Here is a 42,882-nt window from a genome sequence, read left to right as displayed (position 1 = left end):
GTTTCGTCGATGCGAAACCGCCCCGGGCCCTCCTGCCGACGGGTGTCAGCCCATGAACTTCTTGAACTCGTCCGGCAGCTCGAAGTCCTGCGGGACCTGGCCCGCGCCGGGCAGCCCGAGGGCGCCGCCCTGCTGGGCCTGCTCCCGCTTCTGCTGGGCGGCCTGCTCCTCGGCCTTCCGCTTCATCGGGTTGCCGCTCTTGCGCTTGCCCTTGGCCTGCTTGATCTGCTTCTTCTGCCGGCCGGGGCCGCCGCCCATGCCCGGGATGCCGGGCATGCCGGGCAGGCCGCCGCCCTGGGCCATCCGGGACATCATCTTGCGGGCCTCGAAGAACCGCTCGACCAGGCCCTTCACGGCGCTGACCTCGACGCCGGAGCCCTTGGCGATACGGGCGCGGCGGGAGCCGTTGATGATGTTCGGGTCCTGGCGCTCGGCCGGGGTCATCGACTTGATGATGGCGGCGGTACGGTCCACGTCCCGCTCGTCGATGTTGGCGATCTGCTCCTTCATCTGCCCCATGCCGGGCAGCATGCCGAGGAGCTTCGAGATGGAGCCCATCTTGCGGACCTGCTCCATCTGGGCGAGGAAGTCGTCCAGGGTGAAGTCCTGGCCCTGCTTCGACGCGAGCTTCGAGGCCATCTTGGCGGCCTCTTCCTCGTCGAAGGTCTGCTGGGCCTTCTCGATGAGCGACAGCATGTCGCCCATGCCGAGGATGCGGGACGCCATGCGGTCCGGGTGGAACGCGTCGAACTCGTCCAGCTTCTCGCCGTTGGAGGCGAACATGATCTGCTTGCCGGTGACGTGCGCGATGGAGAGCGCGGCACCACCGCGGGCGTCGCCGTCGAGCTTGGAGAGCACGACGCCGTCGAAGCCGACGCCGTCCCGGAAGGCCTCGGCGGTGTTGACCGCGTCCTGACCGATCATGGCGTCGACGACGAAGAGGATCTCGTCGGGGCTGACGGCGTCGCGGATGTCCGCGGCCTGCTGCATCAGCTCCTGGTCGATGCCGAGGCGGCCGGCGGTGTCGACGACGACGATGTCGTACATCTTCGACCGGGCGTACTCGATCGAGTCCTTGGCGACCTGGACCGGGTCGCCGACGCCGTTGCCGGGCTGCGGGCCGTAGAAGGCGACGCCCGCGCGGTCGGCGACGACCGAGAGCTGGTTGACGGCGTTGGGGCGCTGGAGGTCGCAGGCGACGAGCAGCGGCGAGTGGCCCTGCCCCTTCAGCCAGAGGCCGAGCTTTCCGGCGAGGGTGGTCTTACCGGCACCCTGGAGACCGGCGAGCATGATCACGGTGGGCGCGGTCTTGGCGAACCGCAGCCGGCGGGTCTCGCCGCCGAGGATCGAGACCAGCTCGTCGTTGACGATCTTGATGACCTGCTGCGAGGGGTTCAGCGCCTTGGAGACCTCGGCGCCGAGGGCCCGCTCCTTGACGTTCTTGATGAACGCGCGGACGACCGGCAGGGCGACGTCGGCCTCGAGGAGGGCGATACGGATTTCCCGGGCCGCGCTGTCGATGTCCTGCTCGGAGAGGCGGCCTTTGCCCCGGAGGGACTTGAAAGTCGCGCTGAGGCGGTCGGAAAGCGTATCGAACACGGTGGTCGCGATCCTCGGGTCGGGGCGGATGGTCGCCACCCAGGGTATCCGGCCGGGCGGCGACCCTGCCCTTGCCCGTCGGATTGGGCCGACGAGGCCCTCGTCACCCCAGCGCCTCCTCCAGCGCCCGGGCCAGGTCGATCGCCTCCTCGTCCGGGAGGAGGGAGCCGTCCGGGCGGGTCACGTACAGGGTGTCGACGGCGTTGGCGCCGAGCGTGGAGACATGGGCGCTGCGGACCCGTACCGCCGCTCCCTCCAGGGCGCGGCCGATGCGGTGGAGCAGCCCCGGGGCGTCCTGGGCGCGGACCTCCAGGACGGTGGCGAGGCGGGATTCGGCCGGGGCGACGGTGACGCGGGGCGGCGGGGCCTGGACGCCGCGGCGGCGCGGGTAGGCGGCCTCGCGCTCGGCGAGCCGGGCGGGGATGTCGAGGGAGCCGTCCAGGGCGCGCAGCAGGTCGGCGCGGAGCCGGTGGCCCTGGGGCAGCGCGCCGTACTCGGCGGCGACCCGCCAGTCGAGGACGAGGACGGAGCCGGGGCCGGGGCCGAGTTCGGCGGGGAGGTCGACGGCGCGGAGGTCGGCGGCGCGGACGGTGAGCCGGTGGAGGGCGAGGACGCCGGCGACGGCGGGGAGCACGCCGGGCTGGTCGGGCAGGGCGATGACGAGTTCGACGCCGACGGGCTCGGGCTCGTCGGGGTCGAGGGGCTGCTCGTCGCGCGTGTGGAGGGTGAGGGCGGGTTCGCCGGTGCGCAGGGCCTCGACGGCGAGCCGTTCCTGTTCGGCGCTGGGCGCGGCGGCCTCGGGGTCGGGCAGGGGCTCGCCCGCGAGGACGCCGGAGACCCGTTTGACGAGGTCGGCGACGAGGGAGGCGCGCCAGGCGGACCAGGCCGCGGGGCCGGTGGCCAGCGCGTCGGCCTCGGTGAGGGCGTGGAGGAGTTCGAGGGTGCCGACGGTGCCGACGGCGGCGGCGACGGACTGGACGGTGGCGGGGTCGTCGAGGTCGCGGCGGGTGGCGGTGTCGACGAGGAGGAGGTGGTGGCGGACGACGGTGGCGACGGTGGCGGTGTCGATGCGGTCGAAGCCGACGCGGGCGGCGAGGTCGCGGGCGATGGTCTCGCCGGCGACGGAGTGGTCGCCGGGCCAGCCCTTGCCGATGTCGTGGAGGAGGGCGGCGACGAGGAGGAGGTCGGGGCGGCCGACGCGGCGGGTGAGGGAGGCCGCGCGGACGGCGGTCTCGACGAGGTGCCGGTCGACGGTCCAGGTGTGGACGGGGTTGCGCTGGGGGCGGTGGCGGACGCGTTCCCAGTCGGGCAGGAGGCGGGTGACGAGCCCCTCGGCCTCCAGGGCCTCCCAGACGGGTACGGCGGGGGCGCCGGCGCCGAGGAGGGTGACGAGCGATTCGCGGGCCTCGGCGGGCCAGGGCACCGGCAGGGCCTTCGCGGTGGCGGCGAGGTGGCGTACGGCGTGCGGGGAGAGCGGCAGGCCGTGCTGGGCGGCCGCGGCGGCGGCGCGCAGCGGGAGGCCGGGGTCGCGTTCGGGGCGGGCGGAGCGGGCGAGGACGGCCTCGCCGTCCATCTCGACGACGCCTTCGGCGAGCGGGGTGCGTTCGACGGGCTGTTTCCGCTCGCCGGAGCGGCCGCCGAGGAGGCTGCGGAGCCGGGGGCGGGCGGAGCGGGCCTTGAGGACGCGGCCGACCTCGCGCCAGGTGACGTCGGAGGCGTACGTGACGGTGCCGGCGGCCTCGTACACGCCGCGGAGCAGGGTGTCGGCGTCGAGCAGGCCGAGTTCCTTGGCGACGGCGTCCTGTTCCTGGAGGGCGAGGCGGTCGGTGGCGCGGCCGGTGGCGAGGTGGAGGGCGTCGCGGGCGTCGAGGAGGCGGCGGCGGGCGGTGTCGAGGCCGGCGCGGGGGGCGTCGGCGAGCCAGGAGGCGGCGACGGCGCGCAGGGCCTGGGCGTCGCGGAGGCCGCCGCGGGCCTCCTTGAGGTCGGGTTCGAGGAGGAAGCGGAGTTCGCCGGAGCGTTCGGCGCGGTCGCGGCAGAGCTCGGCGAGTTCGGGGAGGCGGCGGGCGGCCTGGTTGCGCCAGTCGGCGAGGACGGTGGAGCGCAGGGCGGCGGCGAGGGCGGTGTCCCCGGCGAGCGGCCGGGCGTCGAGGAGGCCGAGCTGGACCTTGAGGTCCTCGGCGGCGGTGGCGCGGGCCTGGGCGGGGGTGCGGACCGAGTGGTCGAGGGCGAGCCCGAGGTCCCAGACGGGGTACCAGAGGCGGTCGGCGAGGGCGGCGACGGCCTCCTTGGGGGCGCTGCCGTCGTGGAGCAGGAGGAGGTCGAGGTCGCTGCGCGGGGAGAGCTCGGCGCGGCCGTAGCCGCCGACGGCGACGAGGGCGATCCCCTTGGGCGGTGCGGCGGCGGCGAAGAGGCCGGCGAGCCAGTCGTCGGTGAGGCGGGCGAGGGCGCCGCGGCGTTCCGGTCCGGACGGTGCCTTCTCCTGGAGGAGCCGCAGCCGGGCCGCCGCGTAGCCGGGTCCCTGCTCTTCGGTCGCGTCCTGCGGTTCGAGGGTGGTCACCGGCGGCTCCTTCTCTGCGGATGGGGCTGCGGAAACGGCCCGGCGGACCGGTCGGTCCGTCGGGCCGTGCTGCTAGAGGGCGTCGGGTCCGCGCTCGCCCGTGCGGACGCGGACGGCGGTCTCGACCGGGACGCTCCACACCTTTCCGTCACCGATCTTGCCGGTGCGGGCCGCCTTCACGACGACGTCGATGAGCTGTTCGGCGTCCTCGTCCTCGACCAGGACCTCGATGCGGATCTTGGGGACGAGGTCGACGGTGTACTCGGCGCCGCGGTAGACCTCGGTGTGGCCGCGCTGGCGTCCGTACCCGCTGGCCTCGGTGACGGTGAGGCCGTGGACCCCGAAGGCCTGGAGGGCCTCCTTGATCTCGTCGAGCCGGTGCGGCTTCACGACCGCGGTGATGAGCTTCATGCGTCCACCTTCTTGTTCTCCGTGGCAACCGGCGCGGCGACGGCGGTGGTGCGCCCGGAGGCGCCGCCGCCGGCTCCGCTGAAGTCGTAGGCGGTCTCGGCGTGCTCGACCTGGTCGATGCCGGAGACCTCGTCGTCCTCGCTGACCCGCATGCCCATGGTCTTGTCGATGACCAGGGCGAGGATCGCGGAGACGACCAGAGAGTAGGCGAGGACGGCGAAGACGCCCACGGCCTGCTTGCCGAGCTGCTCCAGGCCGCCGCCGTAGAAGAGGCCCTTGGCGTCGGACTGGACGCCGCCGGTGGCGAAGAAGCCGACGAGGAGGGAGCCGATGACGCCGCCGACGAGGTGGACGCCGACGACGTCGAGGGAGTCGTCGTAGCCGAACTTGTACTTGAGGCCGACGGCCATGGCGCAGACGAGACCGGCGATGGCGCCGATGGCGATGGCGCCGAGCGGGGAGCAGGAGCCGCCGGAGGGGGTGATGGCGACGAGGCCGGCGACGGCGCCGGAGGCGGCGCCGAGGGTGGTGAAGGAGCCGTGGCGGAGCTTCTCGTAGGCGAGCCAGGCGAGCATGGCGGCGCCGGTGGCGACCTGGGTGTTGACGAACATGACGGCGCCGACGCCGTCGTCGTTGCCGAGCCACGAGCCGGCGTTGAAGCCGAACCAGCCGAACCAGAGGAGACCGGCGCCGAGCATGACCAGCGGGAGGCTGTGCGGGCGCATCGGGTCCTTCTTGAAGCCGACGCGCTTGCCGATGACCAGGATCACGCCGAGGGCCGCGGCACCGGCGTTGATGTGGACGGCCGTACCGCCGGCGAAGTCGATGACGCCCATCTCGAAGAGCCAGCCGCCGGCGCCCCAGACCCAGTGGGCGACGGGGAAGTAGACGACCGTGACCCAGAGGGTGATGAAGAGGGCCCAGGCGGTGAACTTGACCCGGTCGGCGAGGGCGCCGCTGATCAGGGCGGGGGTGAGGATGGCGAACATCAGCTGGAAGACGGCGAAGACGTACACCGGGATGGTGTAGCCGTCCCAGAGCTCGGTGACGCCGATGCCGCTGAGGCCGAGGTAGTCGGAGGACCAGCCGATGATGCCGCCGGTGTCGGTGCCGAAGGCGACGCTGAAGCCGTAGAGCACCCACAGGACCGTGACGATCCCGAGGCTGATGAAGCTCATCATCAGCATGTTGAGGGTGGACTTGACTCGGACCATGCCTCCGTAGAAGAAGGCGAGAGCCGGGGTCATCAGCATGACCAGGGCGGAGCAGATGAGCATGAACCCGGTGTTGGCGGCGGACAGCTCGGGGGCGTCTGCTGCCAGGGTCGTGATGGCTGGTGCCATCGGCGTCTCCTCGTCGTCGGATGCGGCCTGTGCGGGGCGGGGCCGGCGGTGAGCGGCGGCCTGAGGGGTGGCCGGTTATGGGCCAGAGATTCGCGCAGCGCGGTTTCCGACGATGCCGCTCGATGTTTCGGGGCAGTGACGAAGGGCGGGGGTGTGTTACGTGACCGTGAACACCCGGGTCACGGGGAGGTAACGGGCGTACTCTCCGGCCGGGCCCGGCGGACGCGGGGGCGTCCGGAACGCGGACCGGCCGCGCCGGCGTCCGTGTGTCCTGTGCGGCGGGGGAGCCGAGTCGGGCAGTACGGGACGTCCGGCGCGGCCGGGGTCGTGGGGCTCGCGGGAGCCGGCGGGCCGGTCAGACGGCCTCGGCGGACTCGGGCAGGAGCAGGGTGAGCCGGTCGGTGAGGTCGACGACCTCGGCGACGTCGCCGAAGTCGCGGGCGGCGGTGTCGACGGTCTTGCGGAGCCGGTTGTTGACCCGCTCGGAGCGGATGGAGCGGGCGACCCCGAGGGCCTTCTCGGCGAGGACGACGGACTGCTCGGGTTCCCGCTTGAGCAGGTGGACGGTGGCCATGCCGATGAGGTTGAGGGCGTACGACCGCTGGTGGTCGGGGTCCTTCCCGAAGAGTTCCACGGCCCGCTCCATGACGGGCTCGGCCAGCGAGGCGTAGCTCGGGGAGCGTCCGGCGACATAGGCGAGGTCGCGGTAGGAGTGGGAGTTCTCGCCGTTGAGCTCGGCCTCGGTGAAGAAGCGGATCCAGTCGGGCTCGGGCCCGCCCTCGAAGGCCGCGTCGGCGAAGGTGTCCTCGGCCATCCGGACGGCCCGCTTGCACTTGGAGGGCTGGCCCATGTTGGCGTAGGCGCGGGCCTCCATCGCATACAGCATGGCCTGGGTGCGGGGGGTGGCGCAGTCCCGACTGCCGTACTGGGCCAGATGGATGAGTTCGAGGGCGTCGTCGGGGCGGCCGAGGTGGATCATCTGCCGGCTCATGGAGGAGAGGATGTAGGAGCCGAGCGGCTTGTCGCCGGCCTCCTTGGCGGCGTGCAGGGCGAGGACGAAGTACTTCTGGGCGGTGGGCTGGAGTCCCACGTCGTAGCTCATCCACCCGGCGAGTTCGGCGAGTTCGGCGGCGACGGTGAAGAGGCGCTTGGCGGTGGCGGCCGGCTGGGGCTCCTGGAGGAGGTCGGTGACCTCGTGGAGCTGGCCGACGACGGCCTTGCGGCGCAGTCCGCCGCCGCACTGGGCGTCCCACTTGCGGAACATGGCGGTGGTGGATTCGAGGAGGTCCAGCTCGATGTCGGAGAGCCGGCGGGGGCGGCGCCCGTCGGGTGCCTGGTCGGCCGCGGGTTCGCCGGTGGGGGTGGGCACCAGCCAGCGCTGCATGGGCTCGATGAGGGCGGGGCCTGCGGCGAGCTGGAGCGAGGAGCCGAGGAAGCCGCGCCGGGCGAGCATGAGGTCGCTGCGGGAGAACTCGCTGAGCAGGGTGACGGTCTGCGGCCCCGCCCAGGGGAGGTCGACGCCGGAGACGGAGGGCGTCTGGTGGGCGGTGCGCAGTCCGAGGTCCTCGATGGCGACGACGGAGCCGAAGCGCTCGGAGAACAGCTCGGAGAGGATTCTCGGGATGGGTTCGCGGGGCTGTTCGCCGTCGAGCCAGCGGCGGACGCGGGAGGTGTCGGTGGAGATGTGGTGCGCGCCCATCTGGCGGGCCCTGCGGTTGACCTGGCGGGCCAGTTCGCCCTTGGACCAGCCGCTGCGCACGAACCACGAGCCGAGCCGCTCGTTGGGGCGCTTGCCGGCAGTCGTACCGTCTGTGCCGTTGCCGCCCACTGGAACGCCCCCATCCACCTGATTGCCTGTCGTGCGAACCCCTATCAGAATGCCGCGTCCCGCGGCTCCCCGCCCGGTGTTCCGACTCCTTCGAACGGGAAACCGCCTTGCCTCCGGCATACCCACCCGCGCACGCTCCTCCGGGCTTCGGGTACCGAAAGTAATCCTACGATCACCCCTGCGGTGAGGGCGTCACAAGAAACGCCACCATTCGCCACCCCTTCGAATGAACTCGCCGGGTGCTCCGCACGATTCACTTGACATGCGACGAACCGGAGTCGGCGGACGGAAGCACGAAGAGGCGCGCGCCACCGTGCGCACCACCCCGTTCACGACCGTGCGCCACCCCGGACGGCGAATCCCGGGCGTGGCGTCACCGAGCGTGATGGTGGTGTTCCGGCTCGTAACCACCGGCGCGTCCGACCCGTTGGAGGGGGCATGGGCTTCACGATCGGCGGCATCCGCGAGATGCGGTCCGGCTCACGGCGCCGCGCTCGCACCACCGAGTGCACCGCGGTGGCCGAATACACCGGACTCTGGGGCTGGGACGTCCAGCCCGGCGCACGGGCCGTCAACGGCCAGTGCTCCTGCGGCGACCGGGCCTGCGCGGCTCCGGGCGCCCATCCCCTCCCGTTCGCGTCGCCCGTCCCGGCGGGCGCGGCGCTCGACGACGCGACCAAGGCGTGGTCGGAGTACCCCGGGGCGGCGCTGCTGCTGCCGGTGGGCCGCGCCTTCGACGTGATCGAGGTGGCCGAGGCGGCGGGCCGGCGGGCGCTGGTCAGGATGGAGCGGATGGGGCTGCCCCTCGGCCCGGTCTGCGCCACCCCGACCGGGCGGGCGCAGTTCTTCGTGGCGCCGGGCGCCGCGGAGGAGCTGCCTCGGCTGCTGTACCGGATGGGCTGGGACGACGCGGATCTGGACCTGCACTGTCTGGGTCCCGGCAGTCACATCACCGCTCCCCCGTCGAGTCCGGGCGGGCTCGGCCCGGTGCGCTGGCTGCGCCCGCCGACGCTCGACACGGCGGGGGCGCCGCCGCAGGCCCGGCTGCTGCTCGGCACACTGGCGTACATGTGCCACCGGACGCACGCCTGACCCCTGGCGTACGCGAAGGGCCCCCGCCGTGGTCGGCGGGGGCCCTTCGCGGTGCCGTCGCGGGGGTCAGTCGCCGATGAGGGCGTCGACGAAGGCGGCCGGGTCGAAGGGGGCCAGGTCGTCGGGGCCCTCGCCGAGGCCGATGAGCTTGACCGGGACGCCCAGCTCGCGCTGGACGGCGACGACGATGCCGCCCTTGGCGGTGCCGTCGAGCTTGGTCAGGACGATGCCGGTGATGTCGACGACCTCGGCGAAGACGCGGGCCTGGATGAGGCCGTTCTGGCCGGTGGTGGCGTCGAGGACGAGGAGGATCTCGTCGAGCGGGCCGTGCTTCTCGACGACCCGCTTGACCTTGCCGAGCTCGTCCATGAGGCCGGTCTTGGTGTGCAGGCGGCCGGCGGTGTCGACGAGGACGACGTCGGCCTTCTCGGCGATGCCCTCCTTGACGGCGTCGTACGCGATCGAGGCCGGGTCGCCGCCCTCGGGGCCGCGCACGGTGCGGGCTCCGACCCGGTCGCCCCAGGTCTGGAGCTGGTCGGCGGCGGCGGCGCGGAAGGTGTCGGCGGCGCCGAGGACGACGGACTTGCCGTCGGCGACCAGGACGCGGGCGAGCTTGCCGGTGGTGGTGGTCTTGCCGGTGCCGTTGACGCCGACGACCATGACGACGCCGGGGACGTCCTCGGGGCTCTCGGTGTGGACGGTGCGGTCGTACTCGCCGAGGAGGGCGATCAGCTCCTCGCGGAGCAGGCCGCGGAGCTCCTCGGGGGTGCGGGTGCCGAGCACCTTGACGCGCTCGCGCAGCCGCTCGACCAGCTCCTGGGTGGGGGCGACGCCGACGTCGGCGGTGAGGAGGGTCTCCTCGATCTCCTCCCAGGTGTCCTCGTCGAGGTGCTCGCGGGAGAGCAGGGTCAGCAGGCCCTTGCCCAGCGAGTTCTGGGAGCGGGCGAGCCGGGCCCGGAGGCGGACGAGGCGTCCGGCGGTGGGCTCGGGGACCTCGATCTCCGGCGCGGCGGGGGCCTCGGCGACGACCGGGTCCTCGACGGCGGCGGGGGTCTCGACCGCTTCCTCGGCGGTCGGGAGGCCGACCTCCTCGACGGTGCGGCGTGGTTCTTCCCGCGGTGTCTCCGCCTCGTCGCCGACGTGCGGCTCGGCGGGCGGAGCGGTGATGGTCGGCGTGGTGGACGGCGGTTCGGCCGGCGGCAGCTGCTTCTTCTTGCGACCGCTGATCACGAGCCCGCTGGTCACGGCGACCGCGACGACCAGAGCGATGACTACAGCAAGGATGAGTTCCATAACCCGTCCAGTATCGGCCACGACCCGCCCGGTGACGCCGTACGTACGCAGCGTGGGTCGCGGGTCCCGGCGCGCCCGGACCGTTCTCATCTGACGTACCGTCAGCTATGGTCGCCCCTCGCCGGCAGCCCACCCGCGGAGGGGACCCCCATGGCCTTCAGCGTCGTACGGTTCAACCTGGTCGACCCGCGCGCCACCCCCGAGTCCCTGGCGGAGCGCTACCGCGCCGCCCTGGAGATGGCGGCCTACGCCGACGGGCACGGGGTGGACACCGTCCAGACCGAGGAGCACCACGGGGTGGAGAACAACTGGCTCCCCACCCCCTTCGTCTTCGCCGGCGCGGTCTTCGGCGCCACCCGCCGGATCGCGGTCACCGTCTCCGCGATCATCGGCCCGCTCCACGACCCGCTGCGGCTCGCGGAGGAGATCGCGGTGCTCGACCTGCTGAGCCGGGGCCGGCTGGTGACGGTGGCCGGGATCGGCTACCGCCCGGAGGAGTACGAGGAGCGCGGGGTCGACTGGGGACGGCGCGGCAGGCTCCAGGACGAGCTCCTGGAGACCCTCCTCGCCGCCTGGACGGGCGAGCCCTTCGCGTACCGGGGCCGTACGGTACGGGTCACCCCGAGGCCCTTCACCCGGCCGCACCCGCTGCTGCTCGTCGGGGGTTCCTCGAAGGCGGCGGCGCGGCGGGCGGCCCGGCTGGGGCTGCCGTTCTTCCCCTCCGCGCACCTGCCGGAGCTGGAGGCGTACTACCGGGAGCGGTGCGCGGAGTACGGCACCGAGGGCTGGACGATGATGCCGGCGCGGGAGACCCCGCTGCTGCACGTCTCGGAGGACCCGGACCGGACCTGGGCGGAGTACGGCGGGCACTTCCTGCACGAGGCCCGGACCTACGCCTCCTGGCAGTCGAAGGACATCCGTTCGGCGGTGCGGTCGACGGCGTCGACCGTGGCGGAGCTGCGCGCGGAGGGGGTGTACCGGGTGGTGACGCCCGGGGAGTGCGCGGGGCTCGGCCTGGAGAGCCTGGTCCTGCATCCGCTGTGCGGGGGGATGCCGGTGGAGGAGGGGTGGCGGAGCCTGCGCCTGTTCTGCGACGAGGTGCTGCCCCGCCTGGGGGCGTAGCCGTCAGCCCATCTCCTCCAGCGCCTTGCCCTTGGTCTCCTTGACGTACCTGAGCACGAAGGGGATCGAGAGGACGGCGAAGACGGTGTAGATGACGTAGGTGCCGGAGAGGTTCCAGTCGGAGAGGGACGGGAAGCTGGCGGTGATGGCCCAGTTGGCCATCCACTGGGCGGAGGCGGCGACGCCGAGGGCGGCGGCGCGGATCCGGTTGGGGAACATCTCGCCGAGGAAGACCCAGACGACCACGCCCCAGGAGAGGGCGAAGAAGAGCACGAAGACGTGGGCGGCGACGAGCGCCACGACGCCCTGGGTCTCGGGGAGCTTGCCGTCGACGAGGTCGGCGGAGAAGGCCCAGGCCTCGAAGGCCAGCGCGATCGCCATGCCGACGGAGCCGACGAGGGCGAGCGGCTTGCGGCCCACCCGGTCGACCAGGACCATCGCGATCACGGTGCCGATGATGTTGATGATCGACGTGGTGAACGAGTAGAAGAACGAGCTCGACGGGTCGATGCCGACGGACTGCCAGAGCGTCGAGGAGTAGTAGAAGGCGACGTTGATGCCGACGAGCTGCTGGAAGACGGAGAGTCCGATGCCGACCCAGACGATGGGCAGCAGGCGGAAGCGGCTGCCGGAGACGAGCAGGTCCCTGAAGGTGGACTTGTGCTCGCTGCGCATGGCGTTCTCGATCTCGGCGACCCGGTGGTCGAGGTCGACGCCCTTCCCCTCGACCTCGGAGAGCACCTCCTTGGCCCGCTCGGTCTTCCCCACGGAGATGAGGAAGCGGGGGGACTCGGGGATGGCGAAGGAGAGCAGCCCGTAGAGGAGGGCGGGGACGACCATCACGCCGAGCATCCACTGCCAGGCCTCCAGGCCACCGATCTCGCCGCGCTGGTCGCCGTCGGCGAGCTGGAGGATGCCGTAGTTGACGAGCTGGGAGATGGCGATGCCGATGACGATGGCGGCCTGCTGGAAGGAGCCGAGGCGGCCGCGGTAGGCGGCGGGCGCGACCTCGGCGATGTAGGCGGGGCCGATGACCGAGGCCATGCCGATGGCGAAGCCGCCGACGATCCGCCAGAAGGCCAGGTCCCAGAGGGCGAAGGGCAGGGCGGAGCCGACGGCGCTGACGGTGAAGAGGACCGCGGAGATCTGCATGCAGCGGATGCGGCCGATGCGGTCGGCGATCCGGCCGGCGGTCGCGGCGCCGATCGCGCAGCCGATCAGGGCGATCGCGATGACCTGGGCGAGGGTCGCGGAGCCGATGTCGTAGCGGTCGCGGATGGCTTCGACGGCGCCGTTGATGACCGAGCTGTCGTAGCCGAAGAGGAATCCGCCCATGGCGGCGGAGGCGGTGATGAAGATGACGTGACCGAGGTGGTCCGGGTGCGCCGCCCTGCCTTCGGAAGGGGGCGGCGTCGGGGCATGCGCGGTGTCGGTCACATGGACTCCTCGGTATGGCGGTCCTTCGGTCCTCTTCCCGGATCTCCGGGAGGCTTCCGGTTACCCAGGATTCCCAGTGGCGCACACCTTCGGTCCCGCCACCACTTCAGCGGAGCCGCTGGCTGATCACCTTCGAGACGCCGTCGCCCTGCATGGAGACGCCGTACAGCGCGTCGGCGACCTCCATCGTCCGCTTCTGGTGGGTGATCACGATGAGCTGCGAGGACTCCTGGAGCTCCCGCATGATCCGGATCAGGCGCTGGAGGTTGGTGTCGTCGAGCGCCGCCTCGACCTCGTCCATGACGTAGAAGGGGCTGGGACGGGCCTTGAAGATGGAGACGAGCAGGGCGACGGCGGTCAGCGAGCGCTCGCCGCCGGAGAGCAGCGAGAGCCGCTTGACCTTCTTGCCGGGCGGCCGGGCCTCGACCTCGACACCGGTGGTGAGCATGTTCTCGGGGTCGGTGAGCACCAGTCGGCCCTCGCCGCCGGGGAAGAGACGGGAGAAGACGCCCTCGAACTCGCGGGCGGTGTCCCGGTACGCCTCCGTGAAGACCTGCTCGACCCGCTGGTCGACCTCCTTGACGACCTGGAGCAGGTCGGCGCGGGTCTTCTTCAGGTCCTCCAGCTGCTCGGAGAGGAAGCGGTGGCGGTCCTCCAGGGCGGCGAACTCCTCCAGGGCCAGCGGATTGACCTTGCCGAGCTGCTGGAAGGCGCGCTCGGCGGCCCTCAGCCGCCTCTCCTGCTCCGAACGGATGAACGGGCGCGGCTGGTTGCGGGGATCGTCGGGGTCGTCGGGCAGGGTCTCGCCCTCGGCGGCCGGCGACGGCGGGACGGGCTGGTCGGGGCCGTACTCGACGGTGAGCGCGCCCGCCTCCACGCCGAACTCCTCCAGGGCCCTGGCCTCCAGCTGTTCGATCCGCAGCCGCTTCTCGGCGCCCAGGACCTCGCCGCGGTGGACGGAGTCGGTGAGCTTGTCGAGCTCGGTCTTCAGGTCGCGGCCCCGGGCGCGGGCGGCGGCGAGGCCCTGCTCGCGGTCGGCGCGGGCGGCGGCGGCCACGGCGCGCTCGCGCTCGGCGCGTTCCAGGGAGACCTCGACGTGGGCGAGGAGGGTACGGGCTCCGCCGGCGACGGCGGCCGCGACGCGGGCCTCGTGGCGGAGCCGGGCGCGGCGCTGCTCACCGCGCGCGCGTGCGTCCCGTTCGGCGCGGGCGGCCCGGTCGAGGGAGTCGGCGCGGCCGGCCAGTCCCCTGACCCGCTCCTCGTGGGTGCGGAGTTGGAGACGGGCCTCCATCTCGGTCTGGCGGGCGTTGGAGCCGTCGATGGCGAGCCGGTCGCGGACGGAGGTGTCGGGCTCCTCCTCGGCCGGGGTCTCCTCGGCGACGAGGAGCCGTTCGGCCAGTTCCCCGGCCTCGGCGGCGGCCCGTTCCAGGGCCTCCTGGGCGCGGGCGACGGCGGCGGCGGTCCGCTCGGCCTCGCCGGCCGCTCCCCTGGCCTGCCCGGCGCGCCGGCCGAGGGCCTGGGCGACGGACGCCTTCTCCTTCTCGGCGGTACGCCGGAGGGCGTCGAGCTCCTCGACGCGGGCGGCGGCGGCCCGGCGGTGTTCGGCGTGTTCCTCCTTGGCGCGGGAGGACTCCTCGCACCGGAGGGCGAGTTCGGCGAGTTCGGCGGCGGCCTCGTCGACCTGGGCCCGTACTTCGAGGAGGCTGGGCGCGCCGGCGGAGCCGCCCTGCGCGTGGTGGGCGGCGAGGAGGTCGCCCTCGGCGGTGACGGCGGTGAGGGCGGGGTGGGCACGGACGAGTTCGCGGGCCTCGTCGAGGCCGTCGACGACGACGACGCCGTCGAGCAGCCGGCGGACGGAGCCGAGCAGGCCCTCGGGCCCGGTGACCAGTCCGGCGGCGGCCCGAGCGCCGGCGGGCAGCGCGCGTGGCTCCGCCTCGGGGCCGGGGGGCGCGGTGAGGATCAGGGTGGCGCGGCCCGCGTCCTGTTTGCGGAGCAGGCGGAGCGCCTCGACGGCGGCGGTGGGGCCGTCGGCGGCGAGGGCGTCGGCGGCGGCGCCGAGGGCGGCGGCGACGGGGACCTCGTCTCCGGGGGTGACGGTGAGGAGTTCGGCGGCGGGGCCGAGGATCCCGGTGAGGCCGGCGGCGAGCAGGGCGCCGGTGCCGTCCTTGCGGCGCAGGCCGAGGGCGAGGGTGTCGTGCCGGGCGCGGGTGGCGGCCCGGCGGCTCTCGGCGGTGGCGGCGGCCTCGCGGGCGGCGCTCAGCGCGGTCTCCGCGTCGGCGAGGGCGCGGCGGGCCGCCTCGTACCGCTCGCCGTGCTCGGTGTCGGCGGCGTCGAGGTCGTCGACCTCGGCCCTGAGCTGCTCGTACTCCTCCTGGGCGGCGACGGCCCGGTCGGCGGCCTCGTCGCGAGCGGCGGCGAGCCGGTCGATCTCGGCCTGGGCGGAGGCGGCGCGGGAGCGGGCGGCGTTGACCTGGCCGTGCAGCCGGGCGAGGCCCTCGCGGCGGTCGGCGAGGGCGCGGGCGGCGTCCTTGAGTCGGCGCTCCTCGGCGGTGAGGGCCCGTTCCAGCTCGGCCCGGTGGTCGACGGTGTCCTCCAGGGCCCGCTCGGCGGCCTCCAGGGCGGCGGCCAGCTCGGCCTCCTGTTCGCGGACCCGGGCGGCCTCGCGCTCCAGGTCCTCGGGGTCACGGCCGCGGCGCTCCTCGGCGGGGGCGTCGGTGGCGCTCTTCACGCGCGCGTCGGCGAGGGAGACCGTGCCGCGGACGCGTTCGGCGAGCTGGGAGAGGGCGTACCAGCTCTGCTGGGCGCGCTCCAGGCGCGGGGCGAGGGCACCGACCTCGGACTCCAGCGCGGCCTCGCGGGCGAGCGCGGTGCGCAGCTCCTCCTCGGTGGTCTCCTTGCGGGCCACGAGGGCGGCCTCGTCGGCGAGTTCGGCGCGCAGGGCGCGCTGGTGGCGGACGAGGTCGTCGGCGAGGAGGCGGAGCCGGGCGTCGCGCAGGTCGGCCTGGATGACGACGGCGCGGCGGGCGACGGCGGCCTGCCGGCCGAGCGGCTTGAGCTGGCGGCGCAGTTCGTCGGTGAGGTCCTGCACGCGCGCGAGGTTGGCCCGCATCGCGTCGAGCTTCCGCAGCGCCTTCTCCTTGCGCTTGCGGTGCTTGAGGACGCCCGCGGCCTCCTCGATGAAGGCGCGCCGGCCCATGGGGTCGGCGTGCAGCACGGAGTCGAGCTGGCCCTGGCCGACGATGACGTGCATCTCGCGGCCGATGCCGGAGTCGGAGAGGAGGTCCTGGATGTCGAGCAGCCGGCAGGTGTCGCCGTTGATCTGGTACTCGCTGCTGCCGCCCCGGAACATGATCCGGGTGAGGGTGACCTCGGCGTAGTCGATCGGGAGGGCGCCGTCGGAGTTGTCGATGGTGAGCGAGACCTCGGCGCGGCCGAGCGGGGGCCGCCCGGTGGTGCCGGCGAAGATGACGTCCTCCATCTTGCCGCCGCGCAGCGACTTCGCGCCCTGCTCGCCCATGACCCAGGAGAGCGCGTCGACGACGTTGGACTTGCCGGAGCCGTTGGGGCCGACGACGCAGGTGATTCCCGGTTCGAACCTCAGTGTGGTGGCGGAGGCGAACGACTTGAATCCGCGGAGCGTGAGGGCCTTGAGGTGCACTCACGGGACTCTACCCGGGGCGTCGCGTTTCGCCCGTGATCGCGCAGGGCAGACCCTCGGGTGAGGGGCGGTGTGACGAGGGGGAGACGAGGGGGGCCAGAAAAGAAGGGACGCCGAAGCGCCCCTTGCCTATTCAGCTGTTCCCACCTGAGCCCGTCGGGCTGGGTGTCAGGTGAGCGCAGGCTCCGCCTGGGGTACGTCGAGGTCGATGCGGTCGAGCAGCGACTCGCCCTGCTGAGCGGCGGCAGCGTTGAGCGCGTCGTTCTCGGTCTGGATCCGTACGATCTCGGATTCCAGGTCCTGGACGCGCTGCTGAAGCCGTCGCATCTCGGCGAGGAGTCGCGGGTCGGAGCCGCCGACGTAACCGAGAAGCGCCTTTGCCATGATGAGTGGTCCTCCACACTGAGTGACCGACCGATTGCGGTGTGGGTCGTGAGGGATGGATTCGCACCCGCGGTGCTCGGCAGTACCTGAGTCGTGCCGGTGTTCTACTGCCACACAGCTAAGGTGCGCGGGGCTTCCAGAGTCTCACCAAAAAGTTTGACGGTCAACACGATCACGCCCCGATCGGTGTGGCGGACGGGGAGTTCGCGGCCGCGACACGGTCTGCGGCGGCTCTCGACCCGTCACTCCGGGGCGTGGTGATGATCCTTACCCGGGAAGCCTCGCACGAGTGCCGAATCTTGGCAACCACCAGGTACGACGCCTGTTCACCGGCGTTCATCCGCGCGAAACCGGCCCCCCGCCCGGGGCCCGTCGGGGGCGTCCGGAGGGAGGGCCGGCGAAGAGTGCCGAGGGTCACACGGGTGGGGGTCAGCGGATGGCGAAGCCGTCGTAGCCGCCGCGGGGGGTACCCCATATCTCGGTGACACCGTCCACGCGGCCGGGCGTGTCCCCGGTCCGCAGCCACTCCAGCAGACGGTGGCAATGGTCACTCGGGCCCTCGGCCACCACCTGGACCCGCCCGTCGTCGAGGTTCAGGGCGAAGCCGGTGAGGCCGCCGATCTCCAGAGCGTTTGCCCTGGTGAACCAGCGGAAGCCCACTCCCTGTACCCGTCCGCGCACCCAGGCGGTCATCCGTACATCGTCACTCATGGCTGCACGCTAGCGGGCGGATTGCCCGGAGAGCACGTCACGGCGGCTTCTCATGGCGTACAGTCCGACGGAATGCGCCTCACCCACATGGGTGCACGCCTCTCGGTCATCCGTACGCAGCGTCACGCTCCGTCGAGATCCATGCCGAAAGCAAAGGCCGCAAAGATCCAAGAGCAAAGATCCACCACCCGAAGATCCAGCACCGAAGATCCAGCACCGAAGATCCAGCACCGAAGATCCAGCACCGAAGATCCAGCAGAGCCAGCTCAGGGAGGCAGGCAGATGGGACGCCACCGTCGCTCCGGCGCCGCGCCCGCCGAGGCAGACTACGCGACCGGCACCGCCCCCGATCACGGGGGTACCCGCCGCAGGCGGCGCGGCCGCCCGGTCCGTACCGGACTGATCGGCGTCTCGGCGGCCGTCGCCGTCGGAGCCGTCGCGGTCGCCTCGGGACTCCTCCCCGGCGGGGAGACCCTCACCGCGGGCAACGCCGGCAGCAGCCGGCCGACCACCGCGGAGACCCGGCAGACTCCCGAGCTGACCACCCAGGGCGGGGCGACCCGCACCCCGGCCGACGTGTCGACGGGGACGGGCGGCACGGGCGCGGGCCAGGGCTCGAAGGGCGCGAGGAAGACGCCGACCACGGCCTCCTCCTCCCCCAAGGCCACGCCCACCCCCAGCAAGAAGACCGCGTCCCCCTCCCCCACACCGTCGAAGACGCGCACCGCGGCCCCCGCCCCCACCACCCCGGCGAAGCCGAAGCCGAAGCCGTCGAAGGCCCCGGCCACCACCCAGGCCGCCCCCGCCCCGGCCCCCACCACCGAGGCTCCGGCCGAGGAGACCACCGAGGAGACGGCCGCGCCGGCCGGTTCCACCGCCGACCGCGCGGACGCGGCCGAGGCCGAGGTGCTGCGCCTGGTGAACGTCGAGCGCGGCAAGGTCGGCTGCTCCCCGGTCCAGCCCTCCGCCGGCCTGGCCCGGCTGGCCGGTGCCTTCAGCGCCGACATGGCCGCCCGGAACTTCTTCGACCACACCGACCCCGACGGCGCCACCCCCTGGTCCCGCGCCGAGGCGGCCGGCGTCGGCGGCCTCGGCGGCGAGAACATCGCCCGCGGCCAGGTCGACGCGACCGCCGTGATGGTCTCCTGGATGAACAGCGACGGCCACCGCGCCAACATCCTGAACTGCGACTTCACCACCCTCGGCGTCGGCGTCCACTTCGCCGACGGCGGCCCCTGGTGGACCCAGGACTTCGGCTACTGAGATTCCCGCGGGTCGGCGACCCGTGAAGCTTTCGTGGGCCGTCACGTCCGGCGAGAAGGCGCCCCGGGTACGCGTGAACCCCCTGTCTGCCTGCGCGTTCCGCGGCCAGGGGGCTCTTGCTCGGGGTGGGTTCGGGTCAGGTGTCAGTTGTGTCCGCGAGGGGCGTGGCCTGCGGGGTTCTGGTTCTCGGTTTCCTGCGTCAGACCGCCACCGGTACAGCTGGGCTGCTGACCGCCCGGCTGGTGGCCACCGTTGTTGGTGCAGGAGACGTCGGCAGGAGTGATCTTGGCTTGGGCGACGTTTGCTCCGCCTACCCCGAGTGCGAATGCTGCGGCCGTCGCGGCTATGGCCGCGCCGACCCTCTTCACTGTCATCTTGGCCATGAGGAATCAGCCTCCGGAGTTTCTCGCTTTGCGGCAGAGCGATCCGGACTGTCGCTTTGATCAAGATCAAGCCTTCTCGCGTCGGCTGCGCAATGTCAAGCCATCCGGGCGATTGTGACAAAAGTGGCGAACCTCCGCGTGGATCGCAGGTGAAAGGGCCCCACCCACACGGGAATTCGGATCCCTTTTTCACCTACACGCGCACGTAAGTAACACCACGCGCACCCGGGAAATCAGCCAGTCGCCGTACGCGCTGGTCAGGGCGGTGCGATGTCGCTTCTTCGGCTACTGAACCGCCCTCCCCCACGGTTACCGTGGGGGTATGACTCTGGACCCGGCCACCGACGACCCGGCCTTCGACGTGTTCGCGCGCGGGTGTGCCTCGCGGGTGACGCTGGAGCACGTCACGGGACGGTGGGGCAGCCTCACCCTCGGCGCCCTGTACGAGGGGACCCTCCGCTTCAACGAGCTGCGGCGGCGGGTCGACGGCGTCAGCGAGAAGATGCTGGCGCAGACGCTGCACGCGCTGGAGCGGGACGGGCTGGTGCACCGCGAGGCGCAGCCGGTCAACCCGCCCCGGGTCGACTACCGGCTGACCCCGCTGGGGCGGGAGGTCGCCGAGCGGCTCGTCGGGCTGATCGCGCTGGTGGAGGGCCGGATGCCGGAGGTCGTCGCGGCCCGGGAGGCGTACGACTCCGGGCGGGCCGCCGTCACGGGCTGACGCGCGGCGGGCGCTGGCAGCGCGGGCAGAAGTAGCTGGAGCGGTTCATCCAGGCGCGGCGGCGCATCGGCGTGCCGCAGCGGCGGCAGGGCTCGTCCTCCCGCCCGTAGGCGTCCAGCGACCGGTCGAAGTAGCCGGACTCGCCGTTCACGTTCACGTAGAGGCTGTCGAAGCTGGTGCCGCCGGCCGCGAGGGCCGCGTTCATCACGTCGCGGACATGGCCGAGGAGTTCGGCCGAGCGCGGGCGGGTGAGGGTGGCGGTCGGCCGGTCGTAGTGGAGCCTCGCCCGCCACAGCGCCTCGTCGGCGTAGATGTTGCCGACACCGCTGATCAGCGACTGGTCGAGGAGCGCCCGCTTGATCGTGGTGCGGCGCAGCCGGAGCGCGGCCTGGAAGGCGGCGTCGTCGAAGGCCGGGTCGAGCGGGTCGCGGGCGATGTGCCCGATGACGTCCGGCAGCCCGTCCGGGGTCTGGTCGTGCAGCGAGAGCCCGCCGAAGGTGCGCTGGTCGACGAAGCGGAGCTCCGTACCGGCCGCGTCGCCGAAGCGGATCCGGATGCGCAGGTGCTTCTCGTCCGGGGCGGCCTCCGGCTGCACCAGGAGCTGCCCGCTCATGCCGAGGTGCCCGAGGACCGAGGTGCCGGTGTCGGCGAGCGGCAGCCACAGGTACTTGCCCCGGCGCCGGGCCGGCTCGAAACGCTGTCCGGTCAGCCGGGCCGCGAAGTCCTCGCCGCCCGCCGGGTGGCGCCGGACGGCCCGGGGGTGGAGGACCTCCACGCCGGCCACGGTCCGGCCGGCGACCCAGCGCTCCAGTCCGCGCCGGACGACCTCGACCTCGGGCAGCTCGGGCACGGGACTCCTCCGGAGGGGTACGGGTGGTGGTCCTCGCAGCCTACCGCCAGGGGCGGACCCACCCGGCCTCCCGGAGAAAGCCCGGAGGCAGCCCGGAGAACGGCCCCGGATACGACCCCGGATACGCCCTGGACAGCGGGCCCGGGGAACAGCCCCGGAAAACGGATCCGCCCGCCCCTGGTGGGGGCGGGCGGGTAAGAACTCCGCTGAAGGATGCGGGAGCTCGCTCGCGCGAGGGCGCGGTCGAGACCGAGGTCAGGCGGTGGTCGGGGTGGTCCCGTCCGTCCGCTCCTGCCCGCCGGCCTCACCGGTCGCGCCGGCCTCGGCGGCGGCCTTGGCCGCCGCCCGCTCGTCCGCGGCCGCGCGGATCGCGCGCCACGCGGACTCTGCGGCCTGCTGCTCCGCTTCCTTCTTGCTGCGGCCGGTGCCGGTGCCGTACGAGACACCACCGACGCGGGCGGCAGCAGTGAAGGTCTTCTCGTGGTCCGGGCCCTCCTCGGAGACGAGGTACTCCGGGACACCGAGCCCCTCGGCCGCGGTGAGCTCCTGGAGACTGGTCTTCCAGTCCAGGCCGGCACCGAGGTTCGAGGACTTCTCGATCAGCGGGTCGAAGAGCCGGTGCACCAGCTCGGACGCCGCCTCGAGACCCTGGTCGAGATAGACCGCGCCGATCACCGCTTCGAGGGTGTCGGCGAGAATGGATGCCTTGTCCCGGCCGCCCGTGCCCTCTTCGCCCCGGCCGAGCCGGATGAAGGAGCCCAGGTCGAGGCCGCGCCCGACGTCCGCCAGCGCACGCGAGTTCACCACCGCCGCCCGGAGCTTGGCCAGCTGGCCCTCCGGCAGATCGGGGTGGGTGCGGTAGAGGGTGTCGGTGACCACCAGGCCGAGCACGGAGTCCCCGAGGAACTCCAGCCGCTCGTTGGTGGGCAGACCGCCGTTCTCGTACGCGTACGAGCGGTGGGTCAGCGCACGCACCAGAAGGGCGGACTCGAGGTGATACCCGAGCCGCCCTTCCAGAAGCGTGTGGGACGAGGCGCTGTTGATGTTGTCAGACATCGTGCCTCTCACCAGCCCGCTCAGACCGCGAGGACCTGGCGCTTGTTGTAGGTGCCGCAGCTCGGGCACGCGATGTGCTGCAGCTTCGGCTCCTGGCAACGCTCGCACGAAACCAGGGTGGGGACCGCAGCCTTCCACTGCGACCGGCGGTGGCGCGTGTTGCTGCGCGACATCTTCCGCTTCGGAACAGCCACGGCTACTTCTCCTGCTTCTCGTCGACACCGGTAGCGGCGTCGCTCATGTTGTCCTTCTCGTCGGCTCCCAGCGAACCGGCGAGTTCCTGCAGTGCCGCCCAACGGATGTCGGTGGCGTCGTGGTGGTGGTCGGGGTGGTCGTTCAGGTTGATTCCGCAATCGGAACACAGACCCGCACAGTCCTCCCGGCACACCGGCTGCATCGGCAGAGCGAGCACCACGGCGTCACGCAGCACGGGTTCGAGGTCGAACATGCCGTCCTCGAGGGGGGTCATGCTCTCGTCTTCATCGTCCTCGTCGTCCGCGACCGCTTTGACACGGCCCCGGTCGTCGGAGTCGGGGTACGAGAACATCTCCTGGAAGTCCGCGTCGAGCTCCAGCTCGACGGGCTCCAGACACCTTACGCACTCCCCTTCGGCCGATGCACGGGCGGTGCCTGTGACAAGCACCCCTTCCATGACCGACTCGAGTCGGAGCTCGATCTCCACCGGAGCGCCCTCGGGCACTCCGACGACCCCGGCGACGCCGAGATCGACGGGCGCGTCGACCGTGCGGGAGATCCGCTGGAGGGCACCGGGACGCCGCCCCAGCTCGTGTGTGTCGAACACGAGGGGATTGCGGTGGTCAAGGCGCGTGCTCAGGGTTCTTCCTGCTTTCGGATCGTTCGCGTCGCAAGTCTCAGGGGGCTGCCGCTTGAGGGCAGCATGGATCGCGGACATACACGCGACCGAAGGGCCAGGATACTGGACGCTTCGCCCAGGGCCCAATCCGGCCTCCCGCCGGCCACCGGCCCCGGTCACCCGCCCCGGCTACTGGCCCTGCTCGTACCTGCGCAGCTGCTCCAGGTCGATCATGCTCGTGTCGAAGAAGCTGGTCTCGTCGAGCGCGGCCGCCTGCTGCTGGGCCTGGGGCTGCGCGGCATAGGGCGCGGCGTAAGCCGCTCCGGTGGAGCCGGTGCCCGCACCGGAGTACGGGTCCTGCTGCTGGTAGCCGTACGGATCCACCTGCTGCGGCTGCTGGTACGCGTAGGGGTCCTGCTGCTGGTAGCCGTACGGGTCCACCTGCTGGGGCTGCTGCTGGTAGCCGTACGGGTCCTGCTGGGCCGGGATCTGCGCCGCGACCGGGGCGGGCGCGGCGACGGGGGCGACGGGCGCCGGGTCGGCGAGCTCCGCCAGACCGGCGAGGTAGTCGGCGTCGCTGGTGTGCACGGAGGGGCCGAGGCCCTCCTGGGCGGCCATGTGCTCGCCCAGGGCGTCCGAGGCGATCCGGCCGTGGAGCTTCTGCCGGCCGCGGCCGACGGCCTCCAGGGTCTTGGAGAGGACCGCCTCGAAGGCGCCCAGCTTGGCGTCCACGTACTCGTCGGCGCGGGCGATCAGGGTCTGCGGGTCCGCGCTGTACTCGGGGGCGTCCTCGTCGGCGTACCCGTGCTCGTCCAGACCGGGGCCGCGGCCGAGGAGCTTCTCGCGGCCGCGGTCGACGGAGCCGATGGTCTTGTTGAGGACGACCTCGAAGTTGGCGAGCTTGGAGTCGACGTACTCGTCGGCCTCGGCCCGGACCTCCTCGGCCTCGCGGCGGGCCTCGGAGAGGATCCGGTCGGCCTCCTCCTGGGACTGCCGGGCGATCTGGGTGTCGGAGACGATCGTGCCGCGCTCGGCGTGGGCTGCCTCGATGATCCGGTCCGCCTCCTGACGGGCCTGCTCGACCAGCTGCTCGCGTCCGCCGATCAGCTCCTGGGCCTGGGCGAGGGAGTTCGGCAGGGCGTCCCGCACCTCGTCGAGGAGGGCGAGGAGATCGGCGCGGTTGACCACACAGGAGGCCGACATGGGCATCGAGCGGGCGCCTTGTACGGTCGCGACGATCTCGTCGAGCTTCTTCTGCACGTCCACCGGGTGCTCGCCACTCTCTACAGCTGGATGGAGACGGACGGGACGACTGTAAGCGCAGTCGTGGCCCGTCCGACACCAGATGACGGAGCGTCAGCGGCGGTGGCCGCGCGTCACTTCTGCGCGAGCCGCTCGGCGAGCCGGCCGAGGACCGCCGGGGGCACCAGGTGGGACACGTCGCCACCCCAGGCCGCGACCTCCTTGACCAGCGAGGACGAGAGGAAGCTGTACGTGGGGTTGGTGGGCACGAACAGCGTCTCGACGCCCGACAGGCCGATGTTCATCTGGGCCATCTGGAGCTCGTAGTCGAAGTCGCTGACCGCTCGCAGGCCCTTGACGATGGCGGGGATGTCCCGCTGCTTGCAGAAGTCGACGAGCAGGCCGTGGAAGGACTCCACCTCGACGTTGCCGAAGTCGGCGGTGACCTCGCGGATCAGCTCGATCCGCTCCTCGACCGCGAACAGGCCCTTCTTGGACTGGTTGATCATCACCGCGACGTGCACGACGTCGTACAGCTTGGAGGCGCGGGCGATGATGTCGAGATGTCCGTTGGTGATGGGGTCGAACGACCCCGGACAGACGGCGCGGCGCAACCTGGTTCCCTCGCTCTCCGGTCCGGTCATCGTGCGTCTTCGCACGGTGAGGCGGCGCGACCGTACCAAAACGTTCCCTCGCCGTAGCGACGGGACCGCAGTGGTTCGAAGCCGTCCGGCCAGCCGAAGGCGCCGCCTCGGGTGCTGCGCTCCACGGTGACGACGGCATCCTCGCTCAGCCACCCCCCTGAGCGCAGTGTGAGGAGGATCTCTCGGAGTTCCTCGTCCGCGACCGCGTAGGGCGGGTCCAGGAAGACCAGGTCGTACGGCTCGGCCGGGGCCGGTCCCGTGACGATCTGCTCGGCCTTCCCGGTCCGGGCCTCGGCGCCGGGCAGGCCGAGCGCGCGGACGTTCTCCCTGACGGTGCGGGAGGCGCGGGCGTCGGCCTCGACGAGCAGGGCGTGGGAGGCGCCGCGGGAGAGCGCCTCCAGGCCCACGGCGCCGGAGCCGGCGTACAGGTCGGCGACCCGGCTGCCCTCGATGCCGTGGAGCGCCTCCCAGGTGGAGAAGAGGCCCTCGCGCGCCCGGTCGGAGGTGGGGCGGGTGCCGTTGCCCGGGGGCACGGCCAGGCGCCGTCCGCCGGCGGTGCCGGCGATCACGCGGGTCATCGGGTTTCCTCGTCGTCCTCGGCTGCTTCGTGCGTGTCGCGCTCGCGGCACACGACCAGCTTAGGGCGGCCCTTCCGCTCAGCCCTTCTCCAGGTACTCCTCCCGCTCCTCGCTCAGCAGGGCGTCCAGTGCGGTGCGCAGCCCCGGGTGGGCTTCGAGGTCGGGGTCGGCGAGGACCAGGGCGGTGGCCTCCTCGCGGGCGGCGGCGATGACCTCCTCGTCGTCGATGACGGCGAGGACCCGGAGGGAGGAGCGGACTCCGGACTGGGCCTGGCCGAGGACGTCGCCCTCGCGGCGCTGTTCGAGGTCGATGCGGGAGAGCTCGAAGCCGTCGAGGGTGGCGGCGACGGCGGCGAGGCGCTGCCGGGCGGGGCTGGCCTCGGGCATCTCGCTGACGAGGAGGCAGAGTCCGGGGGCGGAGCCGCGGCCGACGCGGCCGCGCAGCTGGTGGAGCTGGGAGACGCCGAAGCGGTCGGCGTCCATGATCACCATGGCGGTGGCGTTGGGCACGTTGACGCCGACCTCGATGACGGTGGTGGCGACGAGGACGTCGAGCTCGCCGGCGGCGAAGCGGCGCATGACGTCGTCCTTGTCGTCGGGGTGCATGCGCCCGTGCAGGACGGCGATCCGCAGCCCGGCGAGGGGGCCGGCGCCGAGCTTCCCGGCGACGTCGAGGACGGCGAGCGGGGGCCGCTTCTCGGCCTCGTCCTCGGCGGAGGGCTTGCGCTGGGCCGCCTTCTTCTCGTCCGCCTGGTCGACGTCGTCACCGATGCGGGGGCAGACCACGTACGCCTGGTGGCCGTTCTCCACCTCCTCGCGGACCCGCTCCCACGCGCGGGCGAGGAAGTGCGGCTTCTCGGCGGCGGGGACGACGTGGCTGGCGATCGGGGAGCGTCCGGCGGGCAGCTGGTCGAGGACGGAGGTCTCCAGGTCGCCGAAGACGGTCATGGCGACGGTCCGCGGGATGGGGGTGGCGGTCATGACCAGCAGGTGCGGGGGCTGCTTCCCCTTGCCCCGGAGCGCGTCGCGCTGCTCGACGCCGAAGCGGTGCTGCTCGTCGACGACGACCAGGCCCAGGTCGTGGAACCTGACCTTGTCCTCGATCAGCGCGTGCGTCCCGATGACGATCCCGGCCTCGCCGGTCACCAGGTCGAGGAGGGCCTGTCGCCGGGCGGCGACCCCCATCGACCCGGTGAGCAGCACCACCTTGGTGGCCCGCTCGGACCCGCCGAGCATCCCGCCCTCGGCCAGCTCCCCCATCATCTCGGTGACCGACCGGTGGTGCTGCTGGGCGAGCACCTCGGTGGGCGCGAGCATCGCGGCCTGCCCCCCGGCGTCCACGACGGCGAGCATGGCCCGCAGCGCCACCATCGTCTTGCCCGAGCCGACCTCGCCCTGGAGGAGGCGGTGCATGGGGTGGTCGGTGGCGAGGTCGTCGAAGATCTCCTTGGAGACCTTGAGCTGGCCGTCGGTGAGGGTGAAGGGGAGCTCGGCGTCGAAGGCGGTGAGGATGCCGTCCTCGGCGGGGCGCCGGGGGACGGCGGGGAGCTGGGTGTCGGCGTGGCGGCGGCGGGCGAGGGCGACCTGGAGGACGAAGGCCTCGTCCCACTTGAGCCGTTCGCGGGCGGCGGCGACGTCGGCCTTGGTGGCGGGGCGGTGGATCAGGCGGAGGGCGTCGGGGAGTTCGGCGAGGCCGCGGCCCTCGCGCAGGGCGGGCGGGAGCGGGTCGACGGCGTCGGTGGCGCTCGGCAGGACGGCGTCGACGGCCTTGGCGATCTTCCAGGACTCCAGCTTGGTGGTGGCCGGGTAGATCGGGATGAGGGCGGCGGCCCAGGCGTCCGCCGCCACGTCGCCGTCGCCGCGCAGGAGTTCGTAGGCGGGGTGGGCGAGCTGGAGGCGGCGGTTGAAGAGCGAGACCTTGCCGGAGAACATCGCCCGGGTGCCGGGCAGCAGGTCGTGGTGGGGCTTGTGGACGCCCTTGCCGAAGAAGACCAGCTGGAGCCGGCCGGACCCGTCGGTGATGGTCACTTCGAGCCGCTGGCCGCGGCCCTTGGCGCCGTTGAAGGTGTGCACGCGGGCGTCGGCGACCTGGGCGACGACCGTGACGTGCTCGTCGAGCGGCAGGTCGGAGAGGGTCGTCAGCTCGCCCCGCTCCGCGTACCGCCGGGGGTAGTGGTGGAGGAGGTCGCCGACCGTGTGCAGGTCGAGGGCCTCGGCCATGACCTTGGCGGTGGCGGGGCCGAGGGACTTCTTGAGGGGTTCGTCGAGCGCGGGCACGTGTTCCATTGCACACCACCGGACCGACAGCCGGGGCCAGGCCTGTGGACGACCGGCCGGGGCGGTCCCGGCTACTCCACCCCGACGAGGAGCGGCGGGGCGCCCTCCCCGGCGTGGTACGTGACGGTGTCGACGGCCAGGTAGCCGCGCCGGACGTGGGCTTCGAGGGTGTCGGCGAGGCCGGGCGGGGCGCTGTCGGCGACGACGAGGGTGACGAGTTCGCCGCCTGCCTGGAGCATCCGGTCGAGGACCGTGCGGGCGGTGGCGGTGAGGTCCTGGCCGATGACGGCGACGTCGCCCTCGATGAGGCCGAGGACGTCGCCCGCCTGGCAGACGCCGGCGCTGGTGAAGGACTGGCGGGCGGCGACGGCGAGTTCGGCGTAGCGGGTGGCGCCGGCGGCGGCGGTCATGGCGACGACGTCCTCGTCGAAGCTGCGCTCCGGTTCGTGGACGGCGAGCGCGGCGATGCCCTGGACGGCGGCCCGGGTGGGGATGAGGGCGACCCTGATGCCCTCGGCGCGGGCGCGTTCGGCGGCGGACACGGCGGCGGCCCGCAGGTCGGTGTCGTTGGGCAGGAGGACCACCTCGCGCGCGTGGGCGCGGCGGACGGCGTCGAGGAGTTCGTCGCCGGTGGGCGGTTCGCCGGGCCTGGCCTGGACGGTGGTGGCGCCGGCCTCGGCGCAGAGTCCGGCGAGGCCCTCGCCGGGGAGGACGGCGACGACGGCCCGGGGGGCCCGTTCCCCGCGCGCGTGGGCGGGCGCCTCGGCCGCGCGGTCGGGTTCCGGCGCGGGGCCGGCGCTCGCGAAGTGGGTGATGCGGATCCGGTGCGGCCGGCCGGCCTCGATCCCGGCCTCGACGGCGGCGCCCGCGTCGTCGACGTGGACGTGGACGTTCCAGAGCCCGTCGCCGCCGACGACGACGAGGGAGTCGCCGAGGGCGTCGAGCCGGGCCTTGAGGAGTTCGACGGCGGCGTCCCCGGCCTCCAGGAGGTACAGGACCTCGTAGCCGGGCCCCTCGGTGCCGGGGCCGCACTGCTCCTCCGGCCCCTCGGGCAGGGCCCGGGCCTCCGGGGACGGCGGCAGCGGTTCCGGCGCCCGCCCCGTCACCGTCTCCACGAGCGCGCCGAGCACGGTCACCAGGCCCTGTCCTCCGGCGTCCACGACCCCGGCGCGACCGAGCACGGCCAGTTGTCCGGGGGTGGCCTCCAGGGCCGTCCTGGAGGCGTCGTAGGCCCTCCTGGCCACGTCCGCGAGGGTTCCGCCGCCCGCGCAGCCGGCCGCGGCGGCGGAGGCGACGGTGAGGATGGTGCCCTCCTCCGGATGGGCGACGGCCGCACGGGCGGCGGTGGCGGCGCCGTCGAGGGCGCGGGCGAGGTGGTCGCCGTCGGCGCCGTCGGCGAGGACCCCGGCCATGCCGCGCAGCAGCTGGGACAGGATGGTGCCGGAGTTGCCGCGGGCCCCGAGGAGCGCCCCGTGGGCCAGGGCCCGTACGGCGTCGGCGGTGTCGGGCGCGGAGGCTCCGTCGGCGCCCGGGGCGGCGAAGACGGCCTCGACGGCCCGGTGGCCCGCGTCGGCGGTCAGGTACAGGTTGGTGCCGGTGTCCCCGTCGGCGACCGGGTAGACGTTGATGGCGTCGATCGCGGCCCGCTCCCGCCCGAGGGCCTCGGCCGTCCGCGCGCTCCAGGCCCGGACCGCCTCCGCGTCGAGGACGAGACGCTCGTCACCGCGGACGGCGTGGTCGAAGGGCTGCGGGGCTCGCGACAACGGGGGTCCTCCTTCGGCGGTGAAGCTCACCGCAGGGTAGACCGGGGTCTCCCGGGTCCGGGGGCCGGGACGGGGTGGGACCGGACCGTGGTAGTTTCGTTCCACGGGAGCAGCCGTTGTATGCTGCTCCGGTTGCCCGGCACTCGCCGGGCCATCCCCGGCAAGCCACTTCAGACTCCTGATTCCGGTGCGCCGGATCTCACTGTAAATCTGAAGTCTTTGGAGTGACCCGTGGCTGCCAACTGCGACGTCTGCGGCAAGGGGCCGGGCTTCGGCAACAACATTTCGCACTCGCACCGCCGTACGTCTCGTCGCTGGAACCCGAACATCCAGCGTGTGCGTGCCGTGGTCGGTCGGACGCCGAAGCGGCTCAACGTCTGCACCTCGTGCATCAAGGCCGGCAAGGTCTCGCGCTAATCGCGACGTTTCCGTGTCGTAGCGCAGCCCCTGCGGTTGCCTTGAGAGGCCGGTTCACCTCGGTGAACCGGCCTTTTGCCTTGCCCGAAAACACCGGAGGCCCCGAGGGCGCCTCAGCCCCCGGGAGCGCCGGAGACCCCGAAGACGCCCGGGGTCGGCCCTAGCGGCGCAGCTCCCACCCGTGGTCCACGGGGCCGATGCCCTCCCCCAGGGCGAAGCCGGCGGCTATGGCCCCGGTCACGTACGCCTTCGCCTCCCGTACCGCCCGCGGCACGGGCAGCCCCTTGGCGAGGCCCGACGCGACCGCCGAGGCGAGCGTGCAGCCCGTCCCGTGGGTGTGCCGGTTGTCGTACCGGGGGGCGCGCAGCCAGTGCTCCTCGGTGCCGTCCGTGAGGAGGTCGACGACCTCGGCGGCGTCTCCCGGCAGATGGCCGCCCTTGACGAGCGCCCAGCGCGGTCCGTACCCGAGGATCGCGTCGGCGGCCCGGCGCATCCCGTCCTCGTCCTCGACCACGATCCCCGTGAGCTGCGTCACCTCGTCCAGGTTGGGCGTGGCGACGGTGGCGGTCGGCAGCAGGCGCTTCCGTACGGACTCCAGGGCGGAGGCCGCGAGCAGCGGGTCGCCGTGCTTGGAGACGCCGACCGGGTCCACGACCACGGGGGCGTCCGTGCCCGCCAGGAGCTCGGCGACGGTGTCGACGAGCGGGGCGGTGGCGAGCATCCCGGTCTTGACCGCGTGGACGCCGATGTCGTCGGCGACGGCCCGGTACTGGGCGCGGACGGCCTCCGCGGGGAGCTCCCAGACGCCGTGGACCCCGCGCGAGTTCTGCGCGGTGACGGCGGTGAGGACGCTCATGCCGTGGACGCCGAGGGCGAGCATGGTCTTGAGGTCGGCCTGGATGCCGGCACCGCCGCCGGAGTCGGATCCGGCGACGGTGAGGACCAGGGGCGGCGGGGTGGTCACTCGGTCTCCCCGAAGTGGTCCCAGCCGCCGGTGCTGTGCCAGGGGGCGCCGTCGACGGTCACCTGGGGCAGCGCGGAGGGGGCGATGACCTCGCCGATCACCTTCCAGCGGGCGGGCAGCTTCACGTCCGGCGGGAAGGTGGCGACGATCGCGTGGTCCTCGCCCCCGGTGAGGACCCACTGGAGCGGGTCGACGCCGACGGCCTGGCCGATGTCGTGCATCTGGCCGGGGATGTCGATGAGTCCGGAGCGCAGGTCGATGCGGACGTTGCTGGCCTCGGCGATGTGGCCGAGGTCGGCGATGAGTCCGTCGCTGACGTCGCACATGGCGGTCGCGCCGAGCCCGGCGGCGGCCGGACCCGCGTGGTACGGCGGTTCGGGGCGGCGGTGCGCCTCGACGAAGGCGCGCGGCGACCGGAAGCCCCGGGAGAGGACCGCGTAGCCGGCCGCGGACCAGCCGAGCCAGCCGGTGTAGGCGACGACGTCGCCGGGCTGGGCGCCGCCCCGGGTGACCGGGTCGGCGTTGCGGAGGTCGCCGAGGGCGGTGATGGAGACCGTGATCGTGTCGCCGCGGACGACGTCCCCGCCGACCACCGCCGCGCCCGCGACCTGACATTCGTCGCGCAGGCCGTCCATCAGTTCCGTGGGCCAGGTGACGGGGAGTTCGGCGGGGACGACGAGGCCGAGGAGGAGGGCGGTGGGGACCGCGCCCATGGCGGCGATGTCGGCGAGGTTCTGCGCGGCGGCCTTGCGGCCGACGTCGTACGCCGTCGACCAGTCGCGGCGGAAGTGACGTCCTTCGAGCAGGATGTCCGTGCTGGCCACCACGCGCCGGTCCGGGGCGGAGACCACTGCGGCGTCGTCGCCTGGCCCGATCCGTACCGCCGGGGTGGAGGTGAGCCGGGACGTGAGCTCCCTGATGAGCCCGAACTCGCCCAGTTCTCCGACTGTGCCCTTCACCGCGTCTCACCTCGTGTCGTCGTGCCGTCCGGTGCGGGGCGGAGCGTCCGCTCGCGCCGCGGGTCGCGGGCCGTCACCGTGCTGGGTACCGTCAAGTTGACCGTCAACTTCTGTCCTGTGTACGCCACACCCCGGGCGCTCCGGAAGGCGCGGGTCTCCCCGTGGCTTCCGGCAACGCGGTACCGTGGCGTCTCTTTCTCCCACAAGATCCTCGTGGCCGCCCTGGAGGTTCCGTGGTACAGGCGTACATCCTGATTCAGACCGAGGTGGGAAAGGCGTCTACCGTCGCCGACACCATCGCCAAGATCCCGGGGGTGATCCAGGCCGAGGACGTGACCGGGCCGTACGACGTGATCGTGCGGGCCCAGGCCGACACGGTCGACGAGCTCGGCCGCATGGTGGTCGCGAAGGTCCAGCAAGTGGACGGCATCACGCGCACCCTGACCTGCCCGGTCGTCCATCTGTAGCCCCCGTCTACCCTTGGCCGGTGACCTCTTCCCACCGGCCTCTCGGCCTGCCCGCCTCGGCCGCCGTCCTGCTGCTGGCCGTCACCGGCTGCTCCGCCGACGCCCAGGCGTCGGTACCGGTGCCGACGCCGCCCGCGGCGGAGGCGGCGCTCTGCCGTGCGCTGGCGAAGGAGCTCCCGGACACCGTGGCGGGGCGGGAGCGGAGCGATCCGTCCCCCGACTCCGAGCTGACCGCCGGGTGGGGTGACGGAGCGATCGTACTGCGCTGCGGGGTCACCCGGCCCGAAAAGATGAGCGATCCGCAGGCGAAGGCCGTCTCCGCCGAGGGCGTGCGCTGGATGCTGGAGCAGCCCGAGGAGGGCGGCCCCCGTTTCACCTCGGTCTACCGGGCGACGTACGTCGAGGTCGCCCTGGACGAGCGGTACGCCCACGACATCGGGCCGCTCGTGGACCTGGCCGCGCCCGTCGCGCGTGCGGTGCCCTGCGCCCTGGAGCCCGAGTGCCGTTAGGCCGTGCCTTTCCGGACCGGGCCGGTCCCGCGAAGCCCGGCCCGCCCTAAGGACACGGCCCCGGCCCGCCCGAAGGACAGGGCCCGGGCCCGCCCGAGGGGGACGGGCACGGGCCCCGGGGCTCTAGCGCAGGCCCGTGGAGCGGGTCAGCGCGGCCTGGATCAGCCGGTCGACCAGCTCGGGGTAGCTCACGCCGCTCTCCTGCCACATGCGCGGGTACATGGAGATCGGGGTGAAGCCGGGCATGGTGTTGATCTCGTTGATGACGAAGTCGCCGTCCTCGGTGAGGAAGAAGTCGGCGCGGACCAGGCCCTCGCAGGAGACCGCGTCGTAGGCGGCGACGGCCAGGCGCTGGACCTCGGCGGTGGCCTCCGCGCCGATCGGGGCGGGCACCAGGCCGGAGGCCGAGTCGATGTACTTGGCCTCGAAGTCGTAGAAGTCGTGGTCGGTGACCGGCGGGATCTCGGCGGGCACGCTGGCGCGCGGGCCGTCCTCGAACTCCAGGACGCCGCACTCGATCTCGCGGCCGCGCACCAGCGCCTCCACGATGATCTTCGGGTCGTAGCGACGGGCCTCCTCGACGGCGTCGTCGAGGCCGGAGAGGTCGTCGACCTTGGTGATGCCGACGGACGAGCCGCCGCGGGCCGGCTTCACGAAGAGCGGCCAGCCGTGGTCGGCGGCGAACTCGACGATCTTCTTGCGGGCCTCGGCCGGGTTGCGGTCCCACTCGCGCGGCCGGATGACCTCGTACGGGCCGACGGGCAGGCCGTAGGAGACGAAGACCCGCTTCATGTACTCCTTGTCCTGGCCGACGGCGGAGGCGAGGACGCCCGCGCCCACGTACGGGATGCCGGAGAGCTCCAGGAGGCCCTGGAGGGTGCCGTCCTCGCCGTACGGGCCGTGGAGCATGGGGAAGACGACGTCGACCTCGCCGAGGGCCCGCGGCAGGGAGCCGGACTCCGACGGGGCGAGGTGGACGACCTCGCGGCTGGCCGGGTCGACGGGGAGGACCACGCCGCCGGTCTCCGACTCGGCGAGCTGGGCGACGTCCGGCAGGGCGCGCTCGGCGATCGCCATCCGCTCGGGGGCGTCGGCGGTCAGGGCCCAGCGCCCCTCCCGGGTGATGCCGATGGGCAGCACGTCGTACTTCGTCCGGTCGATCGCCTTGAGGACGGCACCGGCGGTGACGACGGAGATGGCGTGCTCGGAGCTGCGTCCGCCGAAGACGACGGCCACGCGGGGCTTGCGGGGGCTCTGGGTGTTCTCGCTCATATCGCGATGAGCGTACCTTGCGGTCTCCGAACTCCTGAGCGCCCCGCGTGCGGTCTCGCGCGGACGGCGCAGCGCCGTCGGTCAGCGCCTTTCGGGCTTGGCGCTGCGCGACATCAGTTCCTTGAGGGCGACCGTCGGCGGCTTCCCGTCGTGGACGATCGAGACGACCGTCTCGGTGATGGGCATGTCGACGCCGTGCCGGCGGCCCAGGTCGAGCACCGACTCGCAGGACTTGACGCCCTCCGCGGTCTGCTTGGTGGCCGCGACGGCCTCCTGGAGGGTCATCCCGCGGCCCAGGTTGGTGCCGAAGGTGTTGTTCCGGGAGAGCGGCGAGGAGCAGGTGGCGACCAGGTCGCCGAGGCCCGCGAGGCCGGAGAAGGTCAGCGGGTCGGCGCCCATGGCGAGGCCGAGGCGGGTGGTCTCGGCGAGGCCCCGGGTGATGAGCGTGGCCTTGGAGTTGTCGCCGAGGCCCATGCCGTTGGCGATGCCGACGGCGAGGCCGATGACGTTCTTCACCGCGCCGCCGAGCTCGCAGCCGACGACGTCGGTGTTGGTGTACGGGCGGAAGTACGGGGTCATGCAGGCGGCCTGGAGCCGCTGGGCGACCGACTCGTCGACGCAGGCGGCGACGGCGGCGGCGGGCTGGCGGGCGGCGATCTCGCGGGCCAGGTTGGGACCGGTGAGGACGGCCACCCGCTCGGCGGGGACGTCGGCGACCTCGGTGATGACCTCGCTCATCCGCTTGGCGGTGCCGAGCTCGATCCCCTTCATGAGGGAGACGAGCACGGTGTCCCGGCCGAGCTTGGGCGCCCAGGCGGCGAGGTTCTCGCGCAGCGTCTGGGAGGGGATGACCAGGACGGCGAAGTCGGCCCCGTCGGCGGCCTCGGCCGCGTCGGCGGTGGCCGTGATGCCCCGGGGGAGTTCGACGCCGGGCAGGTAGTCCGGGTTGGTACGGGTGGTGTTGATGGTCTCGGCGAGCGCGGGGCGGCGGCCCCAGAGGCTCACCTCGCAGCCCGCGTCGGCCATCACCATGGCGAAGGCGGTGCCCCAGGAACCGTTGCCGAAGACGGCGGCCTTGGTCATACGGCGCCTCCCTCGGCGGCCTTGCGGCGCTGGTCCAGACGGGCCCGGCGCGGGTCGTACGGCACGGCGGGGGCCTGTTCGCCGCGGACCTCCTCCAGGAGGGCGGTGATGGCGGCCATGATCGTCTCGGTGGCCTCGCGCAGCACCTCGGGGGTGGGCTCCAGGCCGTCGAAGCGGGAGAGGTCGACCGGCGGGCCCGCCTGCACGATGAGCGTCTTGCGCGGGAAGAGCTTGAACTTCTCGGTCCTGGCGTACGGCGGCATCGCCAGGTTGGCGCCCCACTGGGCCACCGGGATGACGGGCGCCTTGGTGAGCAGCGCGACACGGGCGGCGCCGGTCTTGCCGGGCATGGGCCACATGTCGGGGTCCCGGGTGAGGGTGCCCTCGGGGTAGAAGGCGACGCACTCGCCCCGCTCGATGGCGTCCACGGCGGCGCGGAAGGCGTCCAGGGCGTTCGCGGTCTCGCGGTAGACGGGGATCTGGCCGGTGTTGCGGAGCATGGTGCCGACGAATCCGGCCTTGAAGAGGCCGGCCTTGGCCAGGAAGCGGGGCACCCGGCCGGTGTTGTACTGGTAATGCGCGTAGGAGAGCGGGTCCAGGTACGAGTTGTGGTTGACCGCGGTGATGAAGCCGCCGTCGGCCGGAATGTGCTCCATGCCGCGCCAGTCCCGCTTGAACAGAACCACCAGGGGGGGTTTGGCGATGACCGCCGCGAGGCGGTACCAGAAGCCGATTCTGCGGCGGGGCACTCGGGGCACCTTTCTCCGGGTTTGCTGGCAGGGGGTCAAGTGTCGCCCCATGCTCCTGCTCTGTCGAGGACACCGTACGCCCCGGGGCCGGGGCCGTACCGCGCGGGCGGGACAGAATGGGCCGCGATGAACACGGATGCGGACGACGGCTGGTCCCTGGTCGTACCCCTGAAGCCCCTGGCCCTGGCGAAGAGCCGGCTGGCCCCCGCCGCGGGGGAGCTGCTGCGGCCCCGGCTCGCCCTGGCGTTCGCCGAGGACACGGTGGCGGCGGCGCTGGACTGCCCGGAGGTGCGGGACGTGGCGGTGGTCACGGACGATGCGGCGGCGGGCCGGGCGCTGGCCGCGCTGGGCGCGCGGATCGTGCCGGACGTCCCGGCGGCGGGGCTCAACGCGGCGCTGGCGCACGGCGCCCGGGCGGTGCGGGAGCGGCGGCCGCACGCGCGCGTGGCGGCGCTGAACGCGGATCTGCCGGCGCTGCGCCCGGCGGAGCTGGCGCGGGTCCTGGCAGCGGCCCGGCAATTCCCGAGGGCATTTCTCGCGGATGCCGCCGAAATCGGTACGACATTCCTCTCGGCGGCGCCGGGGGTGGAATTGGAACCGGCATTCGGGGGCCCGTCGCGGCTTCGGCATTTGTCGACGGGCGCGGTGGAAATCAGGTTGTCGGGCGTGGATTCCGTCCGCCGGGACGTGGACACCGGCGAGGACCTGGCGGCGGCGGGCTCCCTGGGCCTCGGCCCGCGGACGGCGGCCCGGCGGCCGGCGGCGGCCGGATAGGGTGCGGTCCATGCAGGCGACCGCGTACACGTACGACCCCGAGACCCGCAGCGGCAGTGTGCTGCTCGACGACGGCACCCCGGTGGAGTTCGGGACGGAGGCCTTCGACGCGGGCGGGCTGCGACTGCTCCGTCCGGGGCAGCGGGTGCGGATCGAGACGGAGCCCGGCACCGCGGGCGCGGGTCCGCGGATCACCCTGGTGACGCTCCAGACCTTCTGAGCCCCGCGGGCCTCCGGCACTCCCCCGGCCCTGCGGCACTCCCCCGGCCCTCCGGCCTGCGGCACTCCCCTCGCTCCCGGTACCCCCGTGCCCCGGAACGCGCCGCGGGCCGGGCTCCCGTGGAGGGAGCCCGGCCCGGCGCACGTGCGATGACCGTCCTACTTCTTGGCGGCGGTCTTCTTGGCCGTGGCGGTCTTGCGCGCCGTGGTCTTCTTGGCGGGCGCCTTCTTCGCCACGGTCTTCTTGGCCGGGGCGGTCTTCTTGGCGACGGCCTTCTTGGTCGTGGCGGCCGTGGTGGCCTTCTTCGCCGGGGTCGCCTTCTTGGCGGCGGCCTTCTTGGTCGTGGCGGCCGTGGTGGTCTTCTTCGCCGCCGCGGTGGTGGTCTTCTTCGCCGGGGTCGCCTTCTTGGCGACGGCGGCCGTGGTCTTCTTGGCCGGCGTGGCCTTCTTGGCGGCGGCCTTCTTGGCCGTGGTGGCCTTCTTCGCCGCGGCCTTCTTCACCGTGGCGGAGGCGCCACCGGTCAGGCTGCCCTTGGGGGCCTTCTTGACGGAGACCTCGCCGCCCTTGGGGAGCTTCTTCGAGCCGCTGACCAGGTCCTTGAAGCCCTGGCCCGCGCGGAAGCGCGGAACGGAGGTCTTCTTGACCCGCACGCGCTCACCCGTCTGCGGGTTGCGGGCGTAGCGGGCCGGGCGGTCGACCTTCTCGAACGAACCGAAGCCCGTGACCGAGACCCGGTCGCCGGAGACCACGGCGCGCACGATGGCGTCGAGCACGTGGTCGACGGCTTCGGCGGCCTGCTGGCGACCGCCCAACTTGTCGGCAATCACTTCTACGAGCTGCGCCTTGTTCACGTCTTCCCCTTCGGAGACTTTGCCGGAACGAAAGTGTTCAAGCTTTTTCGCACGTTAGGCATGTATATACCGCAAATCAAACACGAAACGGTCTAATCACCCTAGTGCCGCAACGCGGAAGAGCCGTTGCGGAGTTCCTGGTGTCAGTCGCCTTCAGGGAATCGGCCCTCGTCGAGGTCCTTCATCAACCGGTCCAGACGCGTTGCCGCGTCCGCGAGATCGTGCTTCGCCGCGGCCGTCACGACCAGCAGCTTCCGGGACAGCGCCATCCTTACGCCCTCCGGGACTTGCAGTGCGCGCACTCGGGAGTGCGCTTCCTTCAATCGGGCTGCGACCGCCTCGTAGAGCTCGAGTTGGCTGTCGCGTTCCATGCACCGATTGTGCCATCTAGGGCGAGTTGTCGCCCGACAGGGTCTCAACAAGCGACTGCGCCCCCCACCGGAGGGTGGGGGGCGCAGTCTTGGAAAAGCGCTGCTCAGGCCGTAATTGTACGGGGCTTGAAGGACGGCCTGGCCGCCTCGTAGGCCGCGATGTCGGCTTCGTTCTGAAGGGTGAGGCTGATGTCGTCCAGGCCGTTCAGCAGCCGCCAGCGGGCGTTCTCGTCGAGCTCGAAGTCGGCGTCGATCCCGGTCGCCAGGACCTTGCGGGACTCCAGGTCGACGGTGATCTCTGCGGTCGGGTCGGCCTCGGTCAGCTCCCAGAGCGCGTCGACCGTCTCCTGGGGCAGGACGACCGTCAGCAGACCGTTCTTCAGCGAGTTGCCGCGGAAGATGTCGGCGAAACGGGCGGAGATGACGGTCTTGAAGCCGTAGTTCTGGAGCGCCCAGACGGCGTGCTCGCGGGAGGAGCCGGTGCCGAAGTCGGGGCCGGCCACCAGGACCGTGGCGCCCTGCCGCTCGGGGAGGTTGAGGACGAACTGCTCGTCCTTGCGCCAGGCCTCGAAGAGGCCGTCCTCGAAGCCGTCGCGGGTGACCTTCTTCAGCCAGTGCGCCGGGATGATCTGGTCGGTGTCGACGTTGCTGCGGCGCAGCGGGACGGCACGGCCGGTGTGCTTGGTGAAGGCTTCCATGATTCCTCAGACCCCCGCGGTGGTGACGGTGTCGGACAGGTCGGCCGGGGAGGCCAGGTGACCGAGGACGGCGGTGGCGGCGGCGACCTGGGGGGAGACCAGGTGGGTGCGGCCGCCCTTGCCCTGCCGGCCCTCGAAGTTGCGGTTGGAGGTGGACGCGGAGCGCTCACCGGGGGCCAGCTGGTCGGGGTTCATGCCCAGGCACATGGAGCAACCCGCGTGCCGCCATTCGGCGCCGGCCTCCTTGAAGACCTTGTCCAGACCCTCCTCGACGGCCTGCAGGGCGACCCGGACGGAGCCGGGGACGACCAGCATGCGGACGCCGTCGGCGACCTTGCGGCCCTCCAGGAGGGAGGCGGCGTTGCGCAGGTCCTCGATGCGGCCGTTGGTGCAGGAGCCTACGAAGACGGTGTCGACCTTGATGTCGCGCAGCGGCTGCCCGGCGGTCAACCCCATGTACTCCAGGGCCTTTTCGGCGGCGAGGCGCTCCGAGGGGTCTTCGTACGAAGCCGGGTCGGGGACGTTCGCCGAAAGCGGGGCGCCCTGGCCGGGGTTGGTGCCCCAGGTGACGAACGGGGCCAGCTCGGCGGCCTCGATGACGACCTCGGCGTCGAAGACGGCGTCCTCGTCGGTCCGCAGGGTCTCCCAGTAGGCGACGGCGGCGTCCCAGTCCTCGCCCTCGGGGGCGTGGGGACGGCCCTTGAGGTAGGCGAAGGTGGTCTCGTCGGGGGCGATCATGCCCGCACGGGCGCCGGCCTCGATGGACATGTTGCAGATGGTCATCCGGCCCTCCATCGAGAGTTTCTCGATGGCGGAGCCCCGGTACTCCAGGACGTAGCCCTGGCCGCCGCCGGTGCCGATCTTCGCGATGACGGCGAGGATCAGGTCCTTGGCGGTCACGTCGGCGGGCAGCTCGCCGTTGACGGTGATGGCCATGGTCTTCGGGCGGGCCATGGGCAGCGTCTGGGTGGCCAGGACGTGCTCGACCTGGCTGGTGCCGATGCCGAAGGCCAGGCCGCCGAAGGCGCCGTGGGTGGAGGTGTGGGAGTCGCCACAGACCACGGTCATGCCGGGCTGGGTCAGGCCCAGCTGCGGTCCCACCACGTGGACGACGCCCTGCTCGACGTCGCCGAGCGGGTGGAGCCGCACACCGAACTCGGCGCAGTTCTTGCGCAGGGTCTCCAGCTGGGCGCGGGAGACCGGGTCGGCGATCGGCTTGTCGATGTCGAGGGTGGGGGTGTTGTGGTCCTCGGTGGCGAGGGTGAGGTCGAGGCGCCGTACCGGCCGGCCGTTCTGGCGGAGGCCGTCGAAGGCCTGGGGGCTGGTCACCTCGTGCAGCAGGTGAAGATCGATGAAGAGGAGGTCGGGCTCGCCCTCGGCGCGCCGGACGACGTGGTCGTCCCAGACCTTCTCCGCGAGTGTCCTACCCATCGCTTTCCCTCCGGCCGGCGGCTGCGCCGGCACCACTAGAGACCGTTTCGCGGTCCGTTGTGCGGCCGCCCCACCAGAGTGACAAGTTCCTCGGGAAATTGAACTTGCGTTTCACAGAGTGAGACGCGAATATCGTTGCATGGACAACTCTAGCGGCGTAGGCGTTCTCGACAAGGCAGCCCTTGTCCTGAGCGCCCTGGAGTCCGGTCCGGCCACCCTCGCAGGACTGGTCGCGGCGACGGGACTCGCACGACCCACGGCCCACCGACTGGCCGTGGCACTGGAACACCACCGGATGGTGGCCCGCGACATGCAGGGCCGTTTCATTCTCGGCCCGCGGCTCGCCGAGCTCGCGGCGGCGGCCGGCGAGGACCGGCTGCTCGCGACGGCCGGACCGGTGCTGACGCACCTGCGTGACGTGACCGGGGAGAGCGCGCAGCTCTACCGCCGTCAGGGCGACATGCGGATCTGCGTGGCGGCGGCCGAGCGTCTCTCGGGTCTGCGGGACACGGTCCCGGTGGGCTCGACGCTCACCATGAAGGCCGGCTCCTCCGCGCAGATCCTGATGGCCTGGGAGGAGCCCGAGCGGCTGCACCGCGGCCTCCAGGGCGCCCGTTTCACGGCGACGGCCCTCTCGGGCGTACGGCGCCGTGGCTGGGCCCAGTCCATCGGTGAGCGGGAGCCGGGCGTCGCGTCCGTCTCCGCGCCCGTCAGGGGCCCGTCGAACCGCGTGGTGGCCGCCGTGTCGGTCTCCGGTCCGATCGAGCGCCTGACCCGCCACCCGGGCCGTATGCACGCCCAGGCCGTCATCGACGCCGCCGCCCGTCTCAGCGAGGCACTCCGCCGCACCGGCTGATCTTCCTCTGTTCACCTGTACGTTCCCCGGCCCACCGCTCCAACGCCGCAGCGGTGGGCCGGAGTTGTGTCCGCATCCGGGCGGCACGCCGCCGGGAACAGCGAAGAAGCCCTCCCCCGAAGGGAAGGGCTTCTTCGTCGAGTACCCCCGACCGGATTCGAACCGGCGCTACCGCCTTGAGAGGGCGGCGTGCTAGGCCGCTACACAACGGGGGCTTTGGATCATGCGAGCGTTAAATTAATACCGCCGCAGATCCGAGCTGGTCTACCTGGACTCGAACCAAGACTAACTGAACCAGAATCAGTCGTGCTGCCAATTACACCATAGACCAATACGTGGTTAGACCAGCGTCGTACCCCCGACCGGATTCGAACCGGCGCTACCGCCTTGAGAGGGCGGCGTGCTAGGCCGCTACACAACGGGGGCCCTAGCGATCCTGCATCGGGTTCACCGGGAGCTACCCAAGTGATCCCGCGGGAAGGATCTGTACCCCCGACCGGATTCGAACCGGCGCTACCGCCTTGAGAGGGCGGCGTGCTAGGCCGCTACACAACGGGGGCTTTGTGGATGCCATCCACGGTTTGCAGATGAGCTCTGCGAGCTGGCCTACCTGGACTCGAACCAAGACTAACTGAACCAGAATCAGTCGTGCTGCCAATTACACCATAGGCCACCGGGGCAACTTCCCCGTGAGGGGGATCTTGCTCGGCTTGCGCTTTGCGGGTTCTTGCCTTTCGGCTTGCTCCCCTCGGCGCAGGAAGAACATTACCCGAAGGTGGACGGTGCTCCAAAACGGGTATCCCCGCGGAGCAGCGGCGGGAGCTGGTGGAGGTCGGTGACGCGGTGCAGGTGGGGCTGTCCGCCGACGTCCGCGCGGTCCAGCCAGATGCCGCGGAGGCCCGCCTCCTGGGCGCCGAGCGCGTCGGTGTCGGGGCGGTCCCCCACGTACGCCACCTCGTGTGGAGCCAGGCCCAGGGCCGTACAGGCGGCGTGGAAGGCCTCGGCGGCCGGCTTGGCGCTGCCCAGTTCGGCGGCGCACAGGACGGCCTCGAAGTGGTCGCGGACGCCGAGGGCGCGGAGCTTGGGCTCCTGGGCGTGGATGCTGGAGTTCGACAGGACGCCCTGCCGGTAGTCGGCGGCGAGCAGGTCGAGGACGGGCAGGGCGTCGGGGAAGAGCTCCCAGGCGGCCTCGTAGTGGGCCACGTACCGGTCGAACCAGGCGTCGGTCTCGGCGTCGTCCATCGCCTGCCGGTCCAGGAAGTCGCGGACCCGCCACCGGCGCTGCTGCTGCCAGTCGCCCAGACCGTCCTCGTAGCGCCGCCAGTGGAGCTCGGTGAGCTCCTTCCAGCGGCGCAGGGCGTCCTCGACGGAGCCGTGCAGGCCGGTCAGGCCCTCGGTCGCGAGGTGGGCGCGCATTCCGGCGCGGTCGGCTCCCGCGTAGTCGAAGATCGTGTCGTCCACGTCCCAGAGGACGGCGCGGATGCTCATGGAACCGACCGTACGCCGCCGGCGCCCGCCGGGGAGGCGTTTCAGCCGGTCCTGGTGAAGCGGAAGGGCCGGAAGTCGGCGACGAAGCAGGCGACCTCGCCGTCGGCGTCGCGGCCGGTCCAGGTCGCGTAGAGGCCGTCGCCCCAGCCCGAGGAGAACACGGCGATGTCGTGACCGTTCTCACCCTCGGCGACGAAGGCCGTCGGGCCGGCCGAGTCGGCGTCCAGCCCCTCCCAGACCACCCCCGAATCGTCGTCGGTGCCGGGGAAGGAGTGGTGGGCGACGGTGTCGAGGAAGCAGCCGGCCCCGGCGTCCACCCCGAAACCGAAGCAGTCGTCCTCGGGCTCGGGCTCCCCCGGCACCAGCGCGGGCTCCCAGCGGACCACCGGGGTGTCGCGGATCACCAGCCGCGCGGCGGCGTTCACGGTGTGGTCGTACGGGTACGTGAAGGCGGCCTCGGCGGTCTGGACCCGGTACCGCCCCGGCGGCACCGCGGCGGTGAAGGGCGCCGGCCGATCGTCGTCGGAGCAGAGGTGCACGATCGGGTCGCAGGCGACGAGCCGTCCGGTGGGCAGGGAGAGCTCCCCCAGCTCCCGCACTCCGAACACCACGTCCTTCCCCTCCGCGGTCGTCACGACGGCTCCCGGGGTGAACCAGTGGGCGTAGTCAGGCGGTGTCATGGACATGGGCCGACCCTAGGGGCCGGGTACGACAGCGGGGGCGGCGCCCGGAGGGGGTCCTCCGGGC

At 72.5% G+C, this 42,882-nt stretch carries 40 protein-coding genes and 5 tRNA genes; 10 read left to right on the top strand and 35 right to left on the bottom strand.

The features are described from left to right. Nucleotides 1-45 precede the first annotated feature (45 nt). From ffh to ACFQ8C_RS19970, 5 genes are all read right to left on the bottom strand, one after another. Complete coding sequence (gene ffh, locus ACFQ8C_RS19990; RefSeq protein WP_383459110.1) at nucleotides 46-1,599, bottom strand: signal recognition particle protein; 1,554 nt, start codon at nucleotides 1,597-1,599, stop codon at nucleotides 46-48. A 103-nt stretch (nucleotides 1,600-1,702) separates the two neighbouring features. Then, the gene (locus tag ACFQ8C_RS19985; RefSeq protein ID WP_383459108.1) at nucleotides 1,703-4,156 is read right to left on the bottom strand and encodes a [protein-PII] uridylyltransferase; all 2,454 of its coding nucleotides are present in this window, start codon (nucleotides 4,154-4,156) and stop codon (nucleotides 1,703-1,705) included. 72 nt (nucleotides 4,157-4,228) lie between these two features. Then, complete coding sequence (locus ACFQ8C_RS19980; RefSeq protein WP_015036464.1) at nucleotides 4,229-4,567, bottom strand: P-II family nitrogen regulator; 339 nt, start codon at nucleotides 4,565-4,567, stop codon at nucleotides 4,229-4,231. Further along, entirely contained in the window at nucleotides 4,564-5,910 is a 1,347-nt protein-coding gene (locus ACFQ8C_RS19975) for an ammonium transporter (RefSeq protein WP_383459105.1), read from the bottom strand. Before ACFQ8C_RS19975 ends, ACFQ8C_RS19980 begins: the two co-directional genes overlap by 4 nt. Before the next feature lie 355 nt (nucleotides 5,911-6,265). Further along, nucleotides 6,266-7,738 (bottom strand): hypothetical protein, encoded by a 1,473-nt coding sequence (locus ACFQ8C_RS19970; RefSeq protein WP_383459103.1) that lies wholly within the window; start codon nucleotides 7,736-7,738, stop codon nucleotides 6,266-6,268. A gap of 438 nt (nucleotides 7,739-8,176) precedes the next feature. Here ACFQ8C_RS19970 and ACFQ8C_RS19965 point away from each other — a divergent pair, with 438 nt between their 5' ends. Beyond that, entirely contained in the window at nucleotides 8,177-8,830 is a 654-nt protein-coding gene (locus ACFQ8C_RS19965) for a bifunctional DNA primase/polymerase (protein ID WP_383459101.1), read from the top strand. Between the two features lie 66 nt (nucleotides 8,831-8,896). Here the strand turns inward: ACFQ8C_RS19965 and ftsY are convergent, their stop codons facing one another. Next, on the bottom strand, nucleotides 8,897-10,123 hold the full coding sequence (gene ftsY, locus ACFQ8C_RS19960) for a signal recognition particle-docking protein FtsY (protein ID WP_383459098.1): 1,227 nt from the start codon (nucleotides 10,121-10,123) through the stop codon (nucleotides 8,897-8,899). Nucleotides 10,124-10,273: 150 nt separating this feature from the next. On the opposite strand from ftsY, the gene ACFQ8C_RS19955 reads away from it, so the two are divergent. Further along, a complete protein-coding gene (locus tag ACFQ8C_RS19955) occupies nucleotides 10,274-11,245 on the top strand; it encodes an LLM class flavin-dependent oxidoreductase (RefSeq protein WP_383459095.1) in 972 nt (323 codons plus the stop codon). Between the two features lie 3 nt (nucleotides 11,246-11,248). Here the strand turns inward: ACFQ8C_RS19955 and ACFQ8C_RS19950 are convergent, their stop codons facing one another. The 4 genes from ACFQ8C_RS19950 to ACFQ8C_RS19935 form a co-directional block, all read right to left on the bottom strand. Further along, nucleotides 11,249-12,682: a sugar porter family MFS transporter gene (locus tag ACFQ8C_RS19950; RefSeq protein ID WP_383459092.1), complete on the bottom strand. Its 1,434-nt coding sequence runs from the start codon at nucleotides 12,680-12,682 to the stop codon at nucleotides 11,249-11,251. Nucleotides 12,683-12,788: 106 nt separating this feature from the next. Then, nucleotides 12,789-16,340: a chromosome segregation protein SMC gene (gene smc, locus ACFQ8C_RS19945; protein ID WP_383459089.1), complete on the bottom strand. Its 3,552-nt coding sequence runs from the start codon at nucleotides 16,338-16,340 to the stop codon at nucleotides 12,789-12,791. Nucleotides 16,341-16,508: 168 nt separating this feature from the next. Next, nucleotides 16,509-16,724, bottom strand: coding sequence for a hypothetical protein (locus ACFQ8C_RS19940; protein ID WP_383459086.1), 216 nt, complete (start codon nucleotides 16,722-16,724; stop codon nucleotides 16,509-16,511). A 429-nt stretch (nucleotides 16,725-17,153) separates the two neighbouring features. Beyond that, nucleotides 17,154-17,435, bottom strand: a complete 282-nt coding sequence (locus tag ACFQ8C_RS19935) for an acylphosphatase (protein ID WP_365074714.1) — start codon at nucleotides 17,433-17,435, stop codon at nucleotides 17,154-17,156. A gap of 282 nt (nucleotides 17,436-17,717) precedes the next feature. Between ACFQ8C_RS19935 and ACFQ8C_RS19930 the strand changes: the two genes are divergently transcribed. Together ACFQ8C_RS19930 and ACFQ8C_RS19925 are read left to right on the top strand one after the other, a co-directional pair. Further along, complete coding sequence (locus ACFQ8C_RS19930) at nucleotides 17,718-18,698, top strand: CAP domain-containing protein (protein ID WP_383459082.1); 981 nt, start codon at nucleotides 17,718-17,720, stop codon at nucleotides 18,696-18,698. Nucleotides 18,699-19,403: 705 nt separating this feature from the next. After that, nucleotides 19,404-19,802 carry a winged helix-turn-helix transcriptional regulator gene (locus tag ACFQ8C_RS19925; RefSeq protein ID WP_383459079.1) on the top strand — a complete coding sequence of 133 codons (399 nt, stop codon included), beginning with the start codon at nucleotides 19,404-19,406 and terminating at the stop codon, nucleotides 19,800-19,802. On the opposite strand, the gene mutM is transcribed toward ACFQ8C_RS19925, so the two are convergent. The 9 genes from mutM to ACFQ8C_RS19880 all read right to left on the bottom strand — a co-directional run bounded on the left by mutM (nucleotide 19,792) and on the right by ACFQ8C_RS19880 (nucleotide 29,026). Next, on the bottom strand, nucleotides 19,792-20,652 hold the full coding sequence (gene mutM / locus ACFQ8C_RS19920) for a bifunctional DNA-formamidopyrimidine glycosylase/DNA-(apurinic or apyrimidinic site) lyase (protein WP_383459077.1): 861 nt from the start codon (nucleotides 20,650-20,652) through the stop codon (nucleotides 19,792-19,794). The two genes, ACFQ8C_RS19925 and mutM, sit on opposite strands and share 11 nt — an antisense overlap. 255 nt (nucleotides 20,653-20,907) lie before the next feature. Beyond that, the gene (gene rnc, locus ACFQ8C_RS19915) at nucleotides 20,908-21,708 is read right to left on the bottom strand and encodes a ribonuclease III (protein ID WP_383459074.1); all 801 of its coding nucleotides are present in this window, start codon (nucleotides 21,706-21,708) and stop codon (nucleotides 20,908-20,910) included. Nucleotides 21,709-21,728: 20 nt separating this feature from the next. Continuing rightward, a complete protein-coding gene (gene rpmF, locus ACFQ8C_RS19910; protein WP_043229344.1) occupies nucleotides 21,729-21,902 on the bottom strand; it encodes a 50S ribosomal protein L32 in 174 nt (57 codons plus the stop codon). A 2-nt stretch (nucleotides 21,903-21,904) separates the two neighbouring features. Next, entirely contained in the window at nucleotides 21,905-22,621 is a 717-nt protein-coding gene (locus tag ACFQ8C_RS19905) for a YceD family protein (RefSeq protein WP_383459071.1), read from the bottom strand. Nucleotides 22,622-22,711: 90 nt separating this feature from the next. Continuing rightward, nucleotides 22,712-23,788 carry an ATP synthase F0 subunit B gene (locus ACFQ8C_RS19900; RefSeq protein ID WP_383459069.1) on the bottom strand — a complete coding sequence of 359 codons (1,077 nt, stop codon included), beginning with the start codon at nucleotides 23,786-23,788 and terminating at the stop codon, nucleotides 22,712-22,714. Between the two features lie 110 nt (nucleotides 23,789-23,898). Then, nucleotides 23,899-24,378: a pantetheine-phosphate adenylyltransferase gene (gene coaD / locus ACFQ8C_RS19895; RefSeq protein ID WP_383459114.1), complete on the bottom strand. Its 480-nt coding sequence runs from the start codon at nucleotides 24,376-24,378 to the stop codon at nucleotides 23,899-23,901. Between the two features lie 26 nt (nucleotides 24,379-24,404). Continuing rightward, nucleotides 24,405-24,986, bottom strand: a complete 582-nt coding sequence (rsmD, locus tag ACFQ8C_RS19890; protein ID WP_383459068.1) for a 16S rRNA (guanine(966)-N(2))-methyltransferase RsmD — start codon at nucleotides 24,984-24,986, stop codon at nucleotides 24,405-24,407. Between the two features lie 78 nt (nucleotides 24,987-25,064). Next, nucleotides 25,065-27,272 carry an ATP-dependent DNA helicase RecG gene (recG, locus tag ACFQ8C_RS19885; RefSeq protein ID WP_383459066.1) on the bottom strand — a complete coding sequence of 736 codons (2,208 nt, stop codon included), beginning with the start codon at nucleotides 27,270-27,272 and terminating at the stop codon, nucleotides 25,065-25,067. 62 nt (nucleotides 27,273-27,334) lie between these two features. Further along, the gene (locus tag ACFQ8C_RS19880) at nucleotides 27,335-29,026 is read right to left on the bottom strand and encodes a DAK2 domain-containing protein (RefSeq protein ID WP_383459063.1); all 1,692 of its coding nucleotides are present in this window, start codon (nucleotides 29,024-29,026) and stop codon (nucleotides 27,335-27,337) included. Nucleotides 29,027-29,257: 231 nt separating this feature from the next. On the opposite strand from ACFQ8C_RS19880, the gene rpmB reads away from it, so the two are divergent. Then, on the top strand, nucleotides 29,258-29,443 hold the full coding sequence (rpmB, locus tag ACFQ8C_RS19875; protein ID WP_003957616.1) for a 50S ribosomal protein L28: 186 nt from the start codon (nucleotides 29,258-29,260) through the stop codon (nucleotides 29,441-29,443). Nucleotides 29,444-29,603: 160 nt separating this feature from the next. Here the strand turns inward: rpmB and thiD are convergent, their stop codons facing one another. Together thiD and ACFQ8C_RS19865 are read right to left on the bottom strand one after the other, a co-directional pair. Continuing rightward, nucleotides 29,604-30,407, bottom strand: coding sequence for a bifunctional hydroxymethylpyrimidine kinase/phosphomethylpyrimidine kinase (gene thiD / locus ACFQ8C_RS19870; protein ID WP_383459061.1), 804 nt, complete (start codon nucleotides 30,405-30,407; stop codon nucleotides 29,604-29,606). Beyond that, a complete protein-coding gene (locus ACFQ8C_RS19865) occupies nucleotides 30,404-31,366 on the bottom strand; it encodes a thiamine-phosphate kinase (protein ID WP_383459060.1) in 963 nt (320 codons plus the stop codon). Before ACFQ8C_RS19865 ends, thiD begins: the two co-directional genes overlap by 4 nt. A gap of 233 nt (nucleotides 31,367-31,599) precedes the next feature. Between ACFQ8C_RS19865 and ACFQ8C_RS19860 the strand changes: the two genes are divergently transcribed. Continuing rightward, on the top strand, nucleotides 31,600-31,833 hold the full coding sequence (locus tag ACFQ8C_RS19860) for an Lrp/AsnC family transcriptional regulator (protein WP_030496958.1): 234 nt from the start codon (nucleotides 31,600-31,602) through the stop codon (nucleotides 31,831-31,833). A 20-nt stretch (nucleotides 31,834-31,853) separates the two neighbouring features. Next, nucleotides 31,854-32,342 (top strand): DUF3515 domain-containing protein, encoded by a 489-nt coding sequence (locus ACFQ8C_RS19855; RefSeq protein ID WP_383459057.1) that lies wholly within the window; start codon nucleotides 31,854-31,856, stop codon nucleotides 32,340-32,342. Nucleotides 32,343-32,465: 123 nt separating this feature from the next. Here ACFQ8C_RS19855 and ACFQ8C_RS19850 read toward each other — a convergent pair whose 3' ends face one another. The 3 genes from ACFQ8C_RS19850 to ACFQ8C_RS19840 form a co-directional block, all read right to left on the bottom strand. Continuing rightward, the gene (locus tag ACFQ8C_RS19850; RefSeq protein WP_383459054.1) at nucleotides 32,466-33,614 is read right to left on the bottom strand and encodes a D-alanine--D-alanine ligase family protein; all 1,149 of its coding nucleotides are present in this window, start codon (nucleotides 33,612-33,614) and stop codon (nucleotides 32,466-32,468) included. Nucleotides 33,615-33,695: 81 nt separating this feature from the next. Next, a complete protein-coding gene (locus ACFQ8C_RS19845) occupies nucleotides 33,696-34,697 on the bottom strand; it encodes an NAD(P)H-dependent glycerol-3-phosphate dehydrogenase (RefSeq protein WP_383459051.1) in 1,002 nt (333 codons plus the stop codon). Continuing rightward, nucleotides 34,694-35,446 (bottom strand): lysophospholipid acyltransferase family protein, encoded by a 753-nt coding sequence (locus ACFQ8C_RS19840; RefSeq protein ID WP_383459049.1) that lies wholly within the window; start codon nucleotides 35,444-35,446, stop codon nucleotides 34,694-34,696. Before ACFQ8C_RS19840 ends, ACFQ8C_RS19845 begins: the two co-directional genes overlap by 4 nt. A gap of 126 nt (nucleotides 35,447-35,572) precedes the next feature. On the opposite strand from ACFQ8C_RS19840, the gene cofC reads away from it, so the two are divergent. Beyond that, nucleotides 35,573-36,220 (top strand): 2-phospho-L-lactate guanylyltransferase, encoded by a 648-nt coding sequence (cofC, locus tag ACFQ8C_RS19835; protein WP_383459046.1) that lies wholly within the window; start codon nucleotides 35,573-35,575, stop codon nucleotides 36,218-36,220. Nucleotides 36,221-36,230: 10 nt separating this feature from the next. Beyond that, nucleotides 36,231-36,440, top strand: a complete 210-nt coding sequence (locus ACFQ8C_RS19830; RefSeq protein WP_383459043.1) for a hypothetical protein — start codon at nucleotides 36,231-36,233, stop codon at nucleotides 36,438-36,440. 158 nt (nucleotides 36,441-36,598) lie between these two features. Here the strand turns inward: ACFQ8C_RS19830 and ACFQ8C_RS19825 are convergent, their stop codons facing one another. The 4 genes from ACFQ8C_RS19825 to leuC all read right to left on the bottom strand — a co-directional run bounded on the left by ACFQ8C_RS19825 (nucleotide 36,599) and on the right by leuC (nucleotide 39,791). Then, nucleotides 36,599-37,291: an HU family DNA-binding protein gene (locus ACFQ8C_RS19825; protein WP_383459041.1), complete on the bottom strand. Its 693-nt coding sequence runs from the start codon at nucleotides 37,289-37,291 to the stop codon at nucleotides 36,599-36,601. A 143-nt stretch (nucleotides 37,292-37,434) separates the two neighbouring features. Beyond that, nucleotides 37,435-37,662 carry a hypothetical protein gene (locus ACFQ8C_RS19820; protein ID WP_383459038.1) on the bottom strand — a complete coding sequence of 76 codons (228 nt, stop codon included), beginning with the start codon at nucleotides 37,660-37,662 and terminating at the stop codon, nucleotides 37,435-37,437. Between the two features lie 104 nt (nucleotides 37,663-37,766). Then, a complete protein-coding gene (leuD, locus tag ACFQ8C_RS19815) occupies nucleotides 37,767-38,360 on the bottom strand; it encodes a 3-isopropylmalate dehydratase small subunit (protein WP_383459035.1) in 594 nt (197 codons plus the stop codon). A gap of 6 nt (nucleotides 38,361-38,366) precedes the next feature. Further along, nucleotides 38,367-39,791, bottom strand: coding sequence for a 3-isopropylmalate dehydratase large subunit (gene leuC / locus ACFQ8C_RS19810; RefSeq protein ID WP_383459033.1), 1,425 nt, complete (start codon nucleotides 39,789-39,791; stop codon nucleotides 38,367-38,369). 139 nt (nucleotides 39,792-39,930) lie between these two features. On the opposite strand from leuC, the gene ndgR reads away from it, so the two are divergent. Then, the gene (gene ndgR, locus ACFQ8C_RS19805) at nucleotides 39,931-40,647 is read left to right on the top strand and encodes an IclR family transcriptional regulator NdgR (RefSeq protein WP_015036427.1); all 717 of its coding nucleotides are present in this window, start codon (nucleotides 39,931-39,933) and stop codon (nucleotides 40,645-40,647) included. A 142-nt stretch (nucleotides 40,648-40,789) separates the two neighbouring features. Here ndgR and ACFQ8C_RS19800 read toward each other — a convergent pair. The 7 genes from ACFQ8C_RS19800 to ACFQ8C_RS19770 form a co-directional block, all read right to left on the bottom strand. Beyond that, nucleotides 40,790-40,862, bottom strand: a tRNA-Glu gene (locus ACFQ8C_RS19800). A 44-nt stretch (nucleotides 40,863-40,906) separates the two neighbouring features. Next, nucleotides 40,907-40,978 (bottom strand) — tRNA-Gln (locus tag ACFQ8C_RS19795). Nucleotides 40,979-41,000: 22 nt separating this feature from the next. Further along, nucleotides 41,001-41,073, bottom strand: a tRNA-Glu gene (locus ACFQ8C_RS19790). A gap of 61 nt (nucleotides 41,074-41,134) precedes the next feature. After that, a tRNA-Glu gene (locus ACFQ8C_RS19785) sits at nucleotides 41,135-41,207 on the bottom strand. Between the two features lie 41 nt (nucleotides 41,208-41,248). After that, nucleotides 41,249-41,320, bottom strand: a tRNA-Gln gene (locus tag ACFQ8C_RS19780). Between the two features lie 92 nt (nucleotides 41,321-41,412). Next, nucleotides 41,413-42,135: an HAD family hydrolase gene (locus ACFQ8C_RS19775; RefSeq protein WP_383459030.1), complete on the bottom strand. Its 723-nt coding sequence runs from the start codon at nucleotides 42,133-42,135 to the stop codon at nucleotides 41,413-41,415. Nucleotides 42,136-42,176: 41 nt separating this feature from the next. Beyond that, on the bottom strand, nucleotides 42,177-42,821 hold the full coding sequence (locus ACFQ8C_RS19770) for a DUF4241 domain-containing protein (protein ID WP_383459027.1): 645 nt from the start codon (nucleotides 42,819-42,821) through the stop codon (nucleotides 42,177-42,179). Nucleotides 42,822-42,882 lie beyond the last annotated feature (61 nt).

Origin of the sequence: Streptomyces sp. NPDC056503, assembly GCF_042794995.1 — a bacterium.
Taxonomy (GTDB): domain Bacteria; phylum Actinomycetota; class Actinomycetes; order Streptomycetales; family Streptomycetaceae; genus Streptomyces.
The sequence above is the reverse complement of the archived record's forward strand: the minus strand, read 5'-3'. Positions and strand labels throughout refer to the sequence as shown.

Bases quoted from the DNA above. Each gene is read 5' to 3' on its own strand.
- ACFQ8C_RS19850 (WP_383459054.1), bottom strand. From the start codon at position 33,614: ATGAGCGAGAACACCCAGAGCCCCCGCAAGCCCCGCGTGGCCGTCGTC.
- recG (WP_383459066.1), bottom strand. From the start codon at position 27,272: ATGGAACACGTGCCCGCGCTCGACGAACCCCTCAAGAAGTCCCTCGGC.
- ACFQ8C_RS19775 (WP_383459030.1), bottom strand. From the start codon at position 42,135: ATGAGCATCCGCGCCGTCCTCTGGGACGTGGACGACACGATCTTCGAC.
- ACFQ8C_RS19905 (WP_383459071.1), bottom strand. From the start codon at position 22,621: ATGTCCGCGATCCATGCTGCCCTCAAGCGGCAGCCCCCTGAGACTTGC.
- ACFQ8C_RS19820 (WP_383459038.1), bottom strand. From the start codon at position 37,662: ATGGAACGCGACAGCCAACTCGAGCTCTACGAGGCGGTCGCAGCCCGA.
- ndgR (WP_015036427.1), top strand. From the start codon at position 39,931: ATGGACAACTCTAGCGGCGTAGGCGTTCTCGACAAGGCAGCCCTTGTC.
- ACFQ8C_RS19830 (WP_383459043.1), top strand. From the start codon at position 36,231: ATGCAGGCGACCGCGTACACGTACGACCCCGAGACCCGCAGCGGCAGT.
- ACFQ8C_RS19940 (WP_383459086.1), bottom strand. From the start codon at position 16,724: ATGGCAAAGGCGCTTCTCGGTTACGTCGGCGGCTCCGACCCGCGACTC.
- rsmD (WP_383459068.1), bottom strand. From the start codon at position 24,986: ATGACCCGCGTGATCGCCGGCACCGCCGGCGGACGGCGCCTGGCCGTG.
- ACFQ8C_RS19930 (WP_383459082.1), top strand. From the start codon at position 17,718: ATGGGACGCCACCGTCGCTCCGGCGCCGCGCCCGCCGAGGCAGACTAC.
- ACFQ8C_RS19935 (WP_365074714.1), bottom strand. From the start codon at position 17,435: ATGAGTGACGATGTACGGATGACCGCCTGGGTGCGCGGACGGGTACAG.
- ACFQ8C_RS19965 (WP_383459101.1), top strand. From the start codon at position 8,177: ATGGGCTTCACGATCGGCGGCATCCGCGAGATGCGGTCCGGCTCACGG.
- ACFQ8C_RS19925 (WP_383459079.1), top strand. From the start codon at position 19,404: ATGACTCTGGACCCGGCCACCGACGACCCGGCCTTCGACGTGTTCGCG.
- rnc (WP_383459074.1), bottom strand. From the start codon at position 21,708: ATGTCTGACAACATCAACAGCGCCTCGTCCCACACGCTTCTGGAAGGG.
- leuC (WP_383459033.1), bottom strand. From the start codon at position 39,791: ATGGGTAGGACACTCGCGGAGAAGGTCTGGGACGACCACGTCGTCCGG.
- ACFQ8C_RS19975 (WP_383459105.1), bottom strand. From the start codon at position 5,910: ATGGCACCAGCCATCACGACCCTGGCAGCAGACGCCCCCGAGCTGTCC.
- ACFQ8C_RS19955 (WP_383459095.1), top strand. From the start codon at position 10,274: ATGGCCTTCAGCGTCGTACGGTTCAACCTGGTCGACCCGCGCGCCACC.
- cofC (WP_383459046.1), top strand. From the start codon at position 35,573: ATGAACACGGATGCGGACGACGGCTGGTCCCTGGTCGTACCCCTGAAG.
- ftsY (WP_383459098.1), bottom strand. From the start codon at position 10,123: ATGGAACTCATCCTTGCTGTAGTCATCGCTCTGGTCGTCGCGGTCGCC.
- ACFQ8C_RS19770 (WP_383459027.1), bottom strand. From the start codon at position 42,821: ATGTCCATGACACCGCCTGACTACGCCCACTGGTTCACCCCGGGAGCC.
- ACFQ8C_RS19980 (WP_015036464.1), bottom strand. From the start codon at position 4,567: ATGAAGCTCATCACCGCGGTCGTGAAGCCGCACCGGCTCGACGAGATC.
- ACFQ8C_RS19845 (WP_383459051.1), bottom strand. From the start codon at position 34,697: ATGACCAAGGCCGCCGTCTTCGGCAACGGTTCCTGGGGCACCGCCTTC.
- leuD (WP_383459035.1), bottom strand. From the start codon at position 38,360: ATGGAAGCCTTCACCAAGCACACCGGCCGTGCCGTCCCGCTGCGCCGC.